Here is a 57,671-nt window from a genome sequence, read left to right on the forward strand (position 1 = left end):
ATCGCAATTTGCTAGCAATTCGATAAAAACAAAATTGTACGAGCGAGAAGTTCTCCAGATTTGACGCAGGTACTTGGCGGAGGATAATAAATGTTAACTCAAAATCAGGCTAGACTGGCACTTGTTGAGCGCATCAGAACCGCTTATCAAAATAACCCTACCAGAACAATTGCAATTGGAGTCGGAGTTTTAGTCTTGACTCCTGCGGTTATTCCGTTACTCAAACCCGTTGCAAAGGCGGCGATAAAAGGCGGGGTTTCGATGTACGAAAAAACAAAAGCGGCGATGGCGGAAACCGGCGAAGTGTTCGGAGATATTGTCGCCGAAGCTAAAGCCGAAGTCGCCGCAGAAACCCAACAAAAAGCCCAACAAAAAGCGGCTTTACTCTCCAACCACAGCAGCCCGAAAAACTAAGGGATTTTCTCGGCAGATGTCGAATTGTTGTTAGGATTAAACCCATTGGGTTCGATATCTGTCCGAATGGGTTTGCTGTCGTTATAAAGGGATAACCCTTGTTTAATGGCAGCTTTTAGCAAGGGTCGTCCTAATTTGGTTGCTGCCGGAACCACAATGGTTCCCAACACAATTACCCCAAGTCCGGCTAAGGCGAGTTGATGGTTGGGGTTTTCGTCTTCGAGAATTTCTCGCAAGTGCAGTGACAAAACAGACCGATCCCAATGAATTAGAGACATAATTCCTCCAATAATATATTATCAAAAATTTAACCGAAATTCAACCCGATGTCGGGTTTTTTTGGGGTTCAAACCGTCTATTTGGTGAGAGACAAAAAACGATAAATTTGATATAGTCTACGGGTTTTTTGGGGGTTCAAACCGAATATTTTCGGGTGCATCAAACCGTCTATTTGGTGAGAGACAAAAAACGATAACATTTGATGCACCCTACTGATTTTTTCCTCCTTCTAACTGATGTAGAACTAACGGACGCAAACTATTTAAACCCGCAGCAATAGCCGAACCGTTGTGAATAACCGTCGCAATTAACGGATTTAAACCGATAGCAGAAGCCAACCCCAAAGCAATTAAATTCGGGGCGACAACAAGCAGGGTGTTTTGGTCAATTAAATTGCGGGTTTCCTTGGCAATGGCGATCGCCTGTAGTAAACTGCTAATATCATTATTCATCAACACAATATCGGCCGTTTCCCTCGCCACATCGGAACCGTCTTCAAAAGAGACCGAAACATCCGCATAAGCCAACGCCACCGAATCATTTAACCCATCACCAACAAACGCCACAGTTCGCCCGGAACGGTGCAAATCTCGAACAATTTTCGCCTTTTGTTCGGGGAAAGCTTCCGCGTGAACTCGCTTGGGTGGAATGTTCAATTCTTCTGCTACCAAATCCGCCCGTTGACGGCTATCTCCGGTTAACAAATGAATCTCCATTCCGTAGCGGTTTTGTAATTCTTCAATTAACTCTAAACTTTCGGGACGCAACGGGTCAGCATACTGTATCGCCCCTTGCAATTTACCGTTACAGGCGACATATATTAACGACATCCAAGCGGAATTTACGGGGGAATTTTCGCTATCGGGTTTATCCAATCCTTCCAAACTAATTCCCTCTTGGGTCATAAATCTTCCGCTTCCCACCAAGACTTTTTGACCTTCGATTTCCGCCCTAATTCCCAAACCCACCTCATAATTCCAATCCACCCGGGGCGGTATTTCTATATTTTGTTCTTGGGCGTAACGAACAATTGATTCCGCGACGGGATGGGTAATTCTTTGTTCGCTTGCTGCTGCATATTTTATCACGTCTTTTGCTGACATTCGCCCGGAAATTGTTTTCACCCCAACAACAGAAATATTACCTTGAGTTAGGGTTCCGGTTTTATCAAAAACGATGGTATCGAGTTCGGCTAATTGTTCTAAGGTGCGTCCGCTTCTGACTAAAATACCGTGTCGGGTGGTGTGGTTTAAAGCGCCTAAAAAAGCGGTGGGAATAGACACTCGAATTCCCGTCACAAAATCGAGGGTTAATATTGATGCGGCTCGGGCGGGGTCGCGGGTGGCGGCGAAGACAATTCCTGCTAAAATAAGCGAAGGTACGATTAGGCGATCGGCAAGTTGGGCGGCATAGTTTGCCATGCGGGTATCGTGAACGGGCGCTTTTTGCAACAGTTCCAAACTCGCCGCAGCCCGGGTTTTTTGACCGATGCGTTCGGCTTTGATGTGCAGAGAACCCGAACGAACGAGGGTCGAAGCGTAGACAAAGGTGCCGTTTTCTGCAACAATAGGCATGGATTCGCCCGTGAGTTGCTGCTGATCGACGACGGCTTTTCCTTCGGTGACGACCCCATCAACGGGTATTTGTTCGCCGGGATAGACGAAAACGATTTCTCCGGGTTCTACTTGGTCGCTCGGGATTGATTGTTTTTCGCCGTTGCGTTCGACCCAAGCAAAACGTCCGATGGTGTCGAGTAGGTCGGCGGTTTGGTGTTCGGTGGAACGGGCGGTTTGTTCGCGGATGACGTCGCCGAGTTCGTGCAGGGTGAGGACGAGGGCGGGTGTAACGAGTTTTCCTTGCGCTCCTCCCAAGCTTAGGGCGAGCAAGTCTAAGCAGTCAATGTTGAGTTTTTGCTTGACAAATAGGCTGTAAAATGCACGTTGGGCGACGGGAAAGGCAACCAAAGCCAGAGAACCCCAGGCAAAAGGACGCAGCCACGCCAACCGGGTTGAACTGCTGAGGAGGGCGAGTAAGGTGGCGCCGGTTGGGGCGATGAGACTAGACCATTCTCCCTCGTTGTCGGCCTCGTTAGGTTCGGAAGTTTTGGCTAAAGAAGAATCGGAAATCTCTTCGACGGTAATTGTGGTTCCGGCTTGTTGGATTAGGTTTGATAATCGAGAATAAATCTCAATATCGGTTGAGGCGTGAGGTTGATAATGAATCGCAACAGAAGCGGCTGTACGGTTAATTCTAACTTGAATAACGTCCGGTTCCGACTGCAAAACTTTCTCTAATATTTCTGCATAATATTCATCGGAATTGAGGCGATAAACCCGAAATCTCACCCGTCCCGGCACCGCATGAACCAAATAGGGCGCAGATTCTACTACGAAGGGTTCCGATTTGATTGTAGCCCCGTTGGTGTCAGAAAGGGAAATTAATTTATGATTCGTTGCTGTCATCGCGAGTTACCCCCTGATGCTGTAGTTTCGGCTGAGTTGGCGGGTGTTTCCGGGTTGAGGGCGGCCTCAATTAGGTTCATTAACCGCATTCCCAATTCCCAATCACTCGTGCCTTGAGTGGTATAATTAATTGTAATTGAAGCTGCGGCCCGATTAATCCGAATGTTAATAATTTGTTCTTCTTCTGAAAGGATTTGTTCGAGGCGTTGGCTAAAATCTGCATCGGTAGCTAAACGGGAAATTCTTAAGCGAATTCTTCCGGGGATTGAGTGAACAATGGTATAGTCCGGATCGAAATTATTTTCTGTATAATTTTCTGCCGAATCGCTTATATTTTCCGTTTCAGGTGTGACCAAATGAGACTGTTTTTTCAGGTGCGTAAGAATTTGACGAAATAGGCTGGCAATGATTAAATTGGCTAACAGGGCTTGAGCGCCTTTGAGTTGAAAGCGGGAAGTGACGATTATCCCCACAACGACGGGTAAAATCGCCTCAATTTCCCCGTGTTCTAGTAGAAAATCTGCGATGCGAGTTTCTGTATTTTGAATGGGAATGGAACCGACTGAATTTGAGGATGTTGTGGTCATATTACGTTAACCCTTCTCGCTCACTGATTATACCATCAAAACAGTCACCAGTCACCAGTCACCAGTCACCAGTCAGAGCGTGTTTTCAGTAACTTCTGACCTCACGACAATTGACCAAATCGACTTCTGACTGAAAATCCCCGCCCTCATAACAGGCATTAATCCACCGGACATCATATAAGTTTTGTTGTCAAAAGATGATTTTGAGATCCGAGAAGGATTAACGCGCATTATACAGCAGGTTCACCAATCAGGATACAGACGAAACCTCTACTATACTGGGTTTTTTCATCCCATTGGAATTGTTATTCCCGACTCAAAGAGCGATCGCGATGAATCTATGCAAATTCTAAAAATTTTGCGATCGCGAATCTTAGATCAAATCCGGTTCTATAATCAACGAATAACAGACGACCAGTTATCACCTGACCAGTGAACAGGTTTCGGTTCAACCGCCCTACTGCGAACACCGAATAGCCAGATCATTGATTATTGATCCGCAGATCAGTTATAATGTAGATATACAGTTTCAAAACTATTGCGAGACCCTGACAGTTCAATGATCGTCGGTACTACAGAAGCAGCCCGTATTCTAAAAATCTCTACCGCTCGACTGCGAGTTCTCCTGATCGCCGGCCGAGTCGAAGGTGCCTATAAGACCGGGAAGATGTGGCTCATTCCCCTGGTTGACGGCGAACCCACTATTGAGCGAGGGAAAAGAGGTCCGGCTCCCCGTTGGTGCAATCCAAGAAAGCTTCCAAAAACGATTGTTCACGTTAATTCTCACAGAATTCGGCAAAATCAAAAACACCAGGAACAACTTCCTGTGATTACGGTCAAAACGCGCAACACCAATACTTACGGGCATATTGTCGAAATACCCGGAGGATGTCGTGTTGTCTATCGTCCCGATAAACCTCTCCGTTGTGGTGCCAGGGTTTGGATTGAAACCATCAATGAAGTCACGGTCATCCGTTAGTAAAAATCTCCTGATCTCCCCACACTTTTATGAGGGTATTCAACCGGACTTGATATTAAAGCAGTTCGCGAGTCGTATATTGACAAATGCACGGCACGAACAATAGTCAAAAGCCTTACTATATTGAACTTTCCCCCCTCTTGCCTCAAGCCTATTGCCTCAAGCCTTGCGCTTCGCGCTATCACTTGCATAGGTTCAAATTGTCCTGGACTAGATGAAAATGGAACGTTGAGGACAATCAATTTTGAATGTGAATCCTACCGCTAAGATCGCGAGTTTGACTCGACTACAGGCTGTTGAGGTGTACACAGGGGTGAACGATGAGTATCTACAAATATTGGACGATCTGTAAGATTGATGGGGGTTTTCATCGATCCGGTTCCCGCAGGGGATATCAAGCCAGGGAACTTCCCGTTGTTAAGAAGCAATTTCAACAGTGGTTTCCATCTTACTGCGAAACTCACGAACTCCCCGGCCAACAGGATCAAGAGATTCAAACTCAATTACTATCGGAGTTTCTCCATCAAGATTCTACCAACTTTGAGCCGCCGATTCCCCCGAGTTGGGTAATTGCGGGGCTTTCTTTGCGGTGCTATATTTCCCACGCTATTGTATATAGCTGTCAAAAGCTGGCTCAACAGTTTGGTCACAAACACGGGTTTTCCGAGCTTGACCTGTTACCGATCATGCTAACCGATGACGGTCGGGCGTGGATCGGGCTGGACTCTGACCGCAAAACCCAGTTCATTCTCGATCGCCTCGGATCGCTTCAGCCTTCTACTTATCCTCTTTTATCGGTGGAGATTTTGAGAACCTTCGATCCCACAAGAGGAGGACTCGCACAGTGGGCTTGTTTACGCACCCGTCAGCATGAAGAACTCACCCGGACATTGTGGATAGAATACGGGGTTTTGCTGGAAACTCCTTGGTCGAAACTCAATCAAGTTCAAGGGCATCAGTGGAAAATCCTTTCACCCCACGAACGGCATTGGGTCGAGGTGTTCCATCAGGTGTATCGCCGCGACAGACGAGAACAGGGCGCTCGGGGTAAATGTCCAACACCTTCGGAAACCCAACTTCAGGAAATGCGCGATCGCCTTCTTCAAGTAGGAATTATAGCATATTCTTCCGATGAAATGTTAGATCAATTCAAAAGAATTGCTCAGTTTCTCCAGCAACGAAAGATGAACCCTTCACCCCCGCCATCTCCGCCCGATCCGCCCGTAAAGGAATTCTTAAAAACTGTTCTCAATGAAGCTCGGGATCAAGCTCTTTTAAATGCTATTGAGCGGGTGCTTTTCCAGCGTCTATCCCAACTGAAAAAAAAGGCAAAATCTGCCGAGATAGCGGACAACTTTTTTCCGGGTTTGAGACTGATTTATTTTGAAGCCAAATCTCAAGGCGAGGTCGCCCGAGTCTTAAACATGAACAATCAATCTCAAGTCAGCCGATTTTTCAACCTAAAGGAAATGCTCGCTAAAATTCGAGAACAGGTGGGCGAGGAGTTACTGCAAATTTTGTTAAGTAAAGAGGGTTTTAATTCCGTTGCTAAAGATGCCAATGCGTTCAATCATTTAATTCAACAGTTGAGCGATTATTTGGATGAAACTGTGTTTTTAGAAGCGCTTCGGGAACTTCAAACCGGACGTTACCGCAAAATGACCAGTCTGTTCGCGGAAAAAATGCGCGATTATCTGAGTTCAAACGATGTCAATCCCGATAACCAAGCCGCCTGAAATTAACCGAACTCACGGCAAATCTTAGCCTAGTAACCTGGAGAATTTACAACATGAATTTGCGCCCCTATTCCGAGTCTTATCCCGTGCAAAACCCTCGAATATCTTACCGAGAATTGCAGTTAGAAACGATTGATTTAGAGCCGGAGTTTTTTGAAAAAGCGACTCTCCTCAGTCGTCACTCAAATACTGAAGCTGAACAGTGGCAAATTTATTTGAATACATTGGCATTATTTGCTTTAGAAAAATGGTTGAGCGATCGCCAGTTAACCTTGAGTTCTCAAACTTATTCTCTCCTGAGAACTCAAGTTTTAAATTTGGAAGCCGTTAGTCCTCTCAACGTCGAGCAATTTAAACTCTGCTTGATCGCCCGCGAGAATCTAGGAAATCAAACCCTTGAAATTCCTGAAAAAATGATTGATTCTCCAGAGTTTGCCGCCCATTTTTACCTATTAATGCGGGTGGTATTGGAAGAACAACAGGCTGTTTTTATCGGATTTTTTCGTTACGATCAACTCGACGGGCGTAACTTAAAACAAACCGATACGGGCAATTATGAACTGTCTTTATCAGAATTGAATCCCGAAGCGAGTCATTTAGGTTTAAACCTAAAATACTTAGATTCAACAGCCATACAACTTCCTAAAAATGAGTTAGCTCAACAGTCTTTTGAACGGTTAACTCAATGGCTGGAAAATATTTATGCAGCCGACTGGCAACCCGTCGAACAACTGTTGGCAAACCGACCACCTCTTGTTCCGTTTTGTTCGCCAATAAATTTCAGAACCCGGAACTTATCCTCACAAAAAACAATAGAAAAAAGTCTAAAAACATTACAAATGAGTGGAGCTTTAGGACATCAAAACCCAGGAGATTTATCACAGGCTGAACTCAGTGATGTTTTAGTAGAGCTTTTACAAACCACTAACAATGAAGAAACCCGTTGGCAAGCCGCAGAATTTTTATGGGAAATTAACCCCAATCATCCGGCTGTGGGTGTGCGTCGAGCGATTGATTTGGGAATGCAACTTTCAGGGGTTCCTGTTGCGTTAATGGTTGCTATTTTACCCAAACCAGATCAACGAATTGCCATTCTTTTAAGGGTTTATCCCCTCCAAGGTTTCTTACCGACTAATTTAAAACTGATTGGTTTGGATGAATTGGGTCAAAGTTTATTTGAAGTTCGGGCGAGAGAACAGGATGATTATATTCAGTTCAAATTCACCGCAGATCCGGGCGATCAGTTCAGCGTTCAGGTGATGCTCAACGATGCGACTGTAACAGAATATTTCATCGTTTAACAGCGATTATAGAATAGTTTAGGGGTTGATTAGCGACATCAGTTAATCAACTTTTTTGGCTTTTACATTGGTTTTGTTGCATAAACTTTTTAGCCGGGTTTAGATTAAAACATCAACCTAATTTTATTGAAAATAATAACATATACAATGTTATATATGATATGATATCTACAAGTTAGAAATTATTTCTAAAGGTACACAATCTTCGAGAAGCTGTAGTGTAGGTATTTAGCCGACTGACTTCAAGTTTAAAACTCATTCAACCTTTCTACAGCCCCGTAATGTGCAGCTTTCTACATTAAAACTCAATCCACCGACTCACCATGAAAAAACAAGTTGTTATCAAAATATCAGGGGGCGATTTTGATACGGGTTTTCCTGTTGTTCTAGAGTTTTGGGAAGACGGTAGAATCATTGCCATAGATCGCGATTGTCCTGCACTTCCCGCCCAACCCGAAATTGAGGAAAATTATAAAGAATGGCGAGAAATTCACGGGGATTTGGGAGATAGAACGATTCAATTTCCAGACGCACAAATTACCAACCAATCGACATTTAAAGAGTGTTTAGTGGCAACTCAAACCCTTGAATATACTCTAGAAACTTGGTTTAAAAATCCTATTTTTGGGGATATTCGAGGGCGAATTGTGGGACGTTTGAGAGGTGTAGCCCCCAACGAATCTGTAAGAATTGTTTTGGATACGGCTAATGATTATCTACGGAGATTATCTTGGGATCGGTGGGATTTATTTGAGAAAGATTATTTCTTACCCAATGCGGAGTTAGTTCTTTTATCTCGATACAATCGACCTCCAGAAACTCTGCAAACACCGATTAAAATTCTGGCTATTTTTGGCAGCGATGAAGGCGGTTTGGAACTGATGCAGGATAAAGAACTGATTAAAAAATTAGACGAACACGGAGGAGAAATTACCTGCATTCCCGAAGAAGGAAATTCTCTGAATCCCCGAGAACTATTTAATACCCTTACTCGGGAAAATTGGGATATAATTTTCTATGCCGGACACAGTTCCGGTCAAACCCTTCAAGTTACTAATACTGAAAATTTCAACGTCTCGATTTTAAGAGCAGCCCTGAGAATAGCGGCTCCCAACGTTAAGCTTGCCATCTTTAATTCCTGTGATGGATTAGATATTGCGGACTATTTAGCAGAGTTTAATATTCCCCATTTAATCGTGATGCGAGAACCGGTTCCCGATGCAGTAGCCCGGAGTTTTTTGAAGTGTTTTTTAAAAGAATTTATTCAAGGAAAACCCCTTCATGCTGCGGTTCATCAAGCCAGAAAAAAATTACATCAATTAGAAGTTCCAACCGCAGACAATGAACCCTATTATCCGGGAGCATCCTGGCTACCAATACTCTTACAAAATCCGACGGCGCCCCAACTGTATTGGCCTCAACCCGAACCCGAACCCGAACCTGAAAAACCCTCAATCCAACCCAAAGTAACGATGATATTTGGGTTAGTATTAATGGGTATTTTTATAGGTGTTTTCTGGGGAACTTCTAGCCGCTTTTTTAAGAAACCTAATGTGTTCGGAGATGCGATCAGTGGGGGCGAGGAAATTGTAATAAAAATGTTTCAGCAACGGCGTAAACAAAGGGGTGTAGAACCTGTTGCGGATTGCCAAAAACCCTTAAAGTATTTTCTACCGATTTGGAAGGGTTATATTAGACAGCAGTGGAATGATTGTTTTGTCACCAAAAAAAGTTATCAGGAAGCCATTCAACACCTGCAAAGAAGTTGGGAAGAAGAAAAACACGATCCCGAAACTTTAATCTATCTTAATAACGCCACGTTGGAAGCGACAGGAGCCGATTACTATACCATTGCTGTTGTTGTTCCGACGATAAAAAATCAAGCCAGAGAAGTCATCGATGTCGAACTAGCCGAAGATATTCTGCGGGGAATTGCTCAAGCCCAAACCGAAGTTAACTTGAGTTTATTCAACGGGAATGAATCTGCTGAGTATACCTTACCCGGTTCGGATTTTCTTCAGCGTATAGACTTAAATGGAAAGGGTTTAAAAGTGATCATTGCTGATGATTCTAACTTCAAACCTCAAGCCATCAAAAATGCACATAACCTGGTTAACAACTCAGAAATTATAGGAGTAATTGGTCATTATTCCAGCGAGATGACCCTGGCAACCTTAGATATTTATAACAAAAATCAAGTGGTTTTAGTTACCCCCGGAACAAGCACATCTGAACTCAGCGAAAACCCGGAACAGTTTTTCTTCCGAATTCCCGCAGTTAATTCTGAGCAGGCTTATAGAATGGTTGATCTCTTGAACGAAAAAACCAAGCAAAAAAAAGTCACGATTTTTTATAATCCTGCCAGTCCATTTTCCAGCGATTACAAACAACACTTTGAAAAAAAATTGTTAGAACTAGGAGGAGAAGTTATAGCTGATTTTAACCTGGCTAGTCCTAACTTTAACGCCAAAGATGCACTCAAACAAATGAGAAATGCTGAAGAATCTGTGATTATTTTAATACCGGATGGTCAGGTGACAAATTCCGTTAATCAAGCCCTAGAAGTGATTAAAGAAAATAAAGGTGAATATTTGATGTTCGGTAACTCCTCGGTTGACACGCCCAGAACTTTAGCGATTGGTCAAAAATATCTAGAAAAACTATATTTAGTCATTTACTGGCATCATTTAAACAGTTCTCAGCCCGATTTTTCGCAAATTACTTCGCAACTTTGGGGCGAATTCGTGAGTCTTCGTACCGCTTTAGCCTACGATGCGGCTCATGTTTTGATTGAAGGAATTCGACAAAATCCCACCCGCAAAGGAATTCAAAAGGTACTTTCTGGTAAAAGCTTCAGGGTTGACGGCGTGACCGGAGAAATTGAGTTTAAACCCGGAACAGGCGACCGCAAAGAGCAACCCATTGATATTGTTAAAGTTGCTCCTTGTGCGAATCAAGAGTATGGGGTTATTTTTCTCCCGGATGAGTTTTCAACACCTGAAGCTGCGGGTTTGGATTGTTCAAATCGTGAATGATTGATTGAAATTATTGAAAGCCCAAAAGCAAGGCACTTTGATAGAAAATAAAGCTACAAACCCAGGCTAAAACCAAAGAAAATACCAGTGAAAACGCCGTAAATTTCCAAGATTTGGCTTCGTTAAGAATCGTTGCAATCGTTGTTAAACAGGGCGTGTACAGCAAACAGAAAATACAAAAACTGTAGCCCTGTGCAAAGGTCATTGTTTCGGCAATGTGGGCGCCGACGCTAGCCGATTGTAAGCCGTAAATCACCGCCAACGAACCCAAAACTACCTCTTTGGCAATGAAACCAAAAATTAACGCCAAAGTCAAATAAGGGTCAATTCCAATCGGTCGCATAACCGGACTGAGAAACTGACCAATTTGACCGCCAATGGTATCCAAACCCGTAGCGCCGGGAGGTAAACTGGTAATCACCCAAACCGCAATACAACCCACAGTAATAAAGCCGGAAGCACGAACTAAAAATTCTCGAACTTCTCCCCAACCTCTGAGGGCAACTTGTTTCAATGTCGGGAAACGGTAGGGGGGTAATTCTAACACAAATGGGTCTTCATTTTTAAAGGCACCTTGAAAGAGAAACGCCGTTAAAAATGCGGCTAAGAAGCTAAGAAGGTACAAAGAAAATAGAACTATCGCCCCGTTTCCGTTGGGAAAAACTGCCGCAATAATAAAGACAAAAACCTGCAATCTTGCCGAACACAACCCGAAGGGAATAATTAGCATCGTTAACAGTCGCAACGCCCGGGAACGCATCACCCGGGTTCCCATCAACGCCGGAACATTGCAACCAAAACCCATCATTTGTAAGACAAAACTCCGCCCGTCCAAACCCAGACGCGCCATCAGTGCATCCATCAAATAAGCCGCCCGGGAAAGGTAGCCGCTATCTTCTAAAATTGCCATCACCATAAAGAAGATAACAATTAACGGCACGAAGGAAGCAACCGTTGCGACACCCGCCCAAATTCCGTTAATAAAAAAGTCTTGAACGACTCCCGGAAACACGCTTAAAACCGGAGAAATTACCGTTTCTTCTAACCATCCGGTGAGGTTATCCATGATGTCTTGAGACGGCAACCCCACATTCCAAACCATCCAAAAAACGGCAAACATCCCCAGGAAAAATAGGGGTAAACCGAAGATGGGATGGAGTAAAACACTATCGAGTCTTGCGGTTAAGGTTTGTGCCAACTGCGAGGGCATTTCGACTGCATCTTTGAGGATAATTTCGATTTCATCAACCGATATTTTTCCTCGTAGGGCTAAGACTTGACGAATATCATTAACGATAACTGGAAGTTCGGTTTTTTCTAACTGATGGCAAAGGGTTTCATAGGCTTTCATGTAGCCTTTACCGTATTTTGCACTAATCAGAAAAACAGGCATTTCTAAATGTCGGGATAGTTCTTTTGAATCAATTTCAACGCCGTAATGTTTGGCTTCGTCCGACATATTTAACATCACCACCGCAGGCAAACCCAACGCTTTCACTTGCAACGCCAAGCGAATTTGGCGGTCAATTTGAGCGGCATTTAAAACAACAATAACTAAATCAATGGCATATTTTTCTAAGAAAGTTCGCACCACTTTCTCATCTTCAGAATAACCGTTGAGGTCGTAAATTCCCGGTAAATCCACAAATTCAACGGTTTCGCCATTAATTTTAACGTTCGCTTGCAGCAAATCAACTGTTACACCCGGCCAGTTTCCCACGTAAGCAGCAACCCCGGTAATGCGGCTAAAAAAGGTGGATTTTCCCGTGTTGGGCATCCCAATTAATGCAACCCGTTTAACGGCTGTTTCGTCTCTCGGTTGAGTGACGGTTGGAGAATGACAAGTCATCGGATTTTCCCCTCGAATCTGGTCAATCACAAAGTCTCAGACTCGCCGAAGACTTTATGAACTTTTAATTAATACTGTAACGAAGTTTTAACAGACTTTCACGCGAATCTGTTGGGCTTCGTGTCGGCGAATGGCGACTTCTGTTGTTGTACCGATACGGACGTGTAAGGGTCCGCCAAACCACGCGACTCTTAAGACTTGTATCGGTCTATCGGGATGAATTCCCATCGCTTCTAATCGATGCACCAAACCGTCGTTAGAATGATGGGGTTGAATACTCTCGACAAACCCAACCTGTCCGGCTTTCAGTTCGGATAAACCCATAATTTCTCCTCTTAAACTTGACTTAATCTGTAAACCTGACATTATTATTGCATTAAACTCTCAATTGAAATCATTTGCTATCAACACTCAACAGATTCTTAACAATTATCTATTTTAAATAATACAGATAGACCTTAATCAATACTGAGCAATACACTTGCTTTTTGGGGTGCGGGGCGGGTTTAGCAATGTTGTTTCTGAGACTGATAAATTCACCCCAAACCCACCCCTACGCCCTAAATGGGGATTAAAAACCCGGTTTCGCGGTTAGTTACCGGGTTTTTGGGGTTGGTGAGTGGTGACTGATGAGCAGCGCGGTCTTGGTGGTTTCCATCAAGGAGCGACTGCGAACCCGGAGGGTGACTGGTGACTGAAAAGACTGGTCAGCGGGTGCCACAACTGTTCGAGGCGATGGGCGGGTATGGTTAAATAAAGAATATCGCCGGGATTGAGAACAAAACTGAGCAATTCCCAACTGTGAATAGTTTGATTGTTTGTTTCAATATAAAGCGGCACAAAATCAACGCTTCTGGCGATATCCTGCACCCGTTTTTGACAAAAAGGATGATTGGGGGTAATTAACACCGATAACGCCACCCACAGGCTATCGGCTGTAATTCCATTTCCGAGAATTCGCCCGCCAATGGCTGCGGCGGCAAACGCGGGGGCGGCTATTTCTATGGGATTTAGAACGGTTTCAAAGTTAAAAACTTGTTGTTCCATTAGGGCAAATTGCGGGTCTTGACTGCGAACAACCACCCGAATTTTTGGGGCTAATCCTTTTGCACTCAAGGCAATTTCTAAGTTAGCCATATCATCACTTGTAACGGCTAATAGGGCTTCTGCTTGTTTGATATTGGCGCTTTCTAAAGTGGTTGAAAGGCTGGCATCTCCTTTGATAATTGGAATTTTTAAAGCATCAATAATTCCTGCAAATCTACAGTTGGTGTCCCGTTCAATGACAACGACTTCATAACCGTTTGCTCGTAATTGTTGGGCAATTTGCAAACCAATTCCGCCCAAACCGCAGATAATATAATGATTGCCTTCGGGAATTCGGGTGGCGTTGAGGTATTCGCTCAGGCGAGTTCCCAGTACAAAATCGTTCAGTAACGCATAGCAAATCCCGACAACACCCGCCCCGACTAACATCATAATTGCTGTAAAGATTTTAATGCTTTCGGGGGCATTTTCGGCGACTTTTTCATTGCCTCCCGCTCCCGTAATCATTCCCACTGAAAAATAAAGGGAATCGACAATCGAGTTATTTAGATTGATGCTAACGTAGGTAACAGTCGCAATAAAAATAGTAATCAGCAGACAAAGAATGACTAAAATAGCCGATTGACTGTGTTGCTGGAATTTTTCTAAGCTATGTTTAAATTTATTGAGGGTTTGAAAGAGGGAAAATTTGGGTTTGTGAACATCCGGTTTACTGGCGATAATTAAGCGATCGCCGGTTTGCAGTTGTTTTCCTTCGATGACCGCTGAAACTAAATCCAGTTTAGTATTAATGGGGAGATAATAAATCAACATCCGAGACCGATCCGCCCAAAGTTCGGTGAGAGTTTGACCTTTCCAGGGGTGTTGATCGTGTATCCATTCTTCTTGAATCGGCCAATAACTATTGTACAATTCAAGTTGACCAATTGCCCGATTTCCTAACGCCGCAAAGGTAAATACAGGGGCGGCAAGCGCCGAAACGCTCATGCTGGTATGATTGGGTAGGGTTTGATCGAGGCGATCGCCTAAGTTGGTATTGAATAGGCGGTTAATGATGCGAATATTGGGGTTGAGAATTTGCGCCTGCATCAAAATTGCCAGGTTTGTCGAGTCGTCGCTTCCGGCTAAAACCAGCGTGTGGGCTCCTTGAATTCCTGCGGCCAGTAAAGTAGAAGCCGATCGCAAATGACCGACAATAATATCGGAACCTTCGCCTTTGATCGGGGTTTCGTTGACTCCCACGACGAAAGCACCCTGCTGTCGTAACAGGCGGAAAATTTTGTATCCCGTTTCACCCAAGCAACAGACAATTATGCGAGGTTTCATATTTGGTCAACTCGCCTCTAACCCTGAAAAAATTGTTTACACAGATTATACAGTTTATCATTTTTTATGAAATAAAGAAAAAAAACTGTATCGAATCACACCAGAATCAAATTTGGGCGGGGTGAAATTAAAAATCAACTTAGAAATACAGCCCTCAAAGCTTATATAGCCCGATCAATTCATCGAGAAAAACTCCAGAAAATTGTAGCCAATACAACCGAATAAAAATTAGACGTTCGACTCTCATTTCAGGCGAATCCAGTTGGAAAATATGATTGATTTTGGTTTGGACAAAGAAAGATAAAATTAGCCTGACAAAAAGCAGTCTGAATTGGATAAAAGTTAGGTGTTTTTACTAAATCTTTACATTCGGTTCGGGTAATCTTTACATAAAGGAGTTGATTAATAGGGATTATTTTTGATACAAATAAAGATCGAACTCGATAGGAATGAGTCAAACTTGTATGGATTTCACCCATCTATATCGACCGAATGATAACTCATAAATTATCCGGCGATCATCCACGATTATCCATAATTTATAACGCGAATCGTTCCGCCAAATTATTCCCTTTGAGAATTCTGAATTCTACATTCATAATTTTGCGAATGTCCGCTGTATAAATTGTGGGTCTATGAAATCTCTTAAAAAGCAATGAACTCTAAGTTGCATTCATCCGTATCTATTCCTCAGTCTCAAAAATCGAACATCAACAGCAGCCAACCCCAAAACCCCCGTCAAACTCAACAACCCCTCGATGTCGGAGAATTTGAATTTTGGTATCAACCGACTTATCAAGTCAGGAGTTATAACGTCTTACATAACGAAGTCTTGTTACGGTGGCGAGATCGTCCGGGAAAGGTGTATTTACCCGATGAATTTATACCCGTTTTAGCCGAAATGGGTTTACTTTATCATTTAGATCGTTATGTCATTAGCAAGGGAATTGATCGATTAGTTTCTCAACCGCAACTGTATCTTTCGATTAATTTATCCCCGTTGGTTTTTGAAGATTATACTCTGATTGAAGATCTCGATTCTTGGCTGAGTGAAACCCAGATCGATCCCAAACGTCTGTGCTTTGAACTAACAGAATTAACCATTGCTGAACAGTTTATTACCGCCCTCAATTTTATTCAAAATCTGAGAAATTTGGGGTGTTTGGTTGTTATCGATAACTTTACGGGAAAGGAACTTACTCTTTCTCAATGTCAACAACTCCCGGTGAATTTAGTTAAACTGGATCGTCAATTTCTCAAAAGTATTAAAGCCAACCCGGAAAATGTCGCCCTCGTCAAACAATTGCGAGAAATTAAGTCTATAATGGGTCAAGTTGTTGTCAAATATGTTGAAGACGAACAAACCTTAGAATGTGTTGAACAGATGAATCTTGATGCGGTTCAAGGAAATTTGTTGCAACTTCCCGATGAGACGCCGCAACTGCAAACCTGGGTTAATCCCTTTCTTGAGGAGTTGCCGTATAATTACCTAGAATTCACCCTCGGCGATCGCTCCTCATCCGGGTTAAAATTCTGACTCGTTTGATACAGATTTAGGAAAATGTGAGCGAAAATGTTATCCGGTGTTATTTGATTTACCCAGATCAAATCACCAGAGGATTCAAGAAGCAGTAAAATCCTTGAAAATCCGTCTCAATCGCCACAAATTGATTTTCATCAAACTTGTATAATAGAGATCAAAAAAAATTCCGAGTCAGAAGATCAACTCAAAACACCGGACGTGAATTTTTCAATAAAAATAATCTTCTGGGGAGTTGGGGTTTACTGTCCGGTGAGAGAATCGGGATCGGGAAGGGGTTGTTGGAGTCCGAGACTCGACCAAGCATCATCGGAGTTGCTGTTGCGGTTATTCTCCAAGGATTTTCCGGCGATCCGAAAACGATTTTGATCTTGAAGTTTAACGAGTTCTTCTTGATAGGAAGCAATAATTCTGGCTAAACTGATGGCAATCTGATCCCAACTTTCATCGTTGACAATTTTATCGGCCATCCCTTGGAATAAGCCGGTTTGCTTACTACTCTTGACATATTCTTTGAGGCGTTTTCCCGATTTTTCGAGCGCCGCTTGGTAGACTTCTCCATTCGACCACCAAATTCCCGGCTGATTCAATAACCAAGTCAAGATGTACTCGGGGGCGTGTTGTTCCTTGACCCAAGTTGCCAGATGTTTTAATTCTTCCATTTTTCTTTGACTCCAGATTTTTCACCGACTCAATTCTACTCGATTGAGCCGATACAAGTCATTTGGTATTCAAATACACACTGAATGTTAAAAAAAACCTGATCTAAATTATACTAAATAAAGAATCAACGATACAGTGAAAATTAAATACGTGCGTTCACCCACGACTAACGTTTAGAGCGAGCAGATATATATGTCACAGCAGAAATTTGGTGTAATCGGTCTGGCAGTGATGGGTGAAAACCTAGCACTCAATGTTGAGCGGAATGGTTTTCCCATCTCTGTTTACAATCGCACTAGCTCCAAAACTGACGAGTTTATGAACACGCGAGCCGTTGGTAAAAACGTATTCGCGGCTTACAGCTTAGAAGAATTTGTTCAGTCTCTTGAGCGTCCCCGCAGAATTCTGGTAATGGTGAAAGCCGGTAAACCTGTTGACGCCGTAATTGAGCAACTCAAACCCCTACTCGACAAAGATGACATGATCATCGATGGCGGAAACTCCCTCTACGAGGATACCGAGCGCCGTACCCGCGAGTTAGAATCAACCGGCTTGGGATTTGTCGGAATGGGCGTCAGCGGCGGTGAAGAAGGCGCTCTCTGGGGGCCGAGCATGATGCCAGGAGGAACAGAAGCCTCCTATCGCGAACTTGAACCCATTTTAACGAAAGTTGCCGCTCAAGTCGATGACGGCCCCTGTGTGACCTTTATCGGCCCCGGAGGTGCGGGTCATTACGTCAAGATGGTTCACAACGGGATTGAGTACGGCGATATGCAGCTTATTGCAGAAGCCTACGATTTGCTCAAAAATACCGCCGGACTCTCCAACGAAGAACTTCACGAAGTCTTCGCCGAGTGGAACACCACCGACGAACTCAACTCCTTCCTGATTGAAATTACCGCAGATATCTTTAAAAAGATTGACGATCAAGGTACCGGCAAGCACCTGGTAGACTTGATTATGGATTCTGCCGGCCAAAAAGGAACCGGACGTTGGACGGTGATGAGTGCCTTGGAATTGGGGGTTTGTATTCCCACGATGACAGCGGCTGTTAACGCTCGGATTATGTCCTCCTACAAGGATGAACGGGTCGCCGCCGCTCCCCAATTGCCGGGTCCGACGGCTAAGTTTGACGGCGATGTTAAAGCCTTCGTCAATATGGTTCGCGATGCGCTCTACTGTTCTAAGATTTGTTCCTACGCTCAAGGAATGGCTCTGTTGGGTAAGGCGTCTCAAGAATATAATTACAACCTCAATCTCGGCGAAATGGCTCGCATTTGGAAGGGTGGCTGTATTATTCGTGCAGGATTCTTGAATAAGATCAAAAAAGCCTACGACGAAAACCCCCAACTCCCGAACCTGTTACTGGCTCCCGAGTTTAAACAAACTATTCTCGACCGTCAGGATGCTTGGCGCGAAGTGTTAATTACCGCCAACAAGTTTGGGGTTCCGGTGCCGGCGTTTAGCGCTTCGTTAGACTACTTCGATAGCTACCGTCGGGGGACTTTACCGCAAAACCTGACTCAAGCTCAACGGGATTACTTCGGCGCTCATACCTACGAGCGGACGGACAAGGCTCGCGGCGAGTTCTTCCATACCGAATGGACAGAAGCCGAAAAGTCTACCGTTGGCGTGTAGTTTAGTCTTTGAAACCGGGTTTCTTAGTCTAAAAGTTAGAAACCGGGTTTCTGCTTACTTTGGGCGACTTCGCCTAGATGTTTGCTGGAGAAACCCGGTTTCTGGATACTTTTCTTCTTCGCCTAGATGTTTGCTGGAGATACCCGGTTTCTCAGGTTTTGTTGAGTTCAAAACAACAGAATTGGCGATCGCGTACATTCTCGCTAATTCCGGTAAAATATAATTGTGGGGACACGATGGCGATCGCGTCCCGATTAATTTTTTGATAATTTTCTGAGTCTGTCTAGTCGGAGTAAGTAAACAGGCTCAATGGGATTTTAGATGAAGAAATCACTCTCTGTGATCGTCACCAGAGAAGTTCCTGCACCGTTGATCACAGCGATGGTTTCGGTGTAATCGGGTATTCCTTCGGAGGGATCACCTTCATTGAGGACGCTGATCGTTACCCGACGGGTACCGTTACCAGTGATAATCAATTCATTGAGATTGATCACCTCAGCAGCAAACTCATACTCGATCAGGTCAATACCATCTTGGAAATCGGTGATGATGTCGCCAGAGGGTTCGGGAGGAACGGGTTCTGGGGGGAAGCTCGGTTCGGGTGGCTCGACTACAAAGCCTGTGCTTTCTCCTAATACGAATAGGTCAGAGTCAGCGCCGCCTGTTAGGGTATCAGCCCTCGTTTCAAATTCTCCGGTTTCGCCACCAAACAGAATGTCAAAACCCGCACCACCCAAAATGCGATCGGCACCGAAACCCCCATCGAGAAAGTCATTTCCGCCACCACCGTTGAGGGTATCGTTACCAGACAAGGTATCAGCGAGTCCAAAATCTCCATAGAGGGTATCGTTACCCGCATTCCCAACCAGGCTGTCAGCACCGCCTGCACCATCGAGAGTGTCATTACCGCCTAAGCCCCGGATGGTATCATTTCCAGCACTACCCACAAGCGAGTCCGGGCCAGATGTTCCCCCCTGTGAACCACCTGGTGATGGGGTTGTGTTAATAATCGTGTCAACGAGAATAGCCCCAGTTAAATTCGCCCCAGTTAAATTCGCTCCGGTAAAGTTAGCTTTGGTGAGGTTGGCGTTGCTTAAATTGGCTCCGGTGGTATTTGCATCAGCACCATCGCTAAAGTTAGCATTGGTCAGGTTGGCAACTTCCAGGTTGGCTCCAGTTAGGTTAGCATCTTGGAAATTCGTTCCGATCCCAACTACTTCTTTGAGGTTGGCACCAATTAGGCTGACCCCGCTCAAGTTGGCGCCAGACAGGTCTGTTTTCTCGACGAAGGCGTTATCTAAGATGGCTCCATCAAATTTGGCTCCGGTTAAAGTTGCTTCACTGAGGTTGGCTCCATCGAGTTGGGCGCCTCTGAAGTCAACCCCGGTGAGGTTGGCACCTTTGAAGTTAGCACCGCTGAGATCTGCTCCGGTGAAGATGGCGTTGGTCAGATCTGTCTTTTCTAGAAAAATCCCTTCTGCAACCACACCTGTAAAATTAGCGTTGCGAAGAATAGAATCGGCTAAACTAATTTCTGTCAATACAGTCGGTGTAACGGCTCCTGTATTGGGGTTGACATAGGAACTAAAGTTCGCGCCACTGAGATCCACATCTTCTGCGCTGAGGTTGGTTAAATTCGCACCTCGAAAGCTGGAATTGTTTGCAGTTGCTCCCCCCGGAAGCAGAACATCGGTTAACTGCACATTGCTGAGGTTTGCCAAATCAAAGATTGAGCTACTCAGGGTGATATCTGTTAAGCTCATATCTGAAAAGTCAACACCTGTAAAATTGGTGTTGACTAGGATAGCTCCTTCAAAGTTCGCCTCTTGGACATTGCTACCTTGAAAATTGGCACCGGTTAAGTTCGCATCACCGAGACCGGCTTTGAACAGGTTAGCATTCCGTAGGTCAGCATTGGAGAGGTTAATCCCATTGCTGCTAATTTCTGATAAATTTACCTGTCGCAGGTTAGCACCACTGAGGTTGGCGTTCTGTAAATTTGCTTTGAAAAGGCTTGTTGTCGGGAACGTTGCGCTGGGTCTAAAGTTGGCTCCGCTCGCATTAACATTCAGCCAACTTGATTCTTCAAAGTTCGTTCCTCTAAGTAAGGTATTGACAAAGGAAACATTAGTTAGGCTTGTTTTAAAAAAGTTAGAACCATTGAGATCCTGACCATTAAAATTATTTCCGTTAAGAACTTGCTCACTAAAATTTCTAACGACCATGATAAAAAATCCTTAAAGTAACAATCCAAATAAAAAATTAACTGGCAATCTTCCCCACTAATTTCAGTCAACAAAGTCTGCATGAGATACATTTACACTCACGTTTTCTCCCATTGAATTCACCTGTCTCATCTCCAAAACGTCAGACGGATGAACTCTGTAATTGACTAAATTCTTAAATCTTTATGTGACAACTCAAATCTGAAAATATAGAGTTGTACATCTATCAAAGGGGGGTTATTCAATCGGATGCAACATGATGATATCACTGACTTAAATTGATGTGCTAGGCTTCAACCTTATTTTTACTGAAGCTTTACAAAAGCTTGAAACTTTCACTCCAATCGGTTGATCCAACTTTACAGAAGGGGGGTTTATGTAAAGCAAGAGGTCGGGTGTCAGGCTTTAGCTATCACTCAGACCCAACTCGGATCAGTTCTGCGATCAAACACGACGATCGCGATCGCACCTGTGGGGAATGATAGGAAAGCCTGATCGCGATCGTACAACCTCCCGTTAGAAAGATGAATCAGCCTGCGTACTAGCAGTCAATACACAGGCGAACTTCGGATTTTAAACTAAGAAATCATCCTCTGTGATCGTCACCAGAGAAGTTCCTGCACCGTTGATCACAGCAATGGTTTCGGTGTAATCGGGAATTCCTTCAGCAGGAACACCTTCATTGAGGACGCTGATCGTTACCCGACGGGTACCATTACCTGTGATAATTAATTCATCAAAGCCACTGACAAACTCATATTCGAGGAAGTCGATACCATCTTGGAAATCGGTGATGATGTCGCCAGAGGGTTCGGGAGGAACGGGTTCGGGCGGGAACGACGGTTCGACAGGCTCCAGTAAAAACCCGGTAGCTTCCAACACGAATAGGTCACTATCAGCACCGCCTGTTAGGGTATCGGCTGCGGTTTCGCTTTCTCCGGTTGAACCCCCAAAGAGAATATCAAAGCCCGCACCACCGAGAACGCGATCGGCACCGAAGCCGCCGTCGAGGTAGTCATTCCCCGCACCTCCCTGGAGAACGTCGTTTCCAGATAACGTGTCGGCGATTCCCAAATCACCATAGAGGGTATCGTTACCACCCGCACCGATCAGGCTGTCAGTCCCTTCGGCACCGTCGATCACGTCATCTCCGAGGCCGCCGTTGATAGTATCGTTAGCGGTAGTGCCGGTGAGGGTATCGTTGCCGGATGTGGGAACCGTCCCACCGCCGCCCGAACCTCCGCTAAGACCAATCGTGTCAACTAAAATTGCACCGGTCAAATTTGCCCCAGTTACATTCGCCCCGGTGAAGTCGGCTTTGGTGAGGTTGGCGTTGCTTAAATTCGCTCCGAGAGTATCGGCATCGGGTCCATCGCTAAAGTTGGCATTGGTGAGGTTGGCAACTTCGAGGTTGGCGCCGCTGAGGTTAGCATCCCGGAAATTGCTGCCGATCGCAATCACTTCTTTGAGGTTGGCAGTGACCAAACTGGCTCCGGTTAAGTTGACCCCAGACAGGTCTGTTTTCTCGATGAAAGCGTTATCTAAGATGGCTCCATCGAGTTCGGCACCGGTCAGAATTGCCCCGCTGAGGTTGGCACCATCGAGTTGGGCGCCCGTGAAGTCGGCCCCGGTGAGGTTGGCTCCGTTGAAGTTGGCGTTGCTCAGATCGGCTCCGGTAAAGTCGGCGTTGGTCAGATCTGCACCTTCTAGGAAAATACCCTCGGCTGATACACCCGCAAAATTGGCATCTCCGAGGAAAGAATCGGCAAAGGACGCACCACTGAGTTGAGCATTTGTGAAGATCGCTCCCCCTAAATTGAGATCCTCTGCGCTGAAGTCGGTTAAATTTGCCCCGATGAAGCTGGCATTGGTGTTAATTCCAGCGGTCGCCGGATCGACATCTGTCATATTGACGCCTGCTAAATTCGCCCCATTGAAAATAGGACTACTAATGGTCACATCGGTGAAGTTTGTTCCCGTGAAATCGGCGCCGGTGAAGTTGGTGCCGACCATGAGAGTTCCTTCTAAAGAAGCCAGTTGCAGGTTAGCATTGGTAAAGATTGTATTGGTTAAATCGGCAGCTTTTAGATTAGCTTCGGTCAGGTCGGCTCCGGTGAAGTTAGCTCCTCTAAGATTCGGTCGGTCGGACTGTTCTCCGGCGAGTATAGCTTTGAATAAATTAGCATCCTGTAATTGGGCATTGGAGAGGTTAATGCCATTGGTGCTAATTTCCGATAAATTTACCTGTCGCAGGTTGGCACCGCTGAGGTTAACGTCGGTTAGATTGGCTTTGAAAAAGCTTGTTGTCGGAAAGGCTGTGCTGGGTCTGAAGTTGGCTCCGCTAGCGTTAACATTCAACCAGCTTGTTTCTTCAAAGTTGGTTCCTCTGAGTAAAGTGTTGACAAAGGAAACATTGGTTAAAGTGGCTTTAAAGAAGTTAGAGCCATTTAGATTCTGACCGTTAAAATTATTTCCAACGAGATCCTGTTCACTAAAATTGACAACTGCCATGTTCAATACTCCTTATAGCAAGTAACAACCCAATTACAAAAAATAACTAGCATTTTTATCTGGAAATTCAGTCAAAAAAGCCAGGATGAGATACATTTGCAGTCACGTTTTCTCCGATTAAACCGACTGATCTGTTCTCTAAAATCTGAGACCGATCAACTCTCTAATTGACTAAAATTATTCAACTTTTTCCTTAATCAAAAGTGAAGAGTGATCACTCTCAAGCGATCGCACCTGTGGGGAATGATAGGAACGCGCGATCGCAATCGTGCAACCTCCCGTTAGAGAGATGAATCAGCCTGTGTACTGACTGTCCATACACAGGCGCAATGGATTTTAAACTAAGAAGTCATTCTCAGCGATCGTCACCAGAGAAGTTCCTGCACCGTTGATCACAGCCACAGTTTCTAGGTAGTCGGGAATTCCTTCAGCAGGAACACCTTCATTGAGAACCTGGAGCGTCACCCGACGGGTACCATTACCTGTGATAATCAATTCCTCAAAGCCACTGGCAAACTCATATTCGAGGAAGTCGATACCATCTTGGAAATCGGTGATGATGTCGCCAGAGGGTTCGGGAGGAACGGGTTCGGGCGGGAAGGTCGGTTCAATCGGCTCTTGTACAAAGCCCGTGCTGGTCAACTGGAAGAGGTCAGCGTCAGCCCCACCTATTAGGGTGTCAGGAGCAGTTTCGCTTCCTCCAGTTTCTCCACCAAAGAGAATGTCAAAGCCAGCACCACCGAGAACGCGATCGGCACCGAAGCCGCCATTGAGAACGTCATTTCCACCGCCACCGTTGAGGGTATCGTTACCCGATAAGGTATCAGCGAGTCCAAAATCTCCATAGATGGTGTCCTCTCCAGCACCACCAAGCAGGCTGTCAGAACCTCTTGCACCATCGAGAGTGTCATTGCCGCCTAACCCCTGAATGGTATCATCGCCGACGGTTCCTTCAATCAGGTCGGGCAGAGATGTTCCCACCAGTTCACTACCTAGACCGTTGGTGTCAATAATTGCTCCCTCTAAATTCGCCCCGGCTAAGTTAACCCCATCTAAATTTGCTCCGGTTAAGTTAGCTTCGCTCAGATCGGCATTGGCAAGCACAGTGTTGCTTAAGTCGGCTCCGCTGAGGTCGGCCCCTTTTAAGATAGCTCCGCTCAAGTCGGCTCCGCTGAGGTTGGCACTGGTCAAATTAACGCCTTCAAGAAAGATTCCGGGCGCCGAAACCCCTGTAAAGTTGCTACTGCTGAGGTCAGCACCGACTAACTCTGCATCGGTAAAAATGGTTTCTGTGCCATTTCCGGCGGCTCTGAAGTCTGCACCGCTCAGATCGGCACCTGCGGCTTTAAGACCTGTTAAATCGGCACCTCGGAACCTCAAAGTCCCGGTTGATAAAACCTCAGAAAACTCGGCACCGCTCAGGTTTGCCAAATTAAAGTTGGTGTTGTTGAGAGTAGATCCCCCAAATTTGGCTTCAGACAAGTTAGCTCGCTGAAAGATCGTGCCAGTTAAGTTGGCATTACCGATCTCGGCTTTGAAGAGGTTCGCATTGAGGAAATCGGCATTGCGAGCGTTTACATTCTCCCAACTCGATTCTTCAAAGTTGGTTCTTCGGAGGTCGGTTCCAACGAATGATACCCCGATTAGCTTGGTTTTAAAAAAGTTAGAATCATTTAGATTCTGATTATTGAAACTATTTCCAATCAGTTCTTGTTCGCTAAAATTGAGAGCAACCATGATAGAAATTCCCCCAGATTAATACACCCAATAATCAACTTAAATTTTTCCAAATTTAAGCCAATCTGATTGAGTCAAGTTTTCAATTTGATCGAAGATCATCTTCCCAAATCCGATTTAATATACCCTCTTTATTAAGAAGCCAGTATAGTTTTAGATTAGGGCCTTTATTGTTGAAATTCAAGGCTTTCATCTCTTCGGATTTGCTATAAGTTAAAGATAATTTATTGTTCGCTGAATCTGCATGATATAAAATTAAGAAGATTCTAAGAATTTTCTCATCATTTTCGCAGTCGATAACCTACACTTCTCACCGTCTCAATTAAATTTTTGTTAAGCTTTTTGCGGAGATATCCTATGTATACATCGACAATATTAGAGCTAGAATCATAATCGTAGCCCCAAACATAGTTGAGGATTTGGTCTCGAGTCAAAACTTGGTCTGGATGGCGCATCAGGGTATCTAAAAGAATAAATTCATGGTTGGATAACTCGACCCGACGATCGCCGACCCTCACAGTACGCGATCGGATATCAAGGGTAATATCACCTACTTTCAAAAACCTTTCGGCCTTCGGTTCGGGTTTGCTCGGCTGTCGCAATTGCAAGCGTATCCGAGCCAGCAATTCTTCAAAGCTAAAAGGCTTGGTTACATAGTCGTTGGCTCCCCCTTCCAACCCGCTAACTTTATCGCTGACTTCATCCCGTGCCGTTAGAATAATAATGGGGATTTGTTCTCCCTGACCGCGTAATTCTTCGAGAACTTCTGTTCCTTCTATACCGGGCAGACCCAAATCGAGAATTAGCAGGTTATATTGTTCGTGGCGAACTTGATTTAGGGCTTCGTAGCCGTCCTCTGCTACTGTCGTGATAAAGCCATTCTCCCGCAGTTTTTTCTCCAGAAAGGCGGCGATTTTGGGTTCATCTTCGGCAATGAGAATTCGTTTCATTTTATCCTCTCCTCTCTAAACATTCTAGGGGAATAACAATGGTGAAAGTAGACCCAATCCCCACTTGACTTTTTAATTCGACCCAACCTTGATGAGCAGAAGCAATTGCTTTAACAATCGCCAATCCTAAACCCAATCCTTCACAGCGACGGCCGTTGACATTTCGCTCAAAACGCTCGAAAATCTTTTTCTGGTGGGCGGTATCAATTCCTTCTCCGGTATCTCGCACCCACAAATAGAATTTGCCTTTACTTAAAGTCGCTCCCACCCCAATCACATCATCTTCTGTTGTGTATTTGGTGGCATTGTGAGCTAGATTGAGAAAGGCTTGAGTGAGGCGCTGTGGGTCAGCAATGATGCGACCCGTACCTTTAACTTCCAGACTCCAATTTCTCTTGGCGAGCGTCGTCGCTTTGGTATACAATTCTTCGGTGAAAGTGCCGATTTCAACAATTTCGCAATTTAAAAAATCGGGTCGCTCGGCTTTGGCCAACAGCAGAAGATCGTTGACTAAGCGATTCATCCGATTCAACTCGTCTTTGAGCAATTTTACGATTTTCTTCTGCTCCTCGGAGTCGGGTTCGAGTTGTTCTAAATAGCAATCAATGATTGTAATCGGGGTTCGCAGTTCGTGGCTGGCATCATTAATTAAGGCTTGCTGGCTGGTAAAAGCCGCCTCAAGGCGATCCATCATTTTGTTGAAGGTCATGGCTACTTCTGCCATTTCTCCGGTGCCTTGAACAGGGATTCTTTGGCTGAGATCTGATTCGCTAATTGCCAGGGCTGTGGTTGAGAGCGATCGCAATGGAGCTAATATTTTCCCCGATGCTATCCAGGCCAGAAATAAAGCAAAGAAAAGAACAATAAACAAGACTTTAGTAACAGTGATTTCCGATTCTAGGATTTCTTGCCGTTCGCCGGCTGTCGTATGAAGGACCACAAATAAACCTCGGATTTGCCCTTCAGCAATAACGGGTCTGGTGAGATACATAATCTCCCCAATATTGGGGTCAGAAGTTTTATATCTGTTCCGTTCGCTTTTGTTGAGTTCCAGGAAATAACTCATCAGTTCTGTACTCTCCCATACCGTGTTGGGCAAGGCTCTGGGACTGGAACTGAAAAAATCACCATCAAGTATCGTGATCAAAAATGTATCGTCTTCGGGAAGTCTAACGGACAAGAAATATTTTAAAAATCGGGGAAGGTTTTCGTGGGTGAGACCTTCTTTTGTTTTCTTTTGTTCGTCTATTAATGTATCAAAGGCTTCCAATTCTTCTGTTAACTCTTCCTCGACTCTAGCATTGACTGTCCGCAGGATAAGTATAGAAAAAATTGGAACTGATAAGCCGATAAAGACAGCCATTACGGCCAAATACCAGAGAAAAATGTAAGTTCGGGTTTCCCAGAATATTCTCCGAACTTGAGAAAAAGGTTTGGCTTTTACTCGTTTAGTTGTTAAGCTTTTAATGGTTAAGCTTTTCATCGTCTCTGGCCCGATTTGACAATTTGACTTCGACTCAAGAAAAGAGGTATTATAAACCGGATATCAACTTAGATACTAGCATCAAGTTAAATTGATTGGATATACTTCAACCGTATTTTTTCTGAACCTTTACAAAAGCTTCAAATTTTCATCCGATTGGCCGCTCCAGCTTTACATTCGGGGGGGTTATGTAAAGGATCTGTAAATTCAAGGCTCGGGAGTAGGGCGAGCGGGTATCAAACTTTAGCTATCCATCAGACTTCCACAGGAGGCACGCGATCGCTTAGATAGCTGATAAAAAGGACACGATCCCTCGCGGTCGTGTCTTGTTTGAGAATAATTCTTGAGATGTTCTAACTGGGCTGCACTGGGTTTGAAGTTGAGGTTGCTCGCTTTAACATTCAACCCAGTAAATTTTTCCAAGTGTGTTGTTCTCAGCAAAGTTCCGACAAAGGGAACATTTGTTAAAGTTGCTTGAAAAAAGTTAGAACCATTCCGATTCTGACGCTTAAAAGTATTTGCGACCAGATGCCAATCGCGAATATTAAGAACAGCCATAATTAGAAAATCTTGAAAGTAACAACCCAGAAACAAAAATTCAGTTGCATCCAACCCCTATAAATTTAAGTCAACAAAGCAGACATGAGATGCACTTGCACTCATGTTTTCCCCTATTAAATTAACTGATCTGCTCGCGGAAAATGGAGACAGAACAGAAAAGTTCTCTCATTGACTAAATTCAGAGAATATTGATGTTACAACTCAAAGCTTTAAGTTTTCAGTTGTATCTCTATCTTAGGGGGGTTTTAAATCGGATGCTATTCGATATTAGCATCACAATTAAATTTTTAATCGCATTAATTAATTAGTATTTTCAGTAAAATTTACAAAAGCTCATTAACCCCACTTATTAAATACCGATTAAAACTTAGTAAATTATACAAATCAAACATTAAATCAAACATCAGCATTCAAACAGAAGTAGGGAAAGGCTATAGCCCCTCCCTACTTCTGGCGACGGTTTAAAGGAATGTCTTCTAGGGAGACAGTCTCCAAACCTTCACGGTATCGTCAAAACTGCCGCTGACTAAACTATTATCAACGGGTGAAAACTCCACATCCACCCAAGACTTGTGACCTTTGAGGGTTCCCATCAGTCCGCCGGTTTCAATTTGCCACAGTTTCACCGTTCCCGCAAAATCTCCGCTGGCGAGGGTTTGACCGTCCCGACTAAAAGAGAGAGACTGAACTTTATCGCCGTGACCGATCAGGGTGCGTTCGGGTAAACTGCTAAAATATTCTGATTGCAGGCGGTTTAAGTCCCACAGTTTGATGCTGCGGTCCCAACTGCCGGTGGCTAAAGTCCGACCGTCGGGAGAAATGGCAACGGACCAAATGGCGTTGGGATGTCCTTTGATGCTGCGAAGTAAACGGCCGGTTCGCCAGTTCCAAACTTCGATGCTGCCGTCACTGCCGCCGCTGACTAGGGTTTGACGGTCGGGACTAAAGGCGACCGACTGCACATCTTGAGCATAACCGTTTAACTGACCAATTTCTTCGCTGGTTTCCACATCCCACAACCGCAGGCTTTGATCGCGGCTGACGCTGGCGACGGTTTCTCCGTCGGGACTGAAGGCGACGCCATACACCCAAGCTTTGTGACCGTAGAGCATTTTGATCAGTTTACCACTCCACAAGTCCCAAACTTTGAGGCTATTGTCGCCGCTGCCACTGACCAGTAAACGACCGTTGGGACTAATGGCCAAAGCGCCCACCGGCCCGGAATGCCCGGAGAGGGTGTATAGCACATCACCCGTTTGAATGTCAAGAACTTGAATCGTGCCGTCGGTGTTGCCGCTGGCGACGAGTTGGCCGTTGGGACTGACGGCGATCGCCCACACCGGACTAAAGCTTCGCATCAAGGTGCGGACTGCGGGCGTATTTTTCAGTTGCGGGGGGATGCGTTTAATTTGGGGAGGGTATGCCCGGGTATCGGGTAAGCGATAAACCGGTTCGGGTGACTGGGACGAGACCCGAGAGACGTTGGAGGGGATCGAACTCAAGATCAAAGATGCGATCGCCACCACTGCGCCTCCCCAGGCCGTCAGCATCAGTTTTTGTTGAGTTGACAGGGTATTGAAGGCAACCACCGCCCCGGTTTTCAAGTCCCGCATCACTTCGGTTGCGGACTGATAACGTTTGGCCGGATGGCGCTGAACCATTTTATCGAGTATCCGTCCCAAGCGCCGGCTGACGGGATATTTGAGATAATCTCGCCAGACCCATGTATCGGATTTGACATCATACAAATCAAAAGCCGGAACCTGGGTCATTAAGTGCAAACAAGTCACGCCCAAGCTGTAGAGATCGCTGCTGGGACTGGCTTGGCTGTGCAGGTGTTCGGGGGCGGAATATTCGGCGGAACCTTGATGATTCTCGTCTACTATTAAAGCATTTTCCGGATCGATCGCGCTGGCCAGATCGACCACTGCGATCTCGGGTTCGTCAGCCGCGTGGCTGTCTTCGGAAGACGGAGAACGACGAATTAAGTTTTCCGGTTTGATATCGGCATGAACGATATTGTTTTCGTGCAGAAATTCTAATGTGGGTAAGACATCGTTGAGCAGTTGCCAAATTTGCCCTTCTCGAAAGATACCATCCTGGTCGAGTTCACATCCCAGGTTGCGCCCCGGAATATACTCGTGGACATAGTAGTGATAATTCTCTTGGGCAAAAGAGGCCCACAACTCGGGAATTGCTTCGTGTCTTCCCAGCCGTTCTAATTCTGAAGCCGGGACCGAATTGAGGGGAACCAGTCTGAGGTTAACTGCATCACCCTCAGCCGGGGAAGAAGGGGACTGATCGCGATGCCGGAACTGTTTGATCACGCAGCGGGACTTGGACGGTTGATCCTCATCGACTGCCAAGAACGTTCTGCTGGTAATACTTTGACCCAAGACTTTGATGATTCGGTAGCGATCTTTGAGCCTTAAACTGTACCCACAACTCTGGCAAAAGCTATGGTGAGCGGAATTTTGGGGATGTTTGCAGTTGGGATTTATGCAGTAACTCATAACTGGCAAGTCGTTAAGTCTGTCTCTACTATCTTGACATCCCCACACCCTCCTCAACAGTATAGATGTGAAGATTCACTCCCGGCCGAATCGGTTTGCTGTGAAGTACCCCCTGTAATCAATTGTCAAGTTAAAAGATTGAGTCGATAACACGGGTTCAGCCTTAGAATTTAGAAAGTTCCAAGCTTTCTCCTAACACGGGATTTTTACCCGACAAGTCGAGATTCCCGTATTTTACTTGTTCTGCGATTATATCATGTTTTCTCTCGTCTGTTGGCGAACAGATCGAATCATCCCGATTGACAATTGTCCGTGCGATCGCCTTCTCGAAGCCGTTTAAAATAAGAAAGTCACTTTACAATTTGTAACTCACAACTGCTCCGATGCCTTTAATCCGCGTACCTCAATCTTGGGAACTCCCCGAACGGTTGGTTACTCCTGAATCAATTTTTCTCAACCGTCGTCGTTTTCTAAAAAGTCTGATCGGGGCGAGCTTGGGTGCTACTATTTTACCCCTTGCCGGTTGCGATCGCACGCCGAATTTTTCGACTCAGCCCCAGTTCGATCAACTGACGGCCTATTCTGATTTATCTCGCAACCCGAATTTTTCTGATGTCGGACGGGAGTTGACTCCTGTAGAGTTTGCCACTCAATATAATAATTATTACGAGTTTGGCGGTTCTAAATCGATTTGGGAAGCGGCACAAGCTTTACCCACCAAAAATTGGCAGGTTGAAGTGACGGGATTGGTGAAAAATCCCCAAACTTATGACCTTGATGACCTTCAAAAAAAGTTTCCCCTCGAAGAACGAATTTATCGCTTTCGCTGTGTTGAAGCTTGGGCGATGGTGGTGCCTTGGGTGGGTTTTCCCATGCGGTTATTGTTAGAAGATGTTGAACCGAATTCCGAAGCGAAATTTGTCCGGTTTACTTCGTTTTATGACCCGAAAATTACCAAAGGTCCCGGTTTTTGGGCGGTGAATTATCCCTGGCCCTATACGGAGGGGTTAAGAATTGAGGAAATGGCGAACGATTTGGCTTTTTTTGCGACCGGGATTTATGGGAAAAGTTTACCCAAACAAAACGGCGCTCCTTTGCGAATGGTGGTGCCTTGGAAATATGGGTTTAAAGGGGCGAAATCCATTGTCAAAATCGAATTTCTAGCCGAACAACCGACGACGTTTTGGAATACGTTGGTTCCCAATGAATACGGGTTTGAAGCCAATGTTAACCCCAATGTTCCCCATCCGAGATGGTCGCAGGCTACCGAACGAATTGTGAGTAATGCTCCCAGTTTGACTTGGGAACGACAGCCCACATTATTGTATAACGGTTATGCCGAATATGTTGGCGATCTTTACACTTAGAAATCACAGAAAATCGTAAAATTCAAAAGATGATTTAATTTTTGGAATGAGATTGATTTAATATTCCGAACAATTACAAAAGGTCAATGGGGGTGATAACAGTTTTGAATTCCCCCTTTTTTTTTCTTCGTCAGATTTTAATCCGGTCCCCAAAAATCGGTGAGTCTAAATCGGAAATTTCTGATAAAATTACTTCAGGAGCAATAAATTGCCCCCGATCGCGTTGCAGGTTGGCTATGGTTACTTCATCGTTACCCTTAATGCCTCCAGAAGCTTCACCCCTCAACGGACAAGCCCTGGAAGACTGTATTGACTGGTTGAGTTTTCACCGAGTCTGGGGGGCATTGAGTCCGAAAGCGATCGCCGCAATTGCTCACAGTCTGCAAATTCTCCACACCCAAGCGCAGATTGAAATTTATCAAGAAAAAACCATTCTTCAAGGACTGTATTTTCTCAAATGGGGAACCGTAGAAATCTATCGCCATTCAACTATCGGAAAAACCCATATTATTTATCGCAACGCCGGAGATATCTTTGGCTATCTTCCCTTATTTAATAACTCAAATCCCTGCATTTCAACCACAAGTGCAATCACTATAACTCCCTGTGAACTCTGGTTTTTAGGGCGAGAATCCCTAGAAAATTTGCAAACAAACTATCCCGATATTCAATCTGCATTTAACCGTTTACTCGCTTTAGATTTAGATCATTTTTCCCAACGTCTGGCGAAAGAACAGGCTCGAATTCAAGGACTACAACCCTATCTAAAACCCGTTACCGGCGATGAAAAAATAATCGGAATTAGTAAAGCCGCTCAAAAATTACGACAGCAAGTTGAACAACTTAAAACTTCGATAGAACCGATTATTTTACAGGCTCCCCCCGGAAGCGGAAAAACATTTATCGCCGGATTTATTCACGCTCAATCTGCACTAAAAAACCACCCCTTTGCAGAAATTGACCTGGGAGAATTACCCCAACTCGAAAACGGAAGCATCGATACAGATGCCTTATTTGGTCGGTTCAACGGTCAACCGGGAATTCTCGAACTTCTCGAACGGGGAACTTTGTTAATTGACCGTGTAAACCTGTTAAATCCTTCCGAAAAAGCCCGTTTAATTCACTATCTCAAAACCGGAGAAATCATCCCCAATTGTGACCCCACACAACTGAATTTAAGTTCGGAAATTCCACCTGCTAAATTAAGTTGGGTGCGTTTGATTCTCGCCAGTCCTGAGAAACGTTCTGGGCTACAGATAGAAGCGACTTCGCTCAAATTGTTGAGTTTACCCCAACGCAAACAGGATATTACCGAATTTGCCCAATATTTCTTAGAAAAATACTGTCGGGAACGGGGGCGAACACCGTTGGAATTAAATCCCGCCGAGCGGCGTCGTTTGTTGAGTTATAATTACCCCGAAAACCTGTCAGAATTGTCTAATATTTTAAAGCGAGCGGTGATGATGACGCCGCCAGAACAGACGATAATTCCCGAGCAGGTTCTTTGGTCGGTAGAATCGAAGAAAAACGCTTTTCGGGTGGATTTATTGAATGAAATTCCCGGCCTGCGTCAATTTTTATTAAGTGATTGGTGGCCGAAACGGGTTTGGTGGCTGATGATGGCAATTTTTATCCCCGTGACGGTGATGGGATTTATCGGCCCCCAAACGCGAGAGAGTAGCGTGACATTGAATTTATTTTGGGCTTGGTGGTGGCCGTTTTATCTGTTGCTATTTCCGATTATTGGTCGGCTTTGGTGTGCGGTTTGTCCGTTTATGATTGTCGGAGAAGCCTTGAGAAAATTGTCTCTGTTGCTGTTTCCCCGCAAACAGTTTTCTTGGCCGACAAAATGGTTGAACCAATGGGGCGCGTGGCTTCTGTGGGGAGGTTTTGTGGTGATTTATCTTTGGGAAAAACTTTGGGATTTACCCCATCGGGCTTATTTATCTTCTTGGTTGTTGGTGGCGATTACCGCCGGGGCGATTATTTGTAGTTTAATTTATGAACGTCGGCTTTGGTGTCGGTATTTGTGTCCGATTGGTGGGATGAATGGAATGTTTGCTAAGTTGGGGATGATTGAGTTGCGTTCGACTCAACAGGTTTGTGGAAGTCAGTGTAATACTTTTGGCTGTTATAAAGGCGGTGAAATTACGCCGGTTAGCTTTGCCAATGCGTTACCAACGGAGGGACAGGCGACGGGTGGATGTCCGCTTTATTCTCATCCCGCACAGCTTTCTGATAACCGGGATTGTGTTTTTTGTATGAGTTGTTTGAAAGCTTGTCCGAATCGTTCTGTTCAGCTTAATTTTCGGTTTCCCGCAGCGGATTTATGGGAAAATCATCAAGGATTTGCCGCTGAAGTGGCGCTGTTATTATTGTTGTTTGGCGGTGTTTTTATGCACCACAGTCAGAAGATTTTAAGTTGGGTCAGTTTGGGCGATTTGCCGATAGATTCGGAACATTTACTGTGGAGTCTTCCGATTGTTTTGGGGTTGTTAAGTGTTCCGGCGATGGCAACCTATGGGGCGCACAAATTGGCGAGGGTTTTTGATGGGGAAATGCCGGATTATTCGACGGTAATCTATGCCTATTTGCCGATGGTTTTGGCGATTAATTTAGTCTGTTATATTCCGGCTGCAATTGGTGAAGCGGGTCGGATTTTACCTGTTATCGCCCGAACGTTTGGTTATAGTGGTATCGGACTTTTTAGTTTAACTTGGAGTCAGGATGTTGCTGCTTTTTTGCAAGGGGTGACTTTATTATCTATTTTAGTTTTGAGTGTATTTCCGCTTTTGAAAATTACTCAACGTTCCTGGTTGAATAATCTCCCTCACATTGGGTTAATGATAGTTTTGATTGGGATTTGCTTTCGGCTTATGGTTTAATAAAACCCCAAGTTCGTTGTTGCGATGCACGCGCATAAAACAAGGGCGCCCATCCCAACAACTAGCCCAACCCTAAGTTCGTTGTTGCGCTACTCTATGAGAAGGCGAAGCGCCTACAGTGCGTAAAACTAGGGCTAAAGTGCAAGAACAAAGACGGGCTAAAGTGCAAGAACAAAGACGGGCTAAAGTGCAAGAACAAAGACGGGCTAAAGCCCAACTACAAACTTTTTAAATTTAACAATAATAATGAGAGAATGAAAATTTACTCTGATATTACAGAAACCATTGGCAATACTCCTTTAGTTTGTTTACAAAAATTGCCACAAAATTTTAATTGTGTGGCCGAGATTGTGTTAAAATTAGAAAGTTTTAATCCGGCAAAATCCGTTAAAGATAGAATTGCGATTAGTATGTTGAATGAGGCGGAAAAAGCGGGATTAATTCAACCCCGAATTTCGACCATTATTGAAGCAACTTCGGGAAATACGGGAATTGGTTTGGCAATGGTTTGTGCGGCGAAAGGCTATCGATTGATTTTAACAATGCCGGACAATATGAGTCGGGAACGTCAGCAAATTGTTAGGGCTTATGGTGCGGAAATTATCACCACTCCCGCTAAAGCGGATATGGCGGGGGCTATTGCTAAAATGAACGAATTACTGGCGAGTATTCCTAACGCTTTTTCTCCTCAACAATTTAGCAATCCCGCCAACCCGAAAATTCATTATAAAACCACTGGCGTTGAAATTTGGGAAGATACGGAGGGAAGGGTCGATATTCTCGTTGTTGGGGTGGGAACCGGAGGGACGTTAACGGGGGCGGGTTGTTATCTGAAAAAACAAAAACCGGATTTAAAAATTGTGGCTGTTGAACCGGTTAAGAGTGCGGTTTTGAGCGGGAAATCTTCGGGAATTCATAATATTCAGGGGATTGGGGCGGGCTTTATTCCTGATGTTTTGAGGACGGATTTAATTGATGAAGTTGTGCGGGTGACGGAAGAACAAGCCTATGAAATCGGGCGAAAATTAGCGGTTGAAGAAGGAATTATCAGTGGGATTTCAACGGGAGCAATTGTTTTTGCTGCACTAGAAGTTGGGCGGCGTTGTGAGTGTGAAAATCAGCTAATTGTTGCGTTTCAGCCCAGCGGAGGAGAAAGATATCTCAGCACAGAAATGTTTCAATAATTATTCTAGCAGAAAGCAGAGAAACCCGATTTATGAGCAAAACCGGGTTTTTAGAATAGACCTCATTTCAAAGCACACAGCTAGAAGTGATGAATATTGCTAAAAAGCTGCTTTGTTTGTTCCGAATTCCAACGATAAGGAGGGAAAATTTAAGCCTGACCGCTCAAAAATTCTCGCATATATTGATTAACTAACTCGGGTTTTTCTTGCTGCACCCAATGGCTACAGTTGGGAATATAACGAACTTTCAAATTCTGTACATATTCTTCGGTGCCGTAGGTTAATTCTTTCCCCAATGCCGCATCATTTTCTCCCCAAATCATTAACGTAGGAACGGTTAATAAACCCCATTCCGGTCGGTCTTGGGGGTTGAAAAATGCGGGGAAAACATTACGATAATAGTTGATCATCGCCGTTAATGCCCCCCGTTTGGCGGCCGCATCTTTGTAGGCTTCTATATCGGTTGTGGTAAAGGCACTTTTGTCAACTGCCATCTCTATAAAAGAAGATGAAATTGCCCGATAGTCATCGGCTTGAAACATTAACTCGGGTAAAAAAGGAAGTTGGAAGAAGAAAACATACCAGCTTTTTTGCAGTTGGTCAATCGTCCACAAACCATCGGCAAACTTCGCCGGATGGGGAATATTCATTACAATTAATTTCTCGACCATTTCCGGGTAAGCATAGGCAAAATTCCACGCGATCGCACCGCCCCAGTCGTGACCGACTAAGATACAATTATCATATCCTAAACCTGTAATTACTCCGCGAACATCTTGGATTAATTCCCTCATATTGTATGCCGATAAATCTTTGGGTTTATCGCTGTCGTTGTAGCCCCGCAGATCCAAAGCAACAACTTTATAATCTCGGGCAAATTCGGGGATTTGATGACGCCAAGAATACCAAAACTCGGGAAACCCATGCAGCATCAGCATTAACGGGCCATCGCCTTGGGTCACATAATGCAGGGTGACGCCATTGGTTGTGATGTATTCATTCGTCCAAGTTCCTTCTAAGACAGACATATAAATCTCCAGAAGATGTTTACTCCATGTTATTTTAGTTGATTTGTATTTGAAAATTAAAGCCTTGGGACGGGTTGCCTAGAAATGTAAACCCGCCCTCAAAACTGTTTTTTCGGGGCGGGTTGAATTCAATTTGTTGGGGGGAAATTTTATTAAAATTAATCCCCCCTAAGAGTGAAAATCAATCTAACTTTAGTCTGATTTTAGCTTTGAGAAGCCGATTCTTTTTGAGTCGCCGCATCCAAGCGATCTTTTTCTTCGATCAAACGGTTTAAAGTGGTTTCAACTTTGCGTTTTCGTTGTTCTTCTTGGACCTGTTGTTCTTGTCGATCTTGCCATAAAATTCCCGCTAAATGCGCGATCGCTAAACCGATGGCGCCCACAGATAAAACGTAACTGTGCAAGGTGTAAAGTCGCAGCAAGGTTGAGGTACTGATTCCACCGCCACCCGTAACAATATCGCGCAGTGTTGAACCGATAAAGGGAATTGCTTCAATAGTTCCCAACTCAATTTTTAGGCGCCAAAACCCTTCTTGAGTCCAAGCCAAACCAATAGCCGTCCAGTCCAAACCAATGGCGGCTAAGATGAGGAAAATACCGCCAATCCAACCGATTAGCCAACTGCGGCGAAATTGTCGCCCTAAAAACATTACCACTAATTGGATTAAGCCCAAAGCGATTACAAAGTTTCCCGCATACTTGTGTAAACCTTGCACCAACCAACCAAATTCTACTTGTTGGGTGATGTGTTGAAGAGACTCGTAAGCCCCGCCCGCAATGGGTTGATAGTTGATGGCGACCAATAATCCCGTCAGTGCGGAAACCAGGGTTAAAGTTAAAATTGATACCGCGAGGATTGTTGAAGTTCGTCTGAGGATAAACAACGGATTAATTCTTCTCATGGTTTTGTAGGTTTTTGTAAATAAGCGTCAAGAATGATTGCAGTAGCGTTCGGATCTGAATCTACCGTTCGGTCGGGGTCAATTTTCTAAAACTCCGATAACAGAGAGTTTTCAGCTTTCCCGAACTCTAAAAGGTTTGAGAGGAGGGCAAGAGGCTTGCCTGATTGTCCTACATAAATCTTAACATAACTTTAAGCAAAGATCGGTGTCTCCTCCTGACTGATTAAATGGGCGAACAAGAAACAGACTGAGATCGCGATGAAAATTACCTGTTTATGAAACAATAGAGAAGTTGCGATCAAAATCGGTGAAATTGAGAAAATCGCGATCGCGGATTCTTGTTAGGATGAGAGGTTAATTTACCGGAGTTTTCCCAAAAATGATTGAAAATATTGTCAATTCGAGTGCGCTTTTGCTGGTTTTACTCAATCCCTTTTTGATGAGTATCTATTTAATGGATTTGATTCAAAAATTTGACTTAAAAACCTTTTCCATTTATCTCCTCAGAGGAACGCTAATTAGTGCTATCGTTTTTATTGGTTTTGCTTGGACGGGGGAAACGGTTTTTAAACAAATTCTGCAAGTTAGATTTGAATCTTTTCTCATCTTTGGGGGGATTATCTTTTTAATTATTGGTTTGCGCTTTTTCTTCGGAGGAAGTCAAGCCATCGGACAACTGCGGGGACAGCCAAGGGGCGTGGCAATTACCATCGCAATGCCTTATATGATCGGGCCGGGAACGGTGAGTGCGAGTGTGATCGCCGGAAGTCGTTTGTCTCCTCTTTGGGCTGCATTTTCGATTATTATGGCACTAATTATAACGGTGATTTCAATTATTATAATGAAAGGGTTACACGATTATGTTCGCAATCAAAACGAAGCCATTGTTGAACGCTATATTGATATTGCCGGACGAACTTCAGCCTTGGTGATTGGAACCTTTGCAATTGATATGATTATGAGAGGAATTGAAGAATGGTTTCAACTGGATCTGACCACCTAAAACTTGAAATTACTGTGGCGACTCGCGAAGATTTACCGCACCTGAATGAACTTTACGCCCAAATGGATGATTTGCCTCTGCTTCCCGACGATAAAATTGAGGAACTCTTTAACCAAATTCATCAAATTCCTAACTATAAAATTTATCTGGTTTGGTTAGAAGAAAAACCGGTCGGGACATTTAGTTTGTTGTATGTTCCCACCATGATGCACCGAGGATTTCATCAATTTGCCGTCTTAGATGCCGTTAGCGTGGCGTCGGCTTATCGCAGTCGGGGTATAGGTAAAGCCATGATTCGCACCGCCTTAAAATTGAGTGCAGAAGCCGGATGCTATAAAGTCACCCTTTCTTCTAATCTTCATCGCGATCGCGCCCATGCTTTCTATGAATCCCTCGGTTTTCAACAGCATGGTTGGAGTTTTAGCCTAAAAGTTGTACCCGAAATTGAGCTTTTAAGCTAATCTAGATAAAGACAATCGCTATTCTCAATAACCTCACAACAATTCGATCCAAATTCACAATGAAAATTCTCAGCAATCTGATCGCCAAAGCCACGCCTCCTCAGCCGCCTCGCATTAAAAAGAAGCGTCGGGGAATTCATATTAAGTCCCCCGAAGAAATTGAAATTATGCGACAAGCCAGCAAAATTGTCGCCACCACACTCAAAGAAATTGCGGCTAGGGTACAACCGGGAATGACCACCGCAGATTTAGATGCAATTGCCGAAAAACGAATCAGAGAAATGGGTGCCACCCCCAGTTTTAAAGGGTATTATGGCTTTCCCGGTTCGATTTGTTCTTCTATTAATAATGAAGTCGTTCACGGCATCCCCAGTCGTCGGAAAGTGATTCGCGCCGGTGATGTTTTAAAAGTGGATACCGGGGCTTATTATCAAGGGTTTCACGGAGATTCTTGCATTACAATTCCCGTCGTTGAAGTGACTCCAGAAGCGGCTAAATTAATTCGAGTCGCCGAAGAAACCCTTTATAAAGGGATTGAACAAGTCAAAGCGGGTGCTTATTTACTCGATATTGCGGGGGCAATTCAAGACTACGCCGAAGCCAATGGGTTTCGCGTTGTTCAAGAATTTACGGGTCATGGAGTCGGGCAGAATTTACACGAAGAACCTTCTGTTTTTAATACTCGCACTTATGATTTACCCAATGTTAAGTTAAAAGCGGGGATGACGTTGGCTATTGAACCGATTTTAAATGCGGGTTCTCGCTTTACTCGGATTTTGTCTGATAAATGGACGGCTGTTACCGTTGATAATGCGCTTTCAGCCCAATTTGAACATACGGTTTTGGTCACAGAAACGGGTTATGAAATTCTTACAGATCGCTCAAAGGTCTAAGATTTAATAGTGCGGGGGGCGGGTTTATATAAATTATTGACCCAAACATAGATTTTTACACAACCCGCCCCTACAAAACTTTTCCCTCTTGTCTGGTCTAGCATTATTTTCGGTATTTTATATAAAATGCTTTTCTCGCTTCTCTCAAAATTGGGGAAAGATCTGTTATATCATCTCCGACTAATCAAGGATCATTCTGTAGGGGCGGGTATTTTCAGTCAGAAGTCAGAAGTCAGAAGTTACTGATTACTGTCACTTGAAACCTGTTCACTGTTCACTGTAAACTGTTCACTGTTTAAACTGCCCCACCAACAGAATTAATCAACCGGATATAGTATCAGTTAATAGGAGAAAAAATGGGCGATTTAGAGATTAAAATTGTTCATTATTCCGAGGCGGAGAATGAAATTAAAGCCATCCGACATCAAGTTTTTACCGTTGAACAAAATGTTGAACCCACACTAGAATTTGATGGAAAAGATGACACCGCCCAACATTTACTCGCTTACTTTAACTCTCAACCCGTAGGCACCGCTAGAATTCGGTATTTATCCCCTCAAACCGCCAAAATTGAACGGTTGGCCGTGCTTTCTACGGCTAGAGGGCGGGGAATTGGCCGGAAATTAATGGAAGCCGCATTAGACGTAATTGCATCAAAAAAAGTTGAAGAAACGCTGGTTCACGCTCAAGAATACATCAAACAATTATATCATAATCTGGGATTTCAGCAAGTCGGAGAACCCTTTGACGAAGCGGGGATTTCCCATGTTAAAATGATCAAAAAAATGTCTGTTTGAAATTCAAACTTGCAAATGAATCACCGTTTCCCTTTTGCAACTCGACGCCGATTTATTCAAGCTGCGGGAACTTTGGCGGGATTGAGTTTTGCCAAACTTACCCAGTCCTCAACGGCGACAGAAAAACCAATTTATTATGTTTCTCCCTCGGGAAATGATACCAATCCCGGAACTTTTGAACGGCCCTGGGCGACCATTCAAAAAGCCGCAGAAACCTTAACCGCAGGGGATAAAGTTTTTATTCGGGGGGGAACTTATCGAATTTCTGAACGCATTTATCCGCGAAATTCGGGAACAGAAAATCGGTGGATTATTTACGCCGGATATCCCGGTGAAACGGTGATTATTGATGCGGATGATGTCTATGTTGGGCCGCCCGTCGGTGAACCGCCTTTCCCTCGCGATCAAGGGGCATTTCAAATTGAAGGAAAACATCACATTCTGATCAAAAATTTAACCCTAAAAAATTCCCATAACGGCGGATTTGTGGTTCGAGACAGTCACCAGATTGACTTTTATAATAACACAACGATTAACACCTTTTCATCGGGAATTTTCATCGGTAGAGGATGCTATCAGCACAAAGTTTTGGGGAATACGGTAATTAACGCCAATACCAATGAGATGTTAATTGAACATCCCGGCTATCCCTACGAGAGTAGTGTCGGCCCCCACGAAGGAATTACTATCGGAAGCGTTGAAGATTTTGAAGTGGCTTACAATCAAGTTTGTTACTGTGCGAAAGAGGGAATAGACTGCAAAGGAACACCCAAGCGAGGAAAAATTCATCATAATTATACCCATCACTGTCGGCGTCAGGGTCTTTATGCGGACTCTTGGCGGGATGTATTGGAAGATCTAGAATTCTCTGAAAATGTCGTCCACGACTGCGAAACGGGAATCGCAATTTCGGCCGAAGACGGACCGAAAATTGATAATATTCGGATTCATCATAATTTGGTTTTTAATAATCGGGCGACTGGAATTTTTCTTTCCCGTTGGGGGAAAGATCGGCTAAAAAGTAACATTCAAATTTATAACAATACCGTCCATCATAATGGCTACGGTTTGAAAAATACCCCCGACCCCCATTGGTTAACGGGCGGACTCTATTTTTACACGACAAATCTCGAAAATGTGATTGTAAGAGATAATATTTTTAGCGATAACGCCTGGTTTCAAATTGGTTACAGCAGCGAATTTGAACCGGATGCTTTTCAGACCAAAAATATTCAAATTGAATCCAATTTATTTTTCGATAACAATACCGTTACCTATCCCGTTAATCTCGATGAATGGGCAAATGATCGGGTTTATGCGACAAAAGGAGAGGATTTTATCGAAGCCGATCCTTTATTTGAACATCCACTCAATGCTAACTTTTATTTACAAAGTTCTTCACCCGCAGCCCAGAAGTATTTCGGGGCTTTTCCGGCGGATGCGACTAAAAACTTTTGGTGGAGTATGAATTTTCCCCCTCAGTTTGTTCACCCCTCGGAAGAAAGTTAACGAGAGATCGGGAAAAAGGGCTTATAATTATGCTGTACGCAGTTCTAGGTTTTTGATGTCAAAACTGTTTAATAGATCTTTATTGATTGGGATAATTATTTTTTTGTTATTTCCGGGAATTTTATATATTGAATCCAAGAGAGTGGCTTCGATAACAAAGTCTATCTTTTTTCAGAATAATCTTTCCAAACCAGAAGATCAAAAGGGGTAAATCGAGGATGAATTAGTCTACGACCGGGAGAAAATCAATAAACTTTATAAAGATTTAGAATACTGGTTAAAAAGAGAAAACTGGAAAATTGCCGATCTGATTACTGGGGAAATCTTACTGCATATTCTTGATCGGACTGAACCGGGTTGGTTTGATATTGAATTGCAGCAGCAGATTCCTTGCAAAGAATTAAAAAAAATTGACAAGCTTTGGTTAAGATATAGCAAAAAACGCTTTGGTTTTACGGTTCAAAGGCAAGTATTTTTGAAATATAATGAGAGTTTGGAAGGGTATAACGAAGAAGAACTTAAATTTAAAGACTGGACAACCGGACACAAACAATTTGCTACCGATGTCGGATGGTTGAAAGATGAAAAATGGCTGAACTATTCGGAATTGGCTTGGAACAACCTTGAAGAAGCTCCCAAAGGTCATCTTCCCATTGCCGCTCGTATTTGCACCTTTGGACAAAAACCGATAATGTGCTGGGGAATTCGGACGGGACTGAGATTTTCACTCCTCTCCCGAGAATGTTTTATTCCTCCCGAGAAGAATTCGTGGATGAAAAGATTTGGGAATTTTGACCGATTTTTAGAGTAGAAAAGGAAATTTTAGCTTTTTCAAGAGAATTTCTAACGCGATCGCCAACTTTTCATCTTCTAATTCTTGATTGATTAAAGTTTGCAGTCGTTGAACGGTCAAGAGTTTATTATCCGTTTTTATCCCCCGATAAGCTTCGTCCCAAACCGATTTAATCTCCGGTTTACTGGGTTGAATATTCCTCTGAATATAAGCCGCCAACTCTAAGAAACTCATGGCTTCAAAGCGGGATTCATCCCAGTTTAACAGCCAGTTATCTGTACGAAACGGAAACGCCGGAAGATCGGCTTCGTTGTAGAGGTTTCCGACGGGATTATTCGCCCAACCATAACGAACTGCTACGGGTTGTTTAACGGCTTCGCTGGTTAAAATTACCCGATTTCCTTCTATCTTTCCATCCGCCCAAAAAAAACGGTGGTTACTTCCGGCCAAAGCAAACCCTTTTAACTCATCTCCCTTAATTTTTAATCCTTTTCCCGCAGAATCAAAGGTTACAATCGCTTGATTTTCTTTAAATTCAACCGACCGATAAACCGGCCCCCTCCAAACTAAATCTTTCTCGCCATAAACCGTCGCCATCGCCGCCAAAGATAACCGCTTTCCGGCTAACTGTTTGTTCGGGGGATGAATATTGCTCAAATTATCATTTTCATCTAAAATATCAATCGTGGAAACCATCGCCGTATTCGGCAACTTTAACGCCTCTGTTTGGGCTTCTCGCAATCTCGGCCAGGGATCATCTTCGGAGGGATAGGTTTGTTTTTCCAGAAAATTAGCAAGTTCAACAAATAAAAAAGGAGCGTTATCATTTCCCGACAAACTTCGCCATTCTTGAATCAAACTCGGAAATAAAGTTCTATACTGCATCGCTTCTTTTGCATTGGCTTCTCCCTGCCACCAAATAAATCCTCTGGGTGTATAGGGAATAGCCGGATAAACCATACCGTTAAATAACTGGGCGGGTCTGGTTTTAGCATCTTTTTGTAGCTGCCAAAATGCCAGAGTTTCGGGAAAATTTGCCGCGAGTAACGGTTGAGATAAAAAGGTTTCAATTTCTCGGTTGGGAACCGCCAGATGTACGATTCCTATCGGAACGTTTAACTTTTGATGCAGTTCTTTGGCAAAAAAATAGGCGGTTGCGGGGAAATTTTTAACGGTTTTTGGGGTTGTTAATTCCCACTTGGCCGAAACGGTTTTTTGAGGCGTATCCGCAGGCCAGCCATTTTCTCGGGGTGAAGAATTCCCATCCCAAACCCGAATATTCTGAAAATTAGCCCCGGAAATTTCTTGTTTAGAATTATCGCTGCGGCTGACAAACCACCACATATTACTTTGTCCGCCTGCAACCCAAACTTCCCCGACTAACACATCTTTTAAGGTGACTTCTTTGGAACCTTCAACGGTTAAATTAAACGGCCCTCCCGCTTCGCCACTGGGAATTTTAACTTGCCATTTCCCGTCCACTTCAACCGGGGTTTGTACCTCCTGACCTCTAAATTTTACGGTGACAGTATTACCGGGTTTATCCCATCCCCAAAGGTTGACATCGGTTTGTTGCTGAAGGACCATGCGATCGCTTATAATTGAGGGTAACTCTAGCGTTGCTTGAGAATTTGACTCGATCAGACTCGAATTTAGGCTAAATAAAAAAATTAGTCCCAAAAACGCAAAAATAATACTAATATTTTTCATGGGTTCTCAGCCGGGTTACATTAAAATTTAGGACTCTTATCCACAATTTTAATCAACTCGCTCCCAAATCTTTAGGATACGCGATCGCCGATTAGTTTACCGTAGAGATAATAATAGATAATCATCTTGAATCATCCGATCCACTCTACCTGTTATTTTGGGCATTTTGTCAAGATGCTGATTCCGGACGCTTTCCAATCTCTCAAAAACTCGTGCATCACCCCTCGCCAAACTCAGTCAGGAAATCCTGAAATTTAACCAAGTTATAGGGGTTTCAGCCGCTATTTTGGCTTCAAGACACTAGAACCCCTTGGGTGTGCTTTTCTTAAGCCTACCAGAACCCCTATACTTTCGTCAACTTTTTAGGAAATATTTTCAATAAAAACTTGAGAATTTTCTCTTTTGTTTTGATGATTAAAACAATTTACACAAAAATTATTTGAAAAACTTATAAAATTTGGCCTTTTTTTTGGGAGGGGCTTGACAACTTCCGCGAAAACGGGGTATGATTCTCTCATAATGGAAATCTGTGCATAAATTTTATTTTTGCAGACATCCCATTATTTAACTTACCTACAATCCTACCAAAAATCCGCCCGCAAATCAACCCCCTTTCCGCCGCCGGTCAGAAATTTAGAAAAAAAATAATTTTTGAAGAAATTTTAAAATTTTCTCGCCCCGACGCGATTTTTTTGGGGCGGGGGCTTGACAACCTCCCCGAAAACGGGGTATGATTCTCTCATAATGGAAATCTGTGCATAAATTTTATTTTTGCAGACATCCCATTATTTAACTTACCTACAATCCTACCAAAAATCCGCCCGCAAATCAACCCCTGACCGCCGCCGGTTCGAGCAAGATTCATAATTTGATAATTCATAATTAATCACCGTTTCCAATACTGAAATAAGACCTCACCCGCTTCTGTTAAACTTTCACCAAAGGTCAACACCCCGTCTTCATGTCCGGCCATGACGAGAATTTTTCGATCGCTTAAATTTTCCTGTTCAAATAAACGAAACATTTCTGCTGCCATTTGGGGCGTACCGTAAGGAACTTCCGGGCGAGTTGTCGGAACATTAAATAATAACCTTTGCCAAAATTCAGCCTGATGAATATGAATAATCGCTTTAATATTAGATTGAAAACTGTAAATAGCCGCGTGAGTCAGAGACTCAGAAGAGGCTTTAATCGGTCCCCGACAAGCGAGAGAATTTTCGGTTAAATTAAATTCGGTGACTCGGGTATAATGTTCTGGTTTGAGATGGGGTAAATGTCCGGTTTGAGTCCCAGAAACGACAAATTCTAAAGACTCATCTAAGCGAATACTAATATTGCCAAACCCAATGCCATTGTCATAAACGCCAATTAAACCCAAAGAGTAAAGATGATCGCGCCATTGCATCAACTCTTGAATTTTATCCTCACCAATGGGTTCATCTTTGAACCAGTGACAGTGATATTTGATAACGCCTTCATCCATAAATTTTCGGGAATAGTTTTCAACGACCAGTGATGAGCGGGGCGGGTTCGACATTAATCTAAATTTTCCCACTCTCAACCGATATAAACCCGCCCCGGTCTCAGGAGATGGAACTGATAACTGATCACTGTAAACACTGGTATCGGAGTGACTGGTATCGGAGTGACTGAAAAGGGGCGGGTTCATAGAAGTTATTTATGAGAAGACAGAAATAGATTCGGAACCCGCCCCTACACCTGACATCTGTTAAGCGATCGCAGGTCACTGTAAACTGTAAACTGTAAACAGCTTCTTGCTTGAGGGTCGCGCTATAATTTAGTGCCGCATTCCGGACAAAAATGATTGCTGGCGACATTCTTAGTCCCGCAATTGCTGCAATAGACCAATTCTGCCGCCTGTTCTAACTTTTTGCGTTCCGGCAGTCCCAACATCTGAGCGTTGCTCTTACCCGGAGCCACCATCGGATAACAGTTTTCATCCCGACGCACCCGCACATCCATCAACACCGGGCCGTCATAAGCCAGCATTTCCGCCAGCGCCTCGTGCAGTTCATCGGGACGACTCACCAACATTCCCTTAACGCCGTAAGCCTCCGCCAACTTAACAAAATCGGGCATTCCCAATTCCATATTCGACGAAGAATAGCGCTCGCCATAGAAAGTTTGCTGCCACTGGCGGACCATTCCCTGCCAACCGTTGTTAATAATCACGGTTTTGGCATGAATGCCGTACTGCATCAAAGTTCCCAACTCCTGAATGTTCATCTGTATGCTGGCATCTCCGGCAATACAAATCACTTCCTGGTTGGGAAGGGCAACTTTGGCACCCATCGCCGCCGGCAGTCCAAAACCCATCGTTCCCAAGCCGGCGCTAGAAATCCACTGACGCGGCCCATTTTTGAGATATTGAGCGGCCCACATCTGATGCTGACCGACATCGGTGGTATAGTAAGCATCCGGCGCCATTTTTGCCAGTTCAGAAATCACCTTTTGAGGAGAAAGACTATCGGGATATTCCGGAACTTCCAGGGGATAATCTTCCCGCCAACGGTTGATCCGATCTAACCATGCTTTGGTTTGAGTCTCGGGCGTCGGTTCTCCGGTTTCCCGACATCGACGCAACAAATCAATTAAAACTTGGCGCACATCTCCGACGATGGGAACTTCGGGGGCGCGATTTTTCCCGACTTCCGCCGGATCGATGTCAATGTGAATCACTTCGGCGCGAGAGGCGAATTCTTCGAGTTTACCCGTTACCCGATCATCAAATCTTGCCCCGACTGCAATCAACAAATCGCATTCGCTGACCGCAAAATTCGCGTAGGCGGTGCCGTGCATCCCCAACATTCCCACCGCTAAAGGGTGATTTTCGTTAAACGACCCCTTACCCATTAACGTGGTTGTTACCGGAATTTGGAACAGTTCGGCCAGTTCGTGAATTTCCCCGTGAGCGTTCGCCGAAATTGCCCCTCCCCCAACATATAATAAAGGACGTTCGGCTTTGCGAATTAGAGCGATCGCCTGGTTAATTTGGCGCATATTGCCTTTAACCGTCGGCCGATATCCGGGGAGAGACACTTCGCCGGGGTTAACCGGTACATAATCAAATTCCTGCAAGCCGACATCTTTGGGAACATCCACCAAAACAGGCCCCGGTCTTCCCGTGCTGGCAATGTGGAAGGCTTCGGCCACAATTGCCGCCATGTCTTTGGGGTCGCGCACCAAGTAGGAATGTTTGACAATCGGCAGGGTAATGCCGAAAATATCCGTTTCTTGAAAGGCGTCCGTCCCGATCGCTTTGCGGGCCACCTGTCCGGTCACAACCACCAACGGAATAGAATCCATGTGAGCCGTTGCTATTCCGGTGACTAAATTTGTGGCTCCAGGACCTGATGTTCCAAAACAAACTCCGACCCGACCTGTTGCCCGGGCGTAAGCATCCGCCGCATGAGCCGCTCCCTGCTCGTGTCTGACTAAAATATGCTTGAGATCGCCTTGGGCTTCGGCCCGATAGAGTTCATCATAAATCGGCAGAATCGCTCCGCCCGGATAACCAAATATATGCTCTACCCCGTGACGTTTTAAGCTGTCAATCAGAGCAAAAGCACCCGTTGCACGTTTGGCTGCTACTTGAGTTCTAAGTTGCACAGGAGTTCCTCTTTGTTAGTTTCAATTGGCAGATAAAGCTATTATTTTAATATAATCAAGCTTCTCTATTTTTTAGAGTGCTATTTTTTACAAGATTTTACACAAACTCTCGAGATTTTTTGGAAAAACAAACTCACCCCCAATCTGCTATTTATTTTAGAAGATGTTTGATTGTTTGCTCAATTTGTTTAATCTATTTTTAGATCCTTTGCTTGAATTCCCGCTCAATCTGAGTGATTCCGTCGCCCGAGGCTGACTTCCGAATGTCCATTTCCTTAACTGTTGAGATCGGTATCCTCAAAATCTCTCAGGTGTCGTACTATGGATACTGGATTATAGCACATAGTGTATCCTATGTTACGAATATTTTTGATGGCGCGGTGATATCAAGCATATGTCACGCTAAATCAGCCAGAAAACATTAGGAGTCAAGGACATTGAAAAAGATAGAAGCCATTATCCGGCCATTCAAACTCGATGAAGTCAAAATTGCCCTCGTTAATGCGGGTATCGTCGGGATGACTGTCTCTGAGGTTAGGGGGTTTGGACGACAAAAAGGCCAAACCGAACGCTATCGGGGTTCGGAGTATACCGTTGAGTTCTTACAAAAACTCAAAGTTGAGATCGTTGTCGAAAACGAGCAAGTCGATATGGTTGTTGATAAAATCATTGCCGCTTCCCGCACCGGTGAAATTGGCGATGGTAAAATCTTTATCTCCCCAGTTGAACAAATTGTTCGCATTCGCACCGGAGAAAAGAACCAAGAAGCAATATAACACCTCACCAGTCATCAGTCACCAGTCACCAGTTTTTCAGTCACCAGTCACCAGTGGACAGGTGATAACAGTGAACAGGTGATAACTGTAAACTGAAATAACTGGTAGCTGGGGTTACTGATCACTGTAAACTGTTCACAGGAGGTTTTGGAGTTGGGGAAGCAAGACTTTGAAGGCTTGGCCCCGATGGGAAACTAAGTGTTTCTGTTCCGGTGACATCTCCGCAAAGGTCTTTTGTTCGGCGGGAACATAAAATATCGGATCGTATCCAAACCCGCCATCACCCTTTGGACTCTCTAGAATTTCTCCGGGACAGACTCCTTCGAGTTGGATGGCGATCTCTCCATCAGGACGAGCGATCGCCATCGCACAGACAAAGGCGGCTTTGCGGTTACTTGAGTTCCCCAGTTCCCGCAAAACTCTTTCAATGCGATCGCGATCGCTCGTCCCGTAACGCGCGGAATAGACTCCGGGCGCCCCATTGAGGGCATCAACGGTTAAACCGGAGTCATCCGCGATCGCCCATTGTCCCGTTGCTTTGGCAACTTCTGATGCTTTTAAGCAAGCATTTTCAATAAAGGTTTCACCGGTTTCTTCAACTTCTATTTCGTCGGGTTTGAGTTGTAATTCCACATCCAATTCCGACAGATACGCTTTCATTTCTTCCAGTTTTCCCGGATTTCCCGTCGCTACGACTAACGTTTTGATCATCGGTTTAATCTGATTCTCGTTTAATTTTTATTTTTGTTGGATGCCCAACTCAATTTTAAGAATTCTAGATTAAACTTATTTTAAACGAATTTCTCTCAATTGACGAGTTTCTGAGTTTAAATCAACTAAATTTTCACAACTCCTCGGGAATTGGCCTGAGTCAATGACTTGATAACCCCCCTGTTTCCAGTCAAAACCGACAATGGCTTTCAGTTGCGATATCCACACACCGCCATAAATTGAGGCTTGAACGCTTCCATTTTCTCCAATAATAATTTCGGGATTTTGATGAAACTCTCCCCTTAAAGCCGCTTCTAGACCGGCTGCGGAAAACGCTAAAAGTTGACCCCGTTCCCGATAAATTTTACCCCGTTTTACACTTTGTTGATAATCTCGTTCATCCCAAGTTGAAACTAATAATATTATTTCGTCTGTCTTTTCATTTCGATAAAGTTGAGGAAGTTCTAATTCTTCATATCCGGTAATTAAACTCGGATGAACGAACTCCCAAGATTTTAAGTTGTTTTCATCGGCTTTCAGTAACGCAATACAAGCATTTTGATGTTGGGGATGATTTTCATCAACAATATGTTTGGTCGCCACCAACATATAATAACTCTTTTTAACTTTAAAAATAAAAGGATCGCGCCAAGCGTGAACGGTTCTATCTCCGGGATTTTGGGTTCGGAGAAAATAGCTAAAATTCGGATCGATTAATTCGGGTTCGAGGCTAAAAGTATTATCTACAATCCAATTTTTTAAATCGTTTGATCGGGCTAATTTAATCCTTTGAACGGCGAAATAATCCCCTTCGGTTTGACGTTCGGTATAAAACATCAAATAATTAAAAGCAGTTTTAGTATCTAAAAACCCGGTTTCTTCAAGAAACCGGGTTTTTGAATTAATTGTGCAACCCGTCCAAATGGATTGATTTTCACGACGGGGAATAATATTTTTATCCCGTATTTTAAAGCTTTTAAAATCATCAGTTGTCGCGTAGGTTAACTGAGAATAAAGATGATGAGTTTCTGTTTGTTTATATTGCCAATCCGCCGACAGTAAATAAAGGTGATACAGTCGTTTTTTCGGTTCGTAGAGATACCAAAAATCCCAGGTAAATTGGTCTTTGAGCATACAGAATTTACTACTGTAGGGGCGCATGGCGATGCGCCCTAATTAATAGGTGATGCGCCCTAATTGACTAACAAAACGCGCTCTCCGCGCAACAACAAACGCCAAACTTCCTAACAGCTACTCGCCCAATCTTTCGCCCAAGAAAGGGTTTGATTCACCTGTTTTTGATCCGCTGCTTCACAATACAACCGTAAAACCGGTTCAGTTCCGCTAAAGCGAATTAACAGCCAACGGTCGTCAGCCAAACGAAACTTATAACCATCAACCGTCAAACAATCTTTAACCGCTTGTCCGGCGATTTCTTTGGGAGGATTATTCTCCAATTGTTCCACCAAACGCGATCGCACCTCCATACTCGCCAAAGGTAAATCAATGCGATCGTACACCGAAGAAAACCCAACCTTTTCTTGAAGACGGCGATAACTTTGGCTGAGATCTTCTCCCGACTGAACAATCGCTTCTAAGACGAACAAAGCCGATAATAAAGCATCCCGTTCAGGAATATGAACCCCATAACCAACCCCACCGGATTCTTCACCGCCAACCAACACTTGAGAAGATAACATCCGATCGGCAATATATTTATAACCGATGGGAGTTTCGTACAAGGATAAATCGTACAATTTGGCAATCCGAGGAATTAAATCCGATCCGCTGACCGTTTTCACAATTTCGCCGCCAAAACCGCGACGGGTAGCCAAATGTTCAATTAAAATCGGAATCAAAATTTGAGAACTGAGGAAATTTCCCTCCCCATCAACCGCAGCCACGCGATCGCTATCCCCATCAAAAACCAACCCAACAGCTAAACTATCTTGAGAGCGTTTATGAGCTTTAATTTGACGGAACAATTCGGGGATATATTTCGGCAAAGGTTCCGGCGCCCCGCCATCAAATAACGGATCGCGATTGCTGTTAATTTCTATCACCGAATCGCCTAAAATCCGAGCCAAACCCCCTGTCGCGGCGCCGTGCATCACATCCACAAAAACGGTCAATTTTCCCTGATTAATCGCCGTTTTAATCGCCTCAATATCAACCTTTGATTGTAGAGTTTCGCAGTAAGCAGGCCAAGGATCAAAAGACTCTAAAGTTCCGGGGGTTTCTGCTTTGAATGGCGGTTGATCGAGTCTGGCTTCAATTTCTTGTGTGACGTCCGGACCAACAGATCCTCCAAATGCACCCTTAACTTTTAAACCTAAATATTTACCGGGATTATGGCTAGCAGTCATCACCACCGCCCCCAAAGCCTGCTGTTGGTGAGCGACCAAACTAAAAGCGGGAGTGGGCGCGTAGGTTTGACTGAGTTTAACATCATATCCGGCCTGTTGAATGGCGATCGCGGCCACTCGAGCAAATTCTTCGGCCAAAAAGCGTCGATCGTATCCGACAAATATCGTGCGGTTAGCAGCAGTATTACCGTAAACTTTTTCTAAGACAAGAGCGGCCAGAGGAGCCACTAAAGCGACACGTTCAAAGGTAAAATCATCAGCAATGACACCTCGCCAGCCATCCGTGCCAAACTTAATCGGTTTAGACATATCAAGGATTAAAATTGTTCAGGGTACAATGGAATGAGTTTCAGCGATCGCAAACTGTTAATTGATCGCACCCTCCCATCACCTTTTTTAAGAGTCAGTTCCCCAATCGTTTAAAAGGGGAGATTGAATAAAGATGATGTTGTTGCAAGCTGTGGTCAGAACAAATCAGCTTTTTTCAATTATCTCACATCTCCAGCCCAGAGCAAGAAAACCGAAGATGATGCTTATAATATAGATACATCTTCTCGCCGGCCAGAAAAGGATTTACCTAATCCTGATTTATAGAGTTTTCCCCGATGCTAATTCCTGTTAAAGCGATTTATCGCAATGGTACATTTATACTGGAAACATCCTGCGATCTGCCGGAAGGGTCTGAGGTTGAACTCTTTGTCCAATCTAAGACCGTTGTATCACCCCCGATAAGCGATCCGGCGACTCAACAGCGTTTTTTACAAGCCTTGATTGAGCGAATGCAGCAAAATCCGATTCCCCTGAATGCTCCTGCTTTGACACGAGATCAGTTGCATGAACGCCGTTGACACCAATATTTTAATCTACGTTAACGATCGGATCAGATCGATCAGTCTTTTGCTATAACCGATCAACAAGAGACGCGCGATCGCACGTCTCTAAAAAAGGAGGAATTGAAAAATTATTGCTTATTGCTTGTAATTTCCCAATTTTAGAAGCTTAGAAACTGGGTTGGTGACGAATTAAATTGAGGAATTCTTCACGGGTTTTCTGCTCTTCTTGGAAAACGCCAAGCATAGCGCTGGTCACGGTCCAAGATCCGGGTTTTTGTACGCCCCGCATCACCATACACATATGGCTAGCTTCGATCACCACCGCTACCCCTTGAGGATCGAGAACTTCTTGGACGGCTTCAGCAATTTGGCGGGTGAGGCGTTCTTGAACTTGCAAGCGACGGGCGTACATTTCCACAATGCGAGCCAGTTTGCTGAGTCCGATCACTTTTTGGTTGGGAATGTAAGCAACATGAGCTTTCCCCATAAACGGGAGCATATGGTGTTCGCACATACTAAACACGGTGATGTCGCGAACCAACACCATTTCTTCGTGACCTTCATCAAAGATTGCCCCGTTTACGAGGTCTTCTAAAGATTGATTGTAGCCACTGGTGAGGAAGCGCATGGCATCGGCGACCCGTTTGGGGGTTTTTAACAAGCCTTCCCGTTCGGGATCTTCTCCGACGCCAAGCAGCATCGTCCGCACGGCGTCCATCATTTGTTCATCTGAGACTTCAGTCAGGGGTTGCTTTTGAACGGAATGACCATTCGATGCGGAAGTCGTGCGATCGGGTCGGCTGAGGATGCGACTCGAACCATTTGCGGATTTAGAACCGTTTCCATTGGAAGCAATAGTCATAACAAGTCCGTAAACGATAGAAAAAAGAGTGAACAATTGAGAATCAGACCTTGAGGCCTTGATTCTTGCAGCCCGATCGATCACCCTCACGAGAGGGCAGTTCGAGCGTTGGCGCCCTCACAAACCGATGAATGGGGCGCTGATTCGATATCGCCGACAGGGGTTTCCTACCGGGGGGATAAAATCTACTGAATTCGTCTGGGCAGACAATATCCGTTTTTCAAGATTCATCGATGTCCCGGCATTTCCACTCGATCAAAATGCTCCCCCGTGCGGCATGAGGGTTAATTCTTCAATCACCGCCTGTGGAGGCAACATTACGATGTGTAAAATCGACTCGGCGACCATTTCTGGTGTCAACATTGCGGAGCGATCGAAGTCAGCTTGAACGGTTTCTGTATCCCAAAGCGAAGTATTGACTGCACCCGGACAAATTGCGCTGACCCGAATTCCGTGGGCGCGTTCTTCAGCAGCCAAAGCTTTCGACAGAGCCATCAAGCCAAACTTACTGACACAATAAGCTCCCCAGTTGGGAAAAACTTGTTGTCCGGCAATGGAGACAACATTGACAATTGTTCCGCTGCCTCGTTCGCGCATTCCCGGCAAAACCCCTTGAATGCACTGAAACACACTGGTGAGGTTCAGGTCTAGCACCTGTTGCCACTCGGTTAGGGGTGTACTCGCTAAGGGGCTGGTGTAGCCCATACCCGCATTGTTGACGAGAATATCGATCGGGCCGAAAGCAGCAGCAATGGTGTCGATCTGCTCATGCACTTGCTCAACTTTGGCGAGATCTAGAGCATAGGCATTCGCTTCTACTCCCGCTTGCCGTGCAAGTTCAGCAATGGTTTCCAGTTGCTCCTGAGATCGACTCACTAAGGCGACATGAATCCCGGCTTTGGCAAAGGCAAGAGCTGTTGCTTTACCTATCCCACTACTTGCCCCCGTGATTAAGGCACGTCGTTCGATGGGAGAAGTCATTGACGGTTTGAGTAATCTCCGATTAGACTGAACGGAATTGATAGTTCTCCGGTTGCAAAACCGGGAGATTTTGAGCAGACTTTCAAAGAGGTATCAGCTAATACATTTTTTGAAGGTCTGACTCCCAGGTTGAACCTGTTCGGCACTGTCATCAGGCCTGGAAGACTTGGGCTAAGTTTGACCTTACCCCGGTCTTGTACTTTTGTTACACTGGCTGAGATCTAAAACAGTTGGGGTTGAGTTTTTCACCTGTATTTTTAGAGACTCGCTTTGGCAACTCCAGTCGTTTACAGCCAAGCTTTTAGCTGGCGCTCCCCTTTTCTCCACCGCTGCAATACGGTGGCTCTCACGTTGGGGATGCTGTAGCAAATCTATCAAGGGCAAATCTGAGAAATTTGTAAAGATTTGTTACTTACCTATTATACCACCTTCAGGTTGATCTAAAATACCCACTCAATTGATCGACTCGATCGCAGACGCTCTCAAGGACGAAGCAGAAGGGATCGACAAGATCGGTATAACTTTTGTGAATACAGAAGCTCAAAAAACTCAATCAGTCTCATTGCTTCGACCTGCGTTCAACCGGAGTCAAACGTCAAAATTCTCAACAATGGCATTGATTAAGCGGGTTCTTCGGCAAAAATCCCCATCTGTCGGAATTTTTGATAGCGCATTTCTCGCCGTTGCTGGCCGCTGAGACTCATCAATTCTTCTAAACATTCCAATAAGGCTTGTTTGAGTCTTTGGGCCGCTTCGATCGGGTTGGCGTGGGCGCCGCCGTCGGGTTCGGGGACAATGCGATCGATAATTCCCAATTCTTTTAAGTCGGGAGCGGTAATTTTTAGAGCTTGGGCGGCTTGGGCGGCTTTGGAGGCATCTTTCCACAAAATGGCGGCGCAGGCTTCGGGAGAAGCCACCGTATACACCGAATGCTCCAACATGAACAACCGTTCACCGACTCCAATTCCTAAAGCCCCTCCTGAACCGCCTTCTCCGATGACAGTACAAATAATCGGCACATCCAGGCGAAACATTTCTCGCAAGTTGTAGGCGATCGCTTCCCCTTGACCCAGTTTTTCCGCGTCCACACCCGCCCAGGCGCCGGGCGTATCAATAAAGGTGATGATCGGCATTCCAAAATGGTTGGCGTGTTCCATCAACCGCATCGCTTTGCGATAGCCTCCCGGCGCCGCCATCCCAAAGTTTCGGGCGACGTTATCTTTGGTATCGCGCCCTTTTTGATGACCCAACATCACCACCGGTTGGCCGGCTAACCGCCCAATTCCCCCGACTAACGCCGGATCGTCGGAACCGGAGCGATCGCCGTGCAGTTCTAGCCATTCCTCGCTCATGGCTTGTATATAGTCTAAGGTACTCGGACGACGAGGATGGCGGGCCAGTTGTAGCCGTTGGGAGGGAGAGAGGCTGCTAAAGATCTCCTGTCTCAGTTGAGTTGCACGGGCTTCTAACTGATGGATTTGATCGGAGACATCAACGCCGTTTTCCTCGGCCAACTGGCGAATCTGCTCAATGCGAGATTCTAGCTCGGCTAGAGGTTTTTCAAAGTCAAGTAGGATGGTTTTGCGGTTTGGACTTGCCACACTCAGAGTTTTGTTCGCATGGGGTACACAACTTGTATTGTATCGAAGAACAGCACATTTTTAGTCACCAAAGTTTTTCGGATTTCCTCCCGGCTGTGAATGTTGATTTTTCTATCGGTCCGTTTGCCCTTTCTGATTTTATCGTTTTGACCCGAAATTAAATCTTGATTTTTTCTATAGAAACTAATATCTAAATTGGCAAAAATTGACCCGATTAAAATCTAAATTTTTTATTTTTATTGTTCGCGAAAATTAAGGTCTAGTTAATTGGGTTTAAAAACCCGGTTCGCGTGAAAGTTACCGGGTTTTTCGGGGGGGCTATTTCAATTTTGGAGATAGAAAATTTATCGGGTGTTCGAGAGCAATTTCTGGTAAAATTTTAGGATCTGTTGGGCTAGAGCTTTGTTGGTATAATGTTCTAAAGCCCGCTGATATCCTCGTTTGGCGAAATCTTCAGCCTGTTGAGGATTTTCGATGAACTGACGCAAACAGTCGCCCAACGCTTCGGCTTTCCCCTCCGGAAACACCAACCCCGCTTCACCA

General features: G+C 44.5%; 44 protein-coding genes (1 of these 44 only partly in view). 18 read left to right on the forward strand and 26 right to left on the reverse strand.

Going from position 1 to position 57,671, the window contains the following annotated elements:
* The first annotated feature begins 90 nt into the window (after positions 1 to 90).
* Complete coding sequence (locus ACL6C3_RS25250; protein ID WP_413162259.1) at positions 91 to 414, forward strand: DUF5132 domain-containing protein; 324 nt, start codon at positions 91 to 93, stop codon at positions 412 to 414.
* Here the strand turns inward: ACL6C3_RS25250 and ACL6C3_RS25255 are convergent.
* From ACL6C3_RS25255 to ACL6C3_RS25265, 3 genes are all read right to left on the reverse strand, one after another.
* Positions 411 to 692, reverse strand: a complete 282-nt coding sequence (locus ACL6C3_RS25255; protein WP_413162260.1) for a hypothetical protein — start codon at positions 690 to 692, stop codon at positions 411 to 413. The genes ACL6C3_RS25250 and ACL6C3_RS25255 overlap by 4 nt on opposite strands.
* A 210-nt stretch (positions 693 to 902) precedes the next feature.
* On the reverse strand, positions 903 to 3,155 hold the full coding sequence (locus ACL6C3_RS25260; RefSeq protein WP_413162261.1) for a heavy metal translocating P-type ATPase: 2,253 nt from the start codon (positions 3,153 to 3,155) through the stop codon (positions 903 to 905).
* Complete coding sequence (locus ACL6C3_RS25265; protein ID WP_413162262.1) at positions 3,152 to 3,742, reverse strand: HMA2 domain-containing protein; 591 nt, start codon at positions 3,740 to 3,742, stop codon at positions 3,152 to 3,154. Before ACL6C3_RS25265 ends, ACL6C3_RS25260 begins: the two co-directional genes overlap by 4 nt.
* Before the next feature lie 559 nt (positions 3,743 to 4,301).
* Here ACL6C3_RS25265 and ACL6C3_RS25270 point away from each other — a divergent pair.
* The 4 genes from ACL6C3_RS25270 to ACL6C3_RS25285 all read left to right on the forward strand — a co-directional run bounded on the left by ACL6C3_RS25270 (position 4,302) and on the right by ACL6C3_RS25285 (position 10,793).
* On the forward strand, positions 4,302 to 4,721 hold the full coding sequence (locus ACL6C3_RS25270) for a DNA-binding protein (protein ID WP_413162263.1): 420 nt from the start codon (positions 4,302 to 4,304) through the stop codon (positions 4,719 to 4,721).
* 320 nt (positions 4,722 to 5,041) lie between these two features.
* On the forward strand, positions 5,042 to 6,457 hold the full coding sequence (locus tag ACL6C3_RS25275; protein WP_413162265.1) for a hypothetical protein: 1,416 nt from the start codon (positions 5,042 to 5,044) through the stop codon (positions 6,455 to 6,457).
* Between the two features lie 53 nt (positions 6,458 to 6,510).
* Complete coding sequence (locus tag ACL6C3_RS25280; protein WP_413162266.1) at positions 6,511 to 7,758, forward strand: DUF1822 family protein; 1,248 nt, start codon at positions 6,511 to 6,513, stop codon at positions 7,756 to 7,758.
* A 323-nt stretch (positions 7,759 to 8,081) separates the two neighbouring features.
* Positions 8,082 to 10,793, forward strand: a complete 2,712-nt coding sequence (locus tag ACL6C3_RS25285; RefSeq protein ID WP_413162267.1) for an ABC transporter substrate-binding protein — start codon at positions 8,082 to 8,084, stop codon at positions 10,791 to 10,793.
* A gap of 10 nt (positions 10,794 to 10,803) precedes the next feature.
* Here ACL6C3_RS25285 and feoB read toward each other — a convergent pair whose 3' ends face one another.
* The 3 genes from feoB to ACL6C3_RS25300 form a co-directional block, all read right to left on the reverse strand.
* Complete coding sequence (gene feoB, locus ACL6C3_RS25290; protein ID WP_413162268.1) at positions 10,804 to 12,642, reverse strand: ferrous iron transport protein B; 1,839 nt, start codon at positions 12,640 to 12,642, stop codon at positions 10,804 to 10,806.
* Positions 12,643 to 12,729: 87 nt separating this feature from the next.
* Positions 12,730 to 13,008 (reverse strand): FeoA family protein, encoded by a 279-nt coding sequence (locus tag ACL6C3_RS25295; RefSeq protein WP_413162269.1) that lies wholly within the window; start codon positions 13,006 to 13,008, stop codon positions 12,730 to 12,732.
* Positions 13,009 to 13,299: 291 nt separating this feature from the next.
* Positions 13,300 to 15,015 (reverse strand): NAD-binding protein, encoded by a 1,716-nt coding sequence (locus tag ACL6C3_RS25300; protein WP_413162271.1) that lies wholly within the window; start codon positions 15,013 to 15,015, stop codon positions 13,300 to 13,302.
* 655 nt (positions 15,016 to 15,670) lie between these two features.
* On the opposite strand from ACL6C3_RS25300, the gene ACL6C3_RS25305 reads away from it, so the two are divergent.
* Positions 15,671 to 16,552, forward strand: a complete 882-nt coding sequence (locus ACL6C3_RS25305; protein ID WP_413162273.1) for an EAL domain-containing protein — start codon at positions 15,671 to 15,673, stop codon at positions 16,550 to 16,552.
* Positions 16,553 to 16,797: 245 nt separating this feature from the next.
* On the opposite strand, the gene ACL6C3_RS25310 is transcribed toward ACL6C3_RS25305, so the two are convergent.
* Positions 16,798 to 17,217 carry a hypothetical protein gene (locus ACL6C3_RS25310; RefSeq protein WP_413162275.1) on the reverse strand — a complete coding sequence of 140 codons (420 nt, stop codon included), beginning with the start codon at positions 17,215 to 17,217 and terminating at the stop codon, positions 16,798 to 16,800.
* A gap of 193 nt (positions 17,218 to 17,410) precedes the next feature.
* Between ACL6C3_RS25310 and gnd the strand changes: the two genes are divergently transcribed.
* On the forward strand, positions 17,411 to 18,856 hold the full coding sequence (gene gnd, locus ACL6C3_RS25315; protein WP_413162277.1) for a decarboxylating NADP(+)-dependent phosphogluconate dehydrogenase: 1,446 nt from the start codon (positions 17,411 to 17,413) through the stop codon (positions 18,854 to 18,856).
* A 317-nt stretch (positions 18,857 to 19,173) separates the two neighbouring features.
* On the opposite strand, the gene ACL6C3_RS25320 is transcribed toward gnd, so the two are convergent.
* The 7 genes from ACL6C3_RS25320 to ACL6C3_RS25350 all read right to left on the reverse strand — a co-directional run bounded on the left by ACL6C3_RS25320 (position 19,174) and on the right by ACL6C3_RS25350 (position 30,836).
* Positions 19,174 to 21,081: a pentapeptide repeat-containing protein gene (locus ACL6C3_RS25320; RefSeq protein ID WP_413162278.1), complete on the reverse strand. Its 1,908-nt coding sequence runs from the start codon at positions 21,079 to 21,081 to the stop codon at positions 19,174 to 19,176.
* Positions 21,082 to 21,654: 573 nt separating this feature from the next.
* Positions 21,655 to 23,592, reverse strand: coding sequence for a pentapeptide repeat-containing protein (locus ACL6C3_RS25325; protein ID WP_413162279.1), 1,938 nt, complete (start codon positions 23,590 to 23,592; stop codon positions 21,655 to 21,657).
* 336 nt (positions 23,593 to 23,928) lie between these two features.
* The gene (locus tag ACL6C3_RS25330; protein ID WP_413162281.1) at positions 23,929 to 25,329 is read right to left on the reverse strand and encodes a pentapeptide repeat-containing protein; all 1,401 of its coding nucleotides are present in this window, start codon (positions 25,327 to 25,329) and stop codon (positions 23,929 to 23,931) included.
* 281 nt (positions 25,330 to 25,610) lie between these two features.
* Positions 25,611 to 26,279, reverse strand: coding sequence for a response regulator transcription factor (locus ACL6C3_RS25335; protein ID WP_413162283.1), 669 nt, complete (start codon positions 26,277 to 26,279; stop codon positions 25,611 to 25,613).
* A 1-nt stretch (position 26,280) separates the two neighbouring features.
* On the reverse strand, positions 26,281 to 27,762 hold the full coding sequence (locus ACL6C3_RS25340) for a sensor histidine kinase (RefSeq protein ID WP_413162285.1): 1,482 nt from the start codon (positions 27,760 to 27,762) through the stop codon (positions 26,281 to 26,283).
* 243 nt (positions 27,763 to 28,005) lie between these two features.
* Positions 28,006 to 28,320: a hypothetical protein gene (locus tag ACL6C3_RS25345; protein WP_413162287.1), complete on the reverse strand. Its 315-nt coding sequence runs from the start codon at positions 28,318 to 28,320 to the stop codon at positions 28,006 to 28,008.
* A 479-nt stretch (positions 28,321 to 28,799) separates the two neighbouring features.
* Complete coding sequence (locus tag ACL6C3_RS25350) at positions 28,800 to 30,836, reverse strand: protein kinase domain-containing protein (RefSeq protein WP_413162289.1); 2,037 nt, start codon at positions 30,834 to 30,836, stop codon at positions 28,800 to 28,802.
* Positions 30,837 to 31,219: 383 nt separating this feature from the next.
* On the opposite strand from ACL6C3_RS25350, the gene msrP reads away from it, so the two are divergent.
* From msrP to cysK, 3 genes are all read left to right on the forward strand, one after another.
* Entirely contained in the window at positions 31,220 to 32,203 is a 984-nt protein-coding gene (gene msrP, locus ACL6C3_RS25355) for a protein-methionine-sulfoxide reductase catalytic subunit MsrP (RefSeq protein ID WP_413162291.1), read from the forward strand.
* Positions 32,204 to 32,439: 236 nt separating this feature from the next.
* The gene (locus ACL6C3_RS25360) at positions 32,440 to 35,088 is read left to right on the forward strand and encodes a cyclic nucleotide-binding domain-containing protein (protein ID WP_413162293.1); all 2,649 of its coding nucleotides are present in this window, start codon (positions 32,440 to 32,442) and stop codon (positions 35,086 to 35,088) included.
* Positions 35,089 to 35,342: 254 nt separating this feature from the next.
* Entirely contained in the window at positions 35,343 to 36,272 is a 930-nt protein-coding gene (gene cysK / locus ACL6C3_RS25365) for a cysteine synthase A (protein WP_413162294.1), read from the forward strand.
* Positions 36,273 to 36,421: 149 nt separating this feature from the next.
* Here cysK and ACL6C3_RS25370 read toward each other — a convergent pair whose 3' ends face one another.
* Both ACL6C3_RS25370 and ACL6C3_RS25375 read right to left on the reverse strand, forming a co-directional pair.
* Positions 36,422 to 37,300, reverse strand: a complete 879-nt coding sequence (locus ACL6C3_RS25370) for an alpha/beta fold hydrolase (RefSeq protein WP_413162296.1) — start codon at positions 37,298 to 37,300, stop codon at positions 36,422 to 36,424.
* 203 nt (positions 37,301 to 37,503) lie between these two features.
* Positions 37,504 to 38,202, reverse strand: a complete 699-nt coding sequence (locus ACL6C3_RS25375) for a cytochrome b N-terminal domain-containing protein (protein ID WP_413162298.1) — start codon at positions 38,200 to 38,202, stop codon at positions 37,504 to 37,506.
* Between the two features lie 379 nt (positions 38,203 to 38,581).
* Here ACL6C3_RS25375 and ACL6C3_RS25380 point away from each other — a divergent pair, with 379 nt between their 5' ends.
* From ACL6C3_RS25380 to ACL6C3_RS25405, 6 genes are all read left to right on the forward strand, one after another.
* Positions 38,582 to 39,205 carry a MarC family protein gene (locus ACL6C3_RS25380; RefSeq protein WP_413162300.1) on the forward strand — a complete coding sequence of 208 codons (624 nt, stop codon included), beginning with the start codon at positions 38,582 to 38,584 and terminating at the stop codon, positions 39,203 to 39,205.
* Positions 39,178 to 39,666 carry a GNAT family N-acetyltransferase gene (locus ACL6C3_RS25385; protein WP_413162301.1) on the forward strand — a complete coding sequence of 163 codons (489 nt, stop codon included), beginning with the start codon at positions 39,178 to 39,180 and terminating at the stop codon, positions 39,664 to 39,666. The genes ACL6C3_RS25380 and ACL6C3_RS25385 overlap by 28 nt, the downstream gene beginning before the upstream one ends.
* Before the next feature lie 59 nt (positions 39,667 to 39,725).
* The gene (gene map / locus ACL6C3_RS25390) at positions 39,726 to 40,559 is read left to right on the forward strand and encodes a type I methionyl aminopeptidase (RefSeq protein WP_413162303.1); all 834 of its coding nucleotides are present in this window, start codon (positions 39,726 to 39,728) and stop codon (positions 40,557 to 40,559) included.
* Positions 40,560 to 40,915: 356 nt separating this feature from the next.
* Complete coding sequence (locus ACL6C3_RS25395) at positions 40,916 to 41,356, forward strand: GNAT family N-acetyltransferase (protein ID WP_413162305.1); 441 nt, start codon at positions 40,916 to 40,918, stop codon at positions 41,354 to 41,356.
* Between the two features lie 15 nt (positions 41,357 to 41,371).
* On the forward strand, positions 41,372 to 42,865 hold the full coding sequence (locus ACL6C3_RS25400; protein WP_413162308.1) for a right-handed parallel beta-helix repeat-containing protein: 1,494 nt from the start codon (positions 41,372 to 41,374) through the stop codon (positions 42,863 to 42,865).
* A 307-nt stretch (positions 42,866 to 43,172) separates the two neighbouring features.
* Positions 43,173 to 43,676, forward strand: a complete 504-nt coding sequence (locus tag ACL6C3_RS25405; protein ID WP_413168412.1) for a GUN4 domain-containing protein — start codon at positions 43,173 to 43,175, stop codon at positions 43,674 to 43,676.
* Here the strand turns inward: ACL6C3_RS25405 and ACL6C3_RS25410 are convergent.
* From ACL6C3_RS25410 to ilvB, 3 genes are all read right to left on the reverse strand, one after another.
* Positions 43,668 to 45,368, reverse strand: a complete 1,701-nt coding sequence (locus ACL6C3_RS25410; protein WP_413162310.1) for a sialate O-acetylesterase — start codon at positions 45,366 to 45,368, stop codon at positions 43,668 to 43,670. The two genes, ACL6C3_RS25405 and ACL6C3_RS25410, sit on opposite strands and share 9 nt — an antisense overlap.
* 886 nt (positions 45,369 to 46,254) lie before the next feature.
* Positions 46,255 to 46,905: a class II aldolase/adducin family protein gene (locus ACL6C3_RS25415; protein WP_413162312.1), complete on the reverse strand. Its 651-nt coding sequence runs from the start codon at positions 46,903 to 46,905 to the stop codon at positions 46,255 to 46,257.
* Between the two features lie 254 nt (positions 46,906 to 47,159).
* Complete coding sequence (gene ilvB, locus ACL6C3_RS25420) at positions 47,160 to 48,998, reverse strand: biosynthetic-type acetolactate synthase large subunit (RefSeq protein ID WP_413162313.1); 1,839 nt, start codon at positions 48,996 to 48,998, stop codon at positions 47,160 to 47,162.
* A gap of 437 nt (positions 48,999 to 49,435) precedes the next feature.
* Between ilvB and ACL6C3_RS25425 the strand changes: the two genes are divergently transcribed.
* Positions 49,436 to 49,774 (forward strand): P-II family nitrogen regulator, encoded by a 339-nt coding sequence (locus ACL6C3_RS25425; protein ID WP_413162314.1) that lies wholly within the window; start codon positions 49,436 to 49,438, stop codon positions 49,772 to 49,774.
* 135 nt (positions 49,775 to 49,909) lie between these two features.
* Here ACL6C3_RS25425 and rdgB read toward each other — a convergent pair whose 3' ends face one another.
* The 3 genes from rdgB to ACL6C3_RS25440 form a co-directional block, all read right to left on the reverse strand.
* On the reverse strand, positions 49,910 to 50,485 hold the full coding sequence (gene rdgB, locus ACL6C3_RS25430; RefSeq protein WP_413162316.1) for an RdgB/HAM1 family non-canonical purine NTP pyrophosphatase: 576 nt from the start codon (positions 50,483 to 50,485) through the stop codon (positions 49,910 to 49,912).
* A gap of 75 nt (positions 50,486 to 50,560) precedes the next feature.
* Positions 50,561 to 51,619: a hypothetical protein gene (locus ACL6C3_RS25435; protein ID WP_413162317.1), complete on the reverse strand. Its 1,059-nt coding sequence runs from the start codon at positions 51,617 to 51,619 to the stop codon at positions 50,561 to 50,563.
* A gap of 110 nt (positions 51,620 to 51,729) precedes the next feature.
* Positions 51,730 to 53,160, reverse strand: a complete 1,431-nt coding sequence (locus tag ACL6C3_RS25440; protein WP_413162319.1) for a phosphoglucomutase/phosphomannomutase family protein — start codon at positions 53,158 to 53,160, stop codon at positions 51,730 to 51,732.
* Positions 53,161 to 53,456: 296 nt separating this feature from the next.
* On the opposite strand from ACL6C3_RS25440, the gene ACL6C3_RS25445 reads away from it, so the two are divergent.
* Complete coding sequence (locus ACL6C3_RS25445) at positions 53,457 to 53,699, forward strand: antitoxin AF2212-like protein (RefSeq protein ID WP_413162321.1); 243 nt, start codon at positions 53,457 to 53,459, stop codon at positions 53,697 to 53,699.
* Between the two features lie 151 nt (positions 53,700 to 53,850).
* On the opposite strand, the gene folE is transcribed toward ACL6C3_RS25445, so the two are convergent.
* The 4 genes from folE to hpsO form a co-directional block, all read right to left on the reverse strand.
* Entirely contained in the window at positions 53,851 to 54,546 is a 696-nt protein-coding gene (folE, locus tag ACL6C3_RS25450; RefSeq protein WP_413162323.1) for a GTP cyclohydrolase I FolE, read from the reverse strand.
* Positions 54,547 to 54,801: 255 nt separating this feature from the next.
* Positions 54,802 to 55,527, reverse strand: a complete 726-nt coding sequence (locus ACL6C3_RS25455; RefSeq protein WP_413162325.1) for an SDR family oxidoreductase — start codon at positions 55,525 to 55,527, stop codon at positions 54,802 to 54,804.
* 620 nt (positions 55,528 to 56,147) lie between these two features.
* Positions 56,148 to 57,128 carry an acetyl-CoA carboxylase carboxyl transferase subunit alpha gene (gene accA, locus ACL6C3_RS25460; protein WP_413162327.1) on the reverse strand — a complete coding sequence of 327 codons (981 nt, stop codon included), beginning with the start codon at positions 57,126 to 57,128 and terminating at the stop codon, positions 56,148 to 56,150.
* Between the two features lie 344 nt (positions 57,129 to 57,472).
* Positions 57,473 to 57,671, reverse strand: the 3' portion of a protein-coding gene (gene hpsO / locus ACL6C3_RS25465) for a hormogonium polysaccharide biosynthesis glycosyltransferase HpsO (RefSeq protein WP_413168413.1). Its footprint extends 980 nt past the window's final position; 199 of the gene's 1,179 nt are visible here — the last part of the coding sequence; the start codon falls outside the window, past its right edge; the stop codon is at positions 57,473 to 57,475.

Origin of the sequence: Capilliphycus salinus ALCB114379, from assembly GCF_047276495.1 — a bacterium.
Taxonomy (GTDB): domain Bacteria; phylum Cyanobacteriota; class Cyanobacteriia; order Cyanobacteriales; family Microcoleaceae; genus Capilliphycus; species Capilliphycus salinus.

Bases quoted from the DNA above. Each gene is read 5' to 3' on its own strand.
- ACL6C3_RS25445 (WP_413162321.1), top strand. From the start codon at position 53,457: ATGCTAATTCCTGTTAAAGCGATTTATCGCAATGGTACATTTATACTG.
- ACL6C3_RS25410 (WP_413162310.1), bottom strand. From the start codon at position 45,368: ATGAAAAATATTAGTATTATTTTTGCGTTTTTGGGACTAATTTTTTTA.
- ACL6C3_RS25255 (WP_413162260.1), bottom strand. From the start codon at position 692: ATGTCTCTAATTCATTGGGATCGGTCTGTTTTGTCACTGCACTTGCGA.
- ACL6C3_RS25395 (WP_413162305.1), top strand. From the start codon at position 40,916: ATGGGCGATTTAGAGATTAAAATTGTTCATTATTCCGAGGCGGAGAAT.
- ACL6C3_RS25300 (WP_413162271.1), bottom strand. From the start codon at position 15,015: ATGAAACCTCGCATAATTGTCTGTTGCTTGGGTGAAACGGGATACAAA.
- folE (WP_413162323.1), bottom strand. From the start codon at position 54,546: ATGACTATTGCTTCCAATGGAAACGGTTCTAAATCCGCAAATGGTTCG.
- ACL6C3_RS25310 (WP_413162275.1), bottom strand. From the start codon at position 17,217: ATGGAAGAATTAAAACATCTGGCAACTTGGGTCAAGGAACAACACGCC.
- ACL6C3_RS25345 (WP_413162287.1), bottom strand. From the start codon at position 28,320: ATGGCTGTTCTTAATATTCGCGATTGGCATCTGGTCGCAAATACTTTT.
- ACL6C3_RS25335 (WP_413162283.1), bottom strand. From the start codon at position 26,279: ATGAAACGAATTCTCATTGCCGAAGATGAACCCAAAATCGCCGCCTTT.
- ACL6C3_RS25370 (WP_413162296.1), bottom strand. From the start codon at position 37,300: ATGTCTGTCTTAGAAGGAACTTGGACGAATGAATACATCACAACCAAT.
- ACL6C3_RS25265 (WP_413162262.1), bottom strand. From the start codon at position 3,742: ATGACCACAACATCCTCAAATTCAGTCGGTTCCATTCCCATTCAAAAT.
- ACL6C3_RS25270 (WP_413162263.1), top strand. From the start codon at position 4,302: ATGATCGTCGGTACTACAGAAGCAGCCCGTATTCTAAAAATCTCTACC.
- ACL6C3_RS25440 (WP_413162319.1), bottom strand. From the start codon at position 53,160: ATGTCTAAACCGATTAAGTTTGGCACGGATGGCTGGCGAGGTGTCATT.
- msrP (WP_413162291.1), top strand. From the start codon at position 31,220: ATGCCTTTAATCCGCGTACCTCAATCTTGGGAACTCCCCGAACGGTTG.
- ACL6C3_RS25375 (WP_413162298.1), bottom strand. From the start codon at position 38,202: ATGAGAAGAATTAATCCGTTGTTTATCCTCAGACGAACTTCAACAATC.
- ACL6C3_RS25330 (WP_413162281.1), bottom strand. From the start codon at position 25,329: ATGGTTGCTCTCAATTTTAGCGAACAAGAACTGATTGGAAATAGTTTC.
- ACL6C3_RS25415 (WP_413162312.1), bottom strand. From the start codon at position 46,905: ATGTCGAACCCGCCCCGCTCATCACTGGTCGTTGAAAACTATTCCCGA.
- ACL6C3_RS25305 (WP_413162273.1), top strand. From the start codon at position 15,671: ATGAACTCTAAGTTGCATTCATCCGTATCTATTCCTCAGTCTCAAAAA.
- ACL6C3_RS25325 (WP_413162279.1), bottom strand. From the start codon at position 23,592: ATGGCAGTTGTCAATTTTAGTGAACAGGATCTCGTTGGAAATAATTTT.
- ACL6C3_RS25275 (WP_413162265.1), top strand. From the start codon at position 5,042: ATGAGTATCTACAAATATTGGACGATCTGTAAGATTGATGGGGGTTTT.
- gnd (WP_413162277.1), top strand. From the start codon at position 17,411: ATGTCACAGCAGAAATTTGGTGTAATCGGTCTGGCAGTGATGGGTGAA.
- map (WP_413162303.1), top strand. From the start codon at position 39,726: ATGAAAATTCTCAGCAATCTGATCGCCAAAGCCACGCCTCCTCAGCCG.
- ACL6C3_RS25250 (WP_413162259.1), top strand. From the start codon at position 91: ATGTTAACTCAAAATCAGGCTAGACTGGCACTTGTTGAGCGCATCAGA.
- rdgB (WP_413162316.1), bottom strand. From the start codon at position 50,485: ATGATCAAAACGTTAGTCGTAGCGACGGGAAATCCGGGAAAACTGGAA.
- ACL6C3_RS25285 (WP_413162267.1), top strand. From the start codon at position 8,082: ATGAAAAAACAAGTTGTTATCAAAATATCAGGGGGCGATTTTGATACG.
- feoB (WP_413162268.1), bottom strand. From the start codon at position 12,642: ATGACTTGTCATTCTCCAACCGTCACTCAACCGAGAGACGAAACAGCC.
- ACL6C3_RS25385 (WP_413162301.1), top strand. From the start codon at position 39,178: ATGGTTTCAACTGGATCTGACCACCTAAAACTTGAAATTACTGTGGCG.
- ACL6C3_RS25435 (WP_413162317.1), bottom strand. From the start codon at position 51,619: ATGCTCAAAGACCAATTTACCTGGGATTTTTGGTATCTCTACGAACCG.
- ACL6C3_RS25350 (WP_413162289.1), bottom strand. From the start codon at position 30,836: ATGAGTTACTGCATAAATCCCAACTGCAAACATCCCCAAAATTCCGCT.
- ACL6C3_RS25295 (WP_413162269.1), bottom strand. From the start codon at position 13,008: ATGTCAGGTTTACAGATTAAGTCAAGTTTAAGAGGAGAAATTATGGGT.
- cysK (WP_413162294.1), top strand. From the start codon at position 35,343: ATGAAAATTTACTCTGATATTACAGAAACCATTGGCAATACTCCTTTA.
- ACL6C3_RS25320 (WP_413162278.1), bottom strand. From the start codon at position 21,081: ATGGTCGTTAGAAATTTTAGTGAGCAAGTTCTTAACGGAAATAATTTT.
- ACL6C3_RS25340 (WP_413162285.1), bottom strand. From the start codon at position 27,762: ATGAAAAGCTTAACCATTAAAAGCTTAACAACTAAACGAGTAAAAGCC.
- ACL6C3_RS25380 (WP_413162300.1), top strand. From the start codon at position 38,582: ATGATTGAAAATATTGTCAATTCGAGTGCGCTTTTGCTGGTTTTACTC.
- ACL6C3_RS25455 (WP_413162325.1), bottom strand. From the start codon at position 55,527: ATGACTTCTCCCATCGAACGACGTGCCTTAATCACGGGGGCAAGTAGT.
- ACL6C3_RS25260 (WP_413162261.1), bottom strand. From the start codon at position 3,155: ATGACAGCAACGAATCATAAATTAATTTCCCTTTCTGACACCAACGGG.
- ACL6C3_RS25400 (WP_413162308.1), top strand. From the start codon at position 41,372: ATGAATCACCGTTTCCCTTTTGCAACTCGACGCCGATTTATTCAAGCT.
- ACL6C3_RS25360 (WP_413162293.1), top strand. From the start codon at position 32,440: ATGGTTACTTCATCGTTACCCTTAATGCCTCCAGAAGCTTCACCCCTC.
- ACL6C3_RS25280 (WP_413162266.1), top strand. From the start codon at position 6,511: ATGAATTTGCGCCCCTATTCCGAGTCTTATCCCGTGCAAAACCCTCGA.